We start from the raw sequence: 57,671 nt of genomic DNA, 5'->3' as shown, positions 1-57,671 counted from the left end.
TTCCGGAAAATTCCCACCTGTTCGCAGCCATAGGCTCCGCTCTGAATTCCAAAGAGGACGCAAAGGATGTCAGCCTGCTTTCCATGCGTGACCGTCTCAGAGCTGCCATTGCGATGGACTTTGAGGTAGACCGTATGGAGCCCCTCTTTGCTTCCAAAGAAGATTATCAGGCCTTTAACCGCCGCCAGAGCAAGTACAACGTAAAAACAGGGGAGCTTTCCACTTACCGCGGAAACTGCTATCTGGGAATCGATGCCGGTTCTACCACCACGAAAGCCGCGCTGGTAGGGGAAGACGGCTCTCTGCTCTACTCTTTTTACAGCAATAACAACGGCAATCCCCTGGCTACGTCTATCCGGGCTATCCAGGAAATCTATGAACAGCTTCCCGCCGGAGCCAGAATTGCCTGGTCCTGTTCTACCGGATACGGAGAAGCACTGATAAAAGCGGCTTTAATGCTGGACGAAGGTGAGGTAGAAACCGTTTCCCATTACTATGCCGCTGCCTTTTTCGATCCGGAGGTAGACTGTATTCTGGACATCGGCGGCCAGGATATGAAGTGTATCAAAATCAAAGACCAGACCGTAGACAGCGTACAGTTAAATGAGGCCTGCTCATCCGGCTGCGGCTCCTTTATCGAAACCTTTGCGAAATCCTTAAATTACAGTGTACAGGACTTTGCAAAAGCCGCTCTTTTTGCCGAACACCCCATTGATTTAGGCACCCGCTGTACGGTTTTCATGAATTCAAAAGTAAAACAGGCTCAAAAAGAAGGCGCTTCTGTTGCGGACATTTCCGCCGGACTGGCTTATTCTGTTATCAAAAATGCCCTTTACAAGGTTATTAAAGTTTCTGACGCCTCGGAACTGGGCAGACACATTGTAGTACAGGGTGGAACGTTCTATAATGACGCAGTGCTGCGCAGTTTTGAAAAAATTGCACAGTGCGAAGCCATCCGTCCGGATATTGCCGGCATTATGGGCGCATTCGGCGCTGCCCTGATTGCAAGGGAACGCTATGACAAAGAGAAAGCTTCCACCATGCTACCTATAGAGAAAATCAATACCCTGGAATACAAAACCACCATGGCCAACTGTAAAGGCTGTACCAACAACTGCCGTCTGACCATTAACAAATTTTCCGGCGGACGCCAGTATATTTCCGGCAACCGCTGTGAACGCGGTATCGGCAAAGAGAAGAACAAAGACCATATACCCAACTTATACGAATATAAATATAAAAAGCTGTTCTCCTATGTGCCGCTTACTCCTGACAAGGCCCCCAGAGGACAGGTGGGGATTCCCCGTGTACTGAATCTGTTTGAGAATTATCCTTTCTGGTATACGTTTTTCACCAATTTGGGATATCAGGTGGTTCTGTCTCCCACTTCTACCAGGAAAATTTACGAACTGGGCATTGAATCCATCCCCAGCGAATCCGAGTGTTACCCGGCAAAGCTGGCACACGGACACGTTTCCTGGCTGTTAAAACAAGGGGTGAAATATATCTTCTACCCTTGTATCCCTTACGAAAGACAGGAGTTTGACGATTCGGTCAACCACTACAACTGCCCTATCGTAACCTCTTATGCGGAGAATATTAAAAACAATGTGGATGAATTAAAAGACCCGTCCATCCGGTTCCACAATCCTTTCCTCTCTCTTACCGGGGAAGACACTGTAACCGACCGGCTGGTACAGGAATTTCCGGATATTCCCGCTGCAGAAGTCCGCAAAGCTGCACATTTAGCCTGGGAAGAACTGTCTGCCTGCAGAGAGGACATCAAAAGAAAAGGCGAAGAAACCCTGGCTTACCTGGACAAAACCGGCAGACGGGGGATTGTGCTTGCCGGACGCCCTTACCACATTGACCCGGAAATCCACCACGGTATCCCGGATTTGATTAATTCCTATGGACTGGCCGTGCTGACAGAGGATTCCATTTCTCATCTGGCTCCCCTTGAGCGCCCTCTCCGTGTCAATGACCAGTGGATGTACCACACAAGGCTTTACGCTGCCGCAAACTTTGTAAAAGAACGGGAGAATCTGGATTTGATTCAGTTAAACTCTTTTGGCTGCGGTTTGGACGCCGTTACCACAGACCAGGTAAATGAAATTCTTTCCCAAAGCGGAAAAATCTATACCTGCCTGAAAATTGACGAGGTGAACAACTTAGGAGCTGCCCGTATCCGCGTCCGCTCCCTGATTGCTGCCATCAAGGCCAAGGAACAACAGCACAAACAGAGAAATATCCTGCCCTCCTCTATAGAGCGTGTGCCGTTTACAGAGGAAATGCGGAAGAATTACACCATTTTATGTCCCCAGATGTCGCCCATTCATTTTAACATTCTGCAGGCAGCTTTCTGTGCCAGCGGATACAACCTGGAGGTTCTGCCAAACGACAACAAAGAAGCCGTGGATGTGGGACTGAAATACGTAAACAACGACGCCTGCTACCCTTCCCTTATGGTAGTCGGACAGATTATGCAGGCGCTGCTTTCGGGAAAATATGACTTACATAAGGTGGCGATTATTATGTCCCAGACAGGGGGCGGCTGCCGTGCTTCCAACTATATCGGCTTTATCCGCCGGGCTCTTGCCAAAGCAGATATGTCCTATATTCCGGTTATATCCATCAACTTAAGCGGTTTGGAATCCAACCCGGGCTTTAAGATTACGCCAAAGCTGGCCACACGTCTGGCTTACGGCGCTGTATTCGGCGATATTCTTATGAAATGTGTGTACCGTATGCGCCCCTACGAGGTGGTAAAAGGCTCTGCCAATGCCCTGCACCGCAAATGGGAAAAACGTTGTATCTCTTTCTTAAGCAGCAGACATACGGCTTTCGCACAGTTTAACCGTATCTGCCGGGAAATGATTCGAGAATTTGACGCTCTGCCTATTACAGACGAGAAAAAGCCAAGAGTCGGCATTGTAGGCGAAATTCTGGTAAAATTCCTGCCTGCGGCCAACAACCATCTGGCAGAACTGCTGGAAAAGGAAGGAGCCGAAGCGGTTTGTCCGGATTTGATTGACTTTATGTGTTACTGCTTCTATAACCTGAATTTCAAATCCGATTATCTGGGCTTTAAGAAATCGCTGGCCCAAAAAGGAAAGCTGGGAATTTCTGCTATTGAATTTATCCGCAGTGCAGCAAACAAAGAGTTTGAAAAGAGTAAACACTTTACGCCATCTGCCAGAATTGAAGATTTGGCAAAAATGGCAGAACCCATTGTTTCTCTCGGAAATCAGACGGGCGAGGGCTGGTTCCTCACCGGAGAAATGATGGAGCTCATTCACGGAAACGTGCCAAATATTGTCTGTATTCAGCCTTTCGGCTGTCTGCCTAACCACATTGTAGGTAAAGGCGTTATCAAGGCCATTCGCAGCGATTATCCGGAAGCCAACATTGTAGCCGTAGACTACGACCCCGGAGCCAGCGAAGTGAATCAGCTAAACCGTATCAAACTGATGCTTTCCACTGCATTTAAGAAGCTGCAGCCTTAAAAACGGTTATTTTTTTCTATGGAAAAAGAGAGTTGCATGGACAAGAAAAGCAACTCTCTTTTTCATTTCACTTTTTTATTTCACTAAATGGAGTTTCCGGCTTATTTTTGCCAGAACCACACCTCCCGGCACTCCTGCCAGTGTCTCTGCGTCAGGTTTTGCCGCTGCAAGATATACCACAAAATATATGCCTGCTCCCAGTACAATGGCCGGTATCAGAGCCAGGAAATTGGATTTCAGCACAGCATGCAGTCCCTGGTATGACAGGAATGCTGCAAGCCCCATAGGTACAGAGGCCAGAAAAGAAGGAAGATAGGCTTCCTTCCAGGGATTTTCATATCCCAGTTCTTTTTTCATAGAGCGGTCATTTAACACACACATCACCAGCGCGTAGACAATCATAGCAATAACCACCGTATAAATCCCCAAGTTTGTGGCAAACATCAACACAGTCATAACAACCACATCAACCCCAAGGGCAATGGCCGCGTGAATCATGGGTAAATTGGCTTTGCCAATCCCCTGCAGCACACCGTTGGAGATATTAGACATTCCGTTCATGATTACCGTAATGACACCCAGCATCATCAGGCGCCCCGCTGTACCGTCTGTGGTAGCAAACAACAGCTTCGTCACAGGTCCGGCCAGCGCAAACAGCCCTACGCTGCAGGGGATAGAAATAAACATACTCAGCCAGGTTGCTTTATTGATTTTTTCCTTTACAGTCAAAATATCTCCTCTGGCATACGCTGCGGATACCTCCGGCATCATAGAAGTAGGGGCTGTACTGGACAGGGTCAGCGGAATATTAATAATTGTCAGAAAGAAACCGCACTCTGCATAAAGTCCTTCCACCACGCTGCTTTTCATTCCCTTCACTCCGGAAATCGTGGTATAAATCATACTGTTAATGTATCCGTTTACATTGTACAAAAAGGCACTAAGCAAAATGGGCGCCATAATCAGAATCAGCGTCTTCATGACCGCCCTGTAGCTTTCGTCTACCGAAACCCTGTCTTTGGCTATTTTTTTCTGAATTCCTCTGCGGTTTACCTGATAAACAAAAAGCATAAACAACAGGGCGGTAAGCACTCCGGCCCCTGTTCCCATGGTTGCACCTGCCGCACTCCAGCTTCGCAGGGTATTTTCGGGTGCATCGGCAAAATGATGTACCATAAAGTTAGCCATAACAAGGGCCACAACAGCCACTGCAGTCTGCTCTACAATCTGAGAAATAGAAGTCGGCAGCATGTTGCGGTAAGCCTGGAAATAACCCCGGAACACTCCCAAAATTCCTGAGAGAAAAATCGTAGGCGCTAAAAACTGCAATGCCAGTCTGGCATTTGCCATACGCTCCGGCACCAGAATCGGTGCGCCTGCAACACAGACAATGGCTACTGCGCCTCCTACCACCACTGCATATAAAAGCGCACCTTTAAAGATTTTCTGGGCGTCCCGGTATCGTTTAAAGGCCAGCCGTTCCGCCATAATCTTAGACACAGCCTGGGGAATGCTGAAAGAGGCAATCATCAGCAAAATAAAGTACACATTTTGAGCAAATTGAAAGCAGCCAAAACTTTCCTTTCCCATAGTACTGGAAAGAGGACTTTTATAAATCAGTCCGATAATCTTGGAAATCAGCGCAGCCACCATCAGAAACGAAGCATTTTTTACTAAAGTATTGTCATTTTTCTTTCCCATGTATTTTCATCCTCTATCTGTTTTCTATCTGCCAGTCAATGGTCGAAAGCCCTTGGCTTTCCAGAAATGCATTGGCTTTGCTGAAATGCCTGCACCCGAAAAAGCCCCGGTAGGCAGACAGCGGGCTGGGATGAGGAGCCTCTAGAATCAAATGTTTGGGATTGGTCAGCATGCTGCGCTTCATCTGTGCCGGGCGTCCCCAAAGCAGAAAAACCATGGGTCTGTCCTGCTCATTCAGTATTTGGATAGCCGCATCCGTAAATTGTTCCCATCCAATCCCTCTGTGAGAATTGGCCTGGTGGGCCCGCACAGTCAGCACTGTATTCAGAAGCAGTACGCCCTGCTTTGCCCATTTTTCCAGATAGCCATTATTCGGAATAAAGCAGCCGCAGTCCTCATGCAGTTCCTGGTAAATGTTTACCAGCGAAGGAGGAATTTCCACATCTGGCTTCACGGAAAAACAAAGTCCATGAGCCTGTCCGTCATTGTGATACGGGTCCTGCCCTAAAATCACAACCTTCACTTCATCAAGCGGCGTAAAATGAAACGCGTTAAAAATATCATCCGGTGCAGGAAATATCTTTCTCTGCTGATATTCCTGTCCCACCTTGTCAAACAATTCTTTATAGTAGGCTTTCTTAAATTCCGGCTTTAAAGCCTCCAGCCATTGTCCCTGTAAAGGCGGCATTCGTATTCCCTCCTTTGTTTTTTTACATTTTCTTAGTTTAGCAGAATACGTTTTAAAATGCAAATCCAACCCAGGGATTTTTTACCTTTTTTTATCTGTTTTTACATTTTTTGACACTCCGTTTTTTGACCGTCTGCGCAGGAGAGCTCAAACCAGAATTCTACACCATTGCTGTAATTTTTCACTCCGCATTTCTGGTGCATACTGTCCATAATAGCCTTGACAATGGACAGCCCGATACCGCTGCCGCCGTATTCTCTTGTTCTGGCTTTATCCACCTTGTAGAATTTTACCCAGACCTTATCCAAATCCTCCTCCGGTATGACGTCCCCTGTATTAAAAACAGAGAGTCTTACGGTATCCTGACGTATTTCCGTCTTAATTTCAATCTTCTTTTCATAGTCCACATGATTCAAAGCATTGGACACATAGTTGGTAACAACTTCCTCCATTTTAAATTCATCGCCCCATACATATACAGGTTCTGTCTGGTTAAAATGAATTTCTGCCCCCTTTTGTTCTGCCAGAAGCCGCGCAGACTGCACGACCCCGCTCACCAAATCTGTCAGGTCAAAACGCTCCATAGCAACTGTATCATTACCAAATTCCAGTTGGTTCAGTGTCAGCAATTTCTTTACCATCTGATTCATCTTTCCGGCTTCATCCACAATGACCTCGCAGTAAAATTCCCGGCTCTGGGCGTCGTCATTGATACATTCCTGCAGACCTTCTGCGTACCCCTGAATCAGGGCGATGGGGGTTTTCAGCTCATGAGACACATTCGCCAGAAATTCCTTCCGCATTTCGTCAATTTCTTCCTTTTTGGCAATATCCTGCTGCAGCTCATTATTGGCTGTTTTCAGTTCGGAAATGGTTTTTTCCAAGTCTTCAGAAAGCTTATTCAGATTATTTCCTAAAATACCAATTTCATCCTGGCTGGTGCTGTGATATTTCACATCAAAATGCAGGTCTGCCATTTCCCTGGAAATATCACTGAGGGTCTGCAGCGGTCTGATAATCCGTCTCGACATAATCCAGATAATCACTGAACTGATCAAAATCGTAGCAAGGCCAATATACAGATAAAACATGTTGGAAATTTGTGCGCTGTCCCGAATACTCTGAATCGGTGTACGAATCATAAAACTGCTCTTATCGTCCAGATTCCCGTACATGCAGACCACGTCCATGGTACTGGCGTCTCCGCTTATTTTCGTTACTACATAATTGTCCTTTTGCTCCATAATCACCCGTTTTCCCCTGGAAAACTGAGACTCAAACTGCATGTAAGCCAGCATTTCCGCCTCATCCTTTGTGGTACTGTAGCAATTTCCAAAAGGGTCTACCACAATCAAACGGAAATTTTTTTCTGCCAGATATTTCTTAAATGCGTCATCATCATTCAAAGCACTGTACTGGTAATTGTCCACATTGTTTAAGGCCTGATAAACATTCTTTAGACTGTCTGTTTTCCTGGCAAGGTAGTATTTCTCTAAAAACAGAGAATTCACCCCCAGCATTACCGCCAGAGACAGGCACATAATCACAATGTAAGTAACTGCCAGTCTGATTTTAATGGATTTTTTCATCATGACACCTCAAATTTATATCCCATACCCCAAATGGTTTTGATGTACTCTCCCTTATCGCCCATTTTACTCCTCAGTTTCTTTACATGGGTATCAATGGTTCTGGCATCGCCAAAATAATCATAATTCCATACAGAATTTAAAATCTTTTCTCTGGAAAGGGCAATTCCCTGATTTTCCAAAAAATAGCTGAGCAGTTCAAATTCCTTGTAGCTTAATTCTATAGGGGTACCGTCAATGGCCGCAATATGGGCAGTTTTATTGATTTCAATACCGCCTGCGCTCAAAAGTTCATCTGCACCGATAGAACTGGTACGCCGCAAAATAGCTTCCACCCTGGCTACCAGAATCTTCGGGCTGAAAGGTTTTGAAATATACTCGTCTACTCCCAGTTCAAATCCTAAAAGTTCGTCCCGCTCATCGCCTCTGGCTGTCAACATAATAATCGGCACTTTGGACTCTCTCCGAATTTCCCGGCATACCTCCCAGCCGTCCATCTTGGGCATCATCACGTCCAGAATCAACAAGGAAATGTCTTTCTTTTTATAGAATATATCAAGAGCCTCTTCCCCGTCTCCGGCTTCCAATACCTCAAAATCCTGTTTTACAAGGAAATCCCTTACCAGTTTTCTCATTCTGCTCTCGTCATCCACAACCAGTATTCTGCATTTATCCATGGTCTTTTCCTCCTTCGCACTGTAATGTATAGTATAGCAGACAAATTTGTCAAAAATGTGAAATTTCTTCGCATGGTTTCCGTTCCAAAAACAAAAAAGGAATCCGTACTAATCTCTTTTAGAACGAACTCCTTTCCCTATGGACCTGAGGGGAATCGAACCCCTGTCCGAAAGTCTATCCCTTGCGGCATCTCCCATCACAGTTATTCTTTTAACATTCCCTTATGCAGCCGCCGAATAACAGGCTGTTACACTTGGTAGCTTCATAAAATCTTCCATTTTCTCAAAGCTTTGAAAACGAAGTGCCCCGCAAAGTCGATGCCAGATTCTCAAGCAGCGGGTGACCTGAGGCTGACAAGCTGCAATTAGGCAGCTAACGCTACGTTATCGTTTGCGTTTATATTTAGTTTCCAGGTTGATATGCAGTCCCGGAGTCTGCAGATGGCTTCCTCAACTTCAAAACCCCCGTCGAAACCAGTACAAGCCCTCATATAAAATAAGCACTGCATGGTACACAAACGAGTAGATTTCCCATTCCCAATGTAAGTACATTAGGAAACTTATTACATACTATCTGGTTTCTGTATTTTTGTCAAGAGTTAATTTCAGAAAAATAATTGATAAAAGAGCCATTCCCAAAATCATCCGGCAATGGCTCTTTGTATTTGAATTTTATTTATGTAAATGACATGCTACAAAATGTCCCGGACGAACTTCCTGTAATTTCGGAGATTCCATCTTACATCTTTCTGTTGCATGCTTACAACGGTTTGCAAAAGGACAGCCCGGCTTTGGATTGATAGGGCTTGGTACGTCTCCGGACAGTACGCTGGATTCCTTCTGCGCTTCTTTATCCGGGTCCGGAATCGGCACAGATGCCAACAACGCCTGGCTGTATGGATGCAGTGTATGAGCATAAATCTCATCACTATCTGCCAGTTCTACCAGATTTCCCAGATACATAACCGCAATACGGTCTGAAATATATTTGACAATATTTAAGTCATGGGCAATAAACATATAAGTAAATCCGTGTTCTGCCTGCAGGTCTTTCAGCAGATTTATAATCTGACTCTGAATGGATACGTCAAGAGCAGAAATCGGCTCATCACACACAATGAACTCCGGTTCTACAGCCAGAGCACGGGCAATTCCGATACGCTGACGCTGACCGCCGGAAAACTCATGCGGGAAACGGTTTGCATGTTCCCGGTTCAGACCTACTGTCTCCAGAAGCTCATAAACACGCTGCATACGTTTCTCTTTGTCATACATATTGTGAATTTCCATACCTTCTGCAATAATACTTCCCACTGTCATACGGGGATTCAAAGACGCATAAGGATCCTGGAAAATAATCTGTGCTTTCTGAGAATACACATAGCGGTCTTTGGTGTGTCTTAAATTTACCTGCTTTCCATTGTAAAGCATTTTTCCACTGGTAGCCGGATAAATTCCCATAACTACTCTTCCCAATGTAGATTTTCCACATCCGGACTCACCTACCACACCAAGCGTTTCTCCTTTATAAATGTCCAGGGAAATATCATTGACTGCTACCAGATTCTTTCCCTTTCCTACATGAAAGTGCTTTGACACATGGTCTAAAGTAACCAGCTTATCCATTTACCTTTTCCTCCTTGTCTCCCGGAAAATCAGGGTGAAGTCTCCAGCAGGACGCCGTATGGCCTTCGCTCACCTGGAATACCGGCGGCTGATTGGAACGGCAGATTTTCATGCAGCATTCACATCTGCTGGCAAATCCGCAGCCCTGCGGCGGAGCATATAAGTCAGGAGGGGTACCCGGAATGGATACCAGCTGCTCCTCTTTCTTTGTATCAATCGTTGGAAGACTCTTTAAAAGAGCCTTTGTATAAGGATGTCCCGGATTGTAGAAGATATCTCTTACGGTACCTTTTTCCACTACTTTACCGGCATACATAACAGCCACATGATCCGCCAGATTTGCCACAACCCCAAGGTCATGGGTAATCAGAATAATCGCTGTTTTGGTATCGTCCTTAATTTTTCCCATCAGCTGCATAATCTGCGCCTGAATGGTTACGTCAAGAGCTGTTGTTGGTTCATCCGCAATCAACAGCTGCGGGTTACAGGCCAAAGCCATAGCAATCATGGCACGCTGACGCATACCGCCGGAAAATTCATGAGGATACTGCTTTGCTCTCTCCTCGGCATTTGGAATCTGAACCATCTGTAAAAGACGGACAGCCTCTTTTTCCGCATCTGCTTTACTGATTTTTTTCTTGTTTACCAGAGTTTCCGTAAGCTGCTTGCCTACACGCATAGTAGGATTCATACAAGTCATAGGGTCCTGGAAAATCATACTGACCATCTGACCACGGATATCCTGCATTTCCTTTTCACTTGCCGCTACAATATCTTTACCGCAAAGTTTAATGCTTCCCTCTTTAATTCTTGCAGGAGGCATAGGGTTCAGTTTCATAATTGTCTGAGCCGTTACACTCTTTCCGCAGCCGGATTCTCCTACAATAGCAAGCACTTCTCCTTTGTTTACCTCCAGGCTGACACCTCTGACAGCGTGTACTTCACCTGCATAAGTATCAAAAGAAACATGAAGATTGTCTATTTTTAATATTTCTTCCATTTCCTTACCTCCTTAATTTCGGGTCAAATGCGTCACGAAGCTGGTCACCCAGCAGGTTAAAGGACAACATGGTAACACAGATAAATAACGCTACAATAACAAGCTGTGTGGGGAACATCTGGAAAACCTTAATGGCGTCATTGGCCATAATACCCCAGGAAGACTTCGGAGGCGCAATACCCAGACCCAACATGGACAGAAATGCTTCTGTAAAGATAACATTGGGAATATCCAACGTAATATTGACAATAATAACACTAAGCACATTGGGTACCAGATGTTTGCCAATGATTCTTGCCGGAGAAGCGCCCATGGATTTTGCCGCAATAACAAATTCCTGCTCCTTCAAACCAACAACCTGTCCTCGCACCAGTCGAGCCATACCGGTCCATCCGGTAAGGGAATAGGCCACAATAATAGTTCCCAGACCACGTTCCATAACCGTCATCAGAAGGATAACGATAATCAGGTAAGGAATACCGCTGATGATTTCCACAATACGCATCATCACATTATCTACTGCACCGCCGAAGTAACCGGAGATACCGCCATAGATAACACCTACCAGACAGTCAATCAGCGCAACCGCAATCGCTACGGTAAGAGAAACTCTTGCTCCGTACCAGACTCTGGAGAATACGTCGCGTCCCAGGGCGTCGGTACCAAAAATATGCATCTGACCGGTCACAGAGTCCGGACTCATAATGGGTTTATTCTGAAATGCTACATTCTGCTCAGAATAGCTGAACGGTGTCAGCATAGGACAGAAAATAGCACCCAGAATAATCAGACCCAGAATAATCATACAAATCACTGCAACCCTACTCTTGCGAATACGGTTCCAGGCATCTTTCATAAAGCTGACAGAAGGTCTTGCCAATGATTCCATACTTTTTGCATCGGCTCCTAACACCTCAAAGGCATCCGAAGAAATTTTGCCGCTGACATCATAAGGAGTGTACTGTTCTGTCTGTACGGTTGTCTTATTATTCTTTTTTCTCATGTGTTCCTTACTCCTTTCCGCCTGTCAGTTTAATACGTGGATCGATAAATCCGTAAATCAAATCTACAACCAGATTGGCGAGAATCAGAAACATACCGTAGAAGACTGTAGTACCTGCAATCATAGTATAATTCAGAGTCTGCACACTGGTTACAAAGTATTTTCCAAGTCCCGGAATAGAGAAAATATTCTCTACAACGAAAGCACCCGTCAAAACAGCTGCTACCAGGGGACCCATAACGGTAACAACCGGCATAACTGCGTTACGTACCGCATGTTTCCAAACAATCTGACGCTGGCTGAGGCCTTTTGCTTTTGCTGTTTTGATATAATCCTGGCTGAGTACATCCAGCATACTGGTTCGCATCAAACGGCTTACCGTTGCCATAGAGCCAAAAGCCAGAGCAAAAGCCGGAAGAATCTTACTGTTAAAGTCAGACCAGCCAATAACGGCAAACACCTGAACTCCCGTTGCCTGATACAGCTTCAATCCCAGGAAATACTGTAAAACTGCACCCATAATGAAGGAAGGTACAGAAACACCAACCAGTGCAAAAAACATGGCTGCGCTGTCCCATACAGTTCCTCTCTTAACAGCAGCCACAACACCAAGAAGAATACCCATAATAAAGGCAAACAGCAGGGCGCGGATACCAAGACTAAAGGATACCGGGAAAGCTTCTGCGATAACATCTGTCACCGCTCTTCCGTCCGGAATAGAAATTCCGAAATCACCTCTTAAGGCATTTCCTATGTAAATAAATAACTGCTGAAGCACGGGTTTATCCAGTCCATATTTCTTTTCCAGGGCCTGCATAACGGAATCCGGCAACGCTTTTCCGGCTGTAAACGGTTCGCCCGGAAGTAACTGCATTAAGAGGAAGGTGATAGTTACCAGAACTAAAATAGTAATAAAAGAATAAATAATTCTTTTTAAAATGTAGCGTATCCGATTAGACAAAATAGACAGCTCCTTTCTTTTGTTTTCTTTACTTTATTATTTTTATGTTCTGTTTATGTAAAGCGCAAAAGTTTTTGCGCTTTACATAAACAGACAGGAGCCGTGTGAGAAACCACTCTGATTCCAGAACAACAGCTCCTATCTAAAATAACCTTATAAAATTTTTTCTTTCCGCTTTCCGAAATTATTTAGCGTCTGTAAAGTCAAATTCCTGGAAACCGGTACGAGTCATATTCTGCACCTTGTCAGACACGGCATAAGAAACAGCACTGAAGTAAATTGGGTAAACTGCTGCGTCTGTCTGTGTTACCAGAGTTTCTGCCTTAACCAGTAAATCCTGACGAGCTGCCGGGTCTGCTTCCACCATAGCGTCAGCAATCAGTTTATCATATTCTGTGTTGCTGTATTTACCATAGTTGTTTCCATTTGTTGTAGTAAACAGGTCAAGGAATGTCATGGCATCGTTGTAGTCCGGAGCCCAGCCTGCGTATACCATATCGAAATCACCGGAATTCATAGAAGCCAGACGTGACTTAAATGGCTGTGGTGTAATTTCTACATTCAGACCAAGTACGGATTTCCACTGTTCCTGCATAAACTGTGCATCTCTCTGAGCTCCGTCAGTATCATCACAGAGGAAAGATAATTTCAAATCTTCTGCTTTCAGTCCTGTTTCCTGAAGACCTTTTTCCAGAGCTTTCTTTGCTTCTTCTGCATTGTATCCGGTGATATCTCCAGCCGCTTCGCGATACAGCACATCATTTGCTCCTGCAATACCGGTTGGTACAAGACCTGTAGCCGGTACGGAACCATCTTTTAAGATATTGTCACACAGACTCTGTGTATCCAGAGCAAGACCAAGTGCACGGCGGATATTTGCATTGTCCAAGCCTTTGTCTGTTTTCTTTGTGTTAAACTGAATATACCAGTTGCTGTTGTTTACATAGTTTTCTACATGAATGCCGAGAGACTCTGCCTGTACGGTCTGGTCACCTGTCAGGTTGATACAGTCAATCTGTCCAGCCTGGAATGCGTTCATACGTGCATTGGAATCATTCATCATATTATAACGAACGGTTTTTACTGCAACTCTGTCCGGGTCATAGAAATCTTCATTTGCTGTCAGTGTAATGTGGTCATTGTGTACCCACTCGCTGATGGTGTACGCACCGTTTGTTACCAGCTGATCCATTTCATCTCCGTAGTGCTCTGCACCGATTTCCTCGTAAGCCTTCTGGTTTACAGGATAGTAGGTTGAGAATGAGAACAGGTGCTCTGCATATGGAATCGGGTTTACGAAAGTAACTTCCAGAGTATAGTCGTCAATGGCTTTTACACCCAGTTCAGAAGGGTCTTTTGTTCCTTCATATACTTCTTTACCATTTAACAGATTATCATAGATAATAAATGCGTAGGAAGAAGCTGTCTCTTTGTTACAAACTGCCTGATAAGCGAACACGAAGTCATTTGCTGTTACAGGTTCTCCATTTGTCCATTTTGCATCCTGACGAAGTTTCATAGTGTAAGTACGTTTGTCATCGCTTACAGTAGTTTCTTCGGCAAGGTCTGGCACCGGTTTATCATTTTCATCCAGTTTATACAGACCGGACATAACCATACGGAGAATATCTCCTGATGCCACGTCTGTAGTGAGCATACTGTTTAATTCAGGCGGTTCTGCACGTAAGTCGATTGTGTAGGAATCCTCCTCCGGTGTTCCTGCAAAACCTGTACTGCTTGTTTCTGTTTTTGCGCCACCGTCAGAAGTGCCTTCTGCTTTTTTGTCTCCTGAAGAACTTCCGCATGCGCCTAAAGATAAAATCATTGCGCTTGCAAGGGCCATTGCCAATACTTTCTTCATTTTCATATTGATTTCCTTCCTCTCTGCTAGAATTTCACACTGAAAACTTTAATACTTTGTTTTCTTAATGTTGTGAATCAATCTTCTTTATTATAATAAATTATGAAGTTTTGTCAACTGTTTCTGGCAAAATTCTCGCATTTGTGTTTTTTGCACAAAGACAAATATCTTTCTGGCCGAAACTTTTCAAGCAATTTCTTTTAAATTCTCCACAATTTTACGGATAACTCCATCTTTAAAGGGAGACTCTATGCCGCTTTGCTGTAACAAATCAGTATGAAACTCGGAAGCGGAAATCCTGCATAATTTCAGATAACTCTCCCACGCTCCCCGGCGGTCCTTATCCATCCAGATTTTGTACTCAAAAGCACAAAGCTGGGCAATCACATAATCAATATAGTAGAGAGGGAAACTGTAAATATGGTGTTGTTTCTGCCAGAAACAGCCTCTTTCAAAGAAGTCCAGCCCTGCATAATCCATATGAGGCTTATATTCCTTCTCCAGCTTTTTCCACACCTCTTTCCTCTGCTGAGGCGTCATTTCCGGATGGTCATACACTTCATGCTGAAATTCGTCCACCATACAGCCGTACGGTACAAAAATCACAGCATCCTCCAAATGCATACCGGTGTAATCGGCTGTCTTCTCTTTTCCGAAAAACAGATGATACCAAGATTCTGTAAAGAATTCCATGGACATGGAATGAATCTCCGCAGTTTCCATACCAATATCTGCATGTTCCCGGATAGGGTCTTCTGCTGCCAGGTATCCCTGGAACGCATGGCCGCACTCATGAGTCATAACGTCCACATCTCCGCTGGTGCCGTTAAAGTTGGCAAAAATAAACGGTGCCTTATAGTCCGGAAGGTACGTCATATATCCGCCCACTGCTTTTGTCTTTCTGCCAAAGACATCTAAAAGTTCGTTTTCCATCATAAAATCAAAAAACTCTTTTGTCTCCGGAGACAATTCTTCATACATCTCCTGTCCTGCTGCCAGAATTTCCTCCGGCGTTCCTTCCGGCTGGGGATTTCCCTCTGGTCCGTATACCTGTTCGTCTGTATAAGTCATATGCTCAAGTCCCAGACGCTCTCTCCTTTTTTCAAAAAGCTCTTCTGCAAAAGGAACCCATACTTCCTTCACCTGACGTCTCAGATTTTCAATTTCTTTTCTTCCATAACAGTTCCTCTGCATGCGCAGATATCCCAGAGGTGTATACGTCTCAAATCCCAGTGTTTTTGCCTGCTCTGTTCTGTTTTTTACCAGTTTGTCATACAACTCATCCAATTTATCGGCAATACTGTCAAAGAAAGCATTTTGTTTCTGGGCTGCTCTTCTTCTCACTTCAGGATCTTTACTTTTCAGATAAGGAGTCAAAAGAGAAAGATTCAGGATTTCCCCTTCCCAGCCAATTTTAGCGCTGGCCAGAAGTTTTTCATATTCTGTCACCAGTGCATTCTCCTCCTGCATCAGTGGAATGACTTCCTCGGACACAGACTTCATGGCAATTTCCATATTTTTAAATGCCACAGACCCTATTTTTTCTTCCAGAACGTCCCTGTACGGGGAAGCAAAGAGCCGCTTCTGATATTCCACACATAAGTTGGAATACTCGGGCACCTGTTCATCATAGTAATTCTGTTCCTTCTCATAAAACTCGTCTGTGGTGTCAATGGTATGGCGAATGGAACAAAGCGTCACCTGGGTCTGCACCCTGTCATTGAGTTTATAAAACTCTTTGTGAACAGCAAACTGCTCTTCCCCGCTTCCCGCTTCTTCCAGCTTCTTCATCAATTTTTTCAGCTGCTCTTTTACCTGTACAAAATCAATTCTTTCATACGGCATATCTTTAAATTTCATCATGTTCTGTTCTCCTCTCCTGCCCTGCAGTTAATACAGGTTTTTCACCTTAAATTCTCTCTCTGTCTCTCTTCTCTGGTCCTTTTTTGCAATGTCCTGCCGCTTATCGTAAAGCTTCTTGCCTTTCGCCACGCCCATTTCTACTTTCACAAGACTGCCTTTAAAATATACCTTCAAAGGTACCAAAGTATACCCTTTTTCTCTGATTTTGCCTTCTATTTTCCGAATTTCATAGGTATGAAGCAAAAGCTTACGCACCCTTAAAGGGTCTTTGTTAAAAATATTGCCTCTTTCATAAGGGCTGATATGCATACCATAAATAAACACCTCGCCCTTCTCAATCTGAATAAAAGACTCTTTAACACTGCATTTTCCCATGCGCAGGGATTTGACCTCTGTACCCGCCAGTTCAATCCCTGCCTCATAAGTGTCCTCTATAAAATAATCATGGTATGCCTTTTTATTATTTGCAATCAGACGAATCCCTGATTCTTTTGCCATGACTTAATCCTCCCTTTCCAAACTGAAATCCACGGTTTTTGTGGCAATGTCCGCCTGTTCTACCCGAACCTTTACTTTCTGCCCCATGGAATATACCTTTTTCGTCATATCTCCCACAAAGCGGTACTTTTCTTTCTCATATGTGTAATAATCATCCCGCATGGAATTCACATGCACCAGACCTTCCACCGTATTAGGCAGTTCCACATACAGTCCCCATTCCGTCACGCCTGAAATAGTTCCCTCCATGACTTCGCCAATATGCTGCTTCATAAACTCTGCCTTCTTCATTTTAACGGTTTCCCGCTCTACCTCTTCGGCTCTTCTCTCCATAGCACTGGACTGTCCTGCCACTTCCTCCAGAATTTCCGCATAGTGGCGAATTTTTGCCTCTGTCATCTTGCCTCGCAGATGTTCCTTGATAATTCTGTGAATCTGCAAATCCGGATACCTGCGGATAGGAGACGTAAAGTGACAGTAATACTTGGCAGCCAGGCCAAAATGTCCGCTGCACTGGGTGGTATACCTGGCCTGTTTCATAGAACGCAGAAGCAGCCGGGCAAAAAACGGCTCACATTCCATGCCTTCCAGCTCTTTTAAAATTTTCTGCACTTCTTTTGGGCTGATTTCTTCTTTTGCTTTCTTCACTTTTACTCCTGCCTGATGAACCATTTCCAGTACAGCTTCCATCTTTTCCCCATCGGGAGTATCGTGTGTCCGGTATACAAAAGGCAGGCCCAAAAGCGCATATTCTTCTGCTACCGTTTCATTTGCAGCCAGCATAAAGTCTTCAATGAGCCGGGTAGCCACATTCTGTTCATAAGGATAAATTTCCACTGGCTTTCCACTGTCATCCAGACGAATTTTGCTTTCCGGGAAATCAAAGTCAATGGCTCCTCTCTTCTTTCTTCTCTTCCGAAGGAGTCCGGAAAGCTCGCCCATTTCCAAAAGCATGGGAACCAGTTCTCTGTATTTCTCTGTCACCGCTTCGTCTTCACCCAGGAGAATCTTTTTTACGTCTGTGTATGTCATTCTCTCATTCACCCGGATGACGGTCTCCACAATGCGGTGAGACACAATTTTTCCTTTTTCATTAATATCCATCAGGCAGCTTAACGCCAGTCTGTCCTCTCCTGCGTTCAGAGAACAGATACCATTGGAAAGTTTTTTGGGCAGCATGGGAATTACCCGGTCCACCAAATAGACACTGGTGCCTCTTTTCAGTGCTTCTCTGTCTAAAGCGCTGCTGTACTGCACATAATTGCTTACATCTGCAATGTGTACCCCCAGATGATACAGGCCGTTTTCCTTTGTAAGAGAAACCGCATCATCCAAATCTTTGGCGTCTTCCCCGTCAATGGTAACCATAACCACATCCCTCAAATCTTCTCTGCCATAAAAATCTCCCTCATTTAACGTCTCTTTTACGCGCTGGGCCTGATTGGCCACCTTTTCCGGAAATTCCATGGGCAAATCATAGCTTTTCGCCACACACAGGACATCTACGCCTTTTTCTCCCGGCTTTCCCAGGATTTCTGTCACGATTCCTTCCGGAGATTTTCCTCCCCGACCATAATCCTTAATCTTCACCAGAACTTTATCTCCGTCCTCGGCTTCCATAGCCTTTCCCTGGGGAATAAAAATATCTCTGGCAAACCGCTGGTTGTCCGGCACTGCAAAGCCAAAACCTGCCGACTGCTCATAAGTTCCCACGATTTCTTCGATTCCATGCTCCAGAATCCTTGTCACTGCACCTTCACAACGCCGTCCGTTCTTTTCTTCCTTCTGTACCGTTACCTGCACCGTATCTCCATGCAAGGCCCGTCCTACCTGCTCTTCCGGTATAAAAATATCCTGTCTCTCTTCCTCACCGGGAATTTCTACAAAACCAAAGCCTCTGGGATGACTGATAAAGGTTCCTGTATAAACATGGCCCTTTTTATATCCCAAACCGGTCTTTTCTTTTTTCTCCTGTTTTTCTGTCTGTTTTCTGCGGTCTTTTTCCGGCTTTCTCACAGCCTCATACTTGCCGCGCTTGCTGATGGTGACTTTCCCTTCTTTCAGGAGTATATCCAGTACCTTGTGCAGTTCCTCCCTTTTTCCCGAAGGAATCTGCAGAAGCACTGCCAAATCTCTGGCTCTCATAGGCTCATATTCCTTGCAGCACATCAACTCATATAAAATTTTTTTCCTCTTTTTCAGCTGTTGATTTTTCTTCAAATTTTCTCCTTTTCCTGTTAAAAAGATGACACCCTTGCAATGCAAGAGTGCCATGTTTAAAAGTTCAGATTCAATACTAACGCCAGCACAAAAAATAAAATCCCCATAATTTTGGTTGCTTTTACCATTGCGCCTTCCATGGAGCGTCCTTTATTTTTCCCCCAGTAAGTATCTGCCATTCCGGCAATACTTCCCAGTCCCTGGGACTTTCCTTCCTGCATCAGAATAATAACAGATAAGCCTATACAATCTATAACGAAAAGTACGGTCAAAACAATTCTCAAAATTTCCACGTTCACACCTCCTAATTGCTAAACATCTAAAGTTTAACACAGGCGCAGCATGATTTCAACTGTTATTTTCGCAGATTCCCATTTATCCCCTTATAATCATAGCAGGCAGTTTCTCCCAGCATATCCTCAATGGCAAGAAGGCGGTTATACTTTGCCGTCCGCTCTCCCCTGCAGGGCGCACCTGCCTTTATCTGTCCGCTGCCCGCTGCCACAGCCAAGTCAGCCAGAAACGTATCTTCACTCTCTCCCGAACGATGGGAAAGAATGGTTCGGTATCCCGCTTTATGAGCCAGTTCCACAGCCTCCATGGCCTCTGTCAAAGTCCCAATCTGGTTAACTTTTATCAGCACCGCATTGCCGGCGCCCATAGTGATTCCCCTGGCAATCCGTTCTGTATTGGTAACAAACAAATCATCCCCCACCAGCTGTACTTTCTGCCCCAGTCTTTGCGTCAGCCTCTGCCAGCCTTCCCAGTCTTCCTGGTCTAACCCATCCTCAATGGATAAAACGGGAAATGTCTCTGTCAGTTCTTCGTAGTAAGCGGTCATCTCTTCTGCTGTGCGATAGACTTCTGTGCCAGTCATAAAAGATTCTCCCGGAAAATAGTAAGCCTTTTTGTCTTCTTCGTACAGCTCACTGGCTGCCACATCTATGGCAAAACAGATATCCTTCCCAAGGGTATAGCCTGCGCGCTTTACAGCCTCTGCCATCATAGCCAAAGCTTCTTTTGCCCCCTGTACATCCGGCGCAAATCCACCTTCATCTCCTACAGCTGCAGACAATTTTCGCTCTTTTAAAAACTCTTTCAGCGTATGGTAAACCTCTGCGCACATGCGAAGTCCTTCTTTAAAGCAGCAGGCGCCTACAGGCATAATCATAAATTCCTGAAAATCTACAGTGTTGTCTGCATGTTTCCCGCCATTTAAAATATTCATCATAGGTACTGGCAGCTGTGTGCTTTTGCAGCCTCCCAGATACTGGTACAAAGGCATGCGCATAGCCTTTGCAGCCGCATCTGCCACCGCCAGAGATACAGCCAGTATGGCATTGGCTCCCATATGCTCCTTTTTCTCTGTGCCGTCTGCCTCCAGAAGCAGACAATCAATCCGGCTCTGGCAAAGTGCATTTTCTCCCAGCACTGCGTCTGCCAGCACGGTATTGACATGCTCTACTGCCCTTTGTACTCCCAGGCCTCTGTAACGCGGTTCTGCGTCCCGCAGTTCCAAAGCTTCAAACTTTCCTGTGGATGCACCGGAGGGAACAATAGCCCTTCCGGTATATCCGTCCTTTCCCACAATACCTTCTCCTACCGTAATTTCTGCTTCTACTGTGGGATTCCCTCTGGAATCCAGCACTTCTCTGGCGTAAACCTTTCTGATAGGTAAATAGCGGTTCATGGCAAATACCTCCTGACTTTATGCCAAATTCTGGTTCTAGTGTCTTTTCTTCTTTCTGCCTCTTAAAGCTGCCCCCAAAATACCGGCACTGCCTGCTAAAAGAAACAGAAACAGCACACCTCTGCTCTCATCTTCCGTTTTTACCGCCTCTGCAGCTTTTGGTGTTTCTTTTTTCACAACAGGTTCATTTACCAACTTTAAGGTCTTCTCTTTTTTCCCGTCTATCAATCCCTGTTCATCTACCGGAATCCGATATACTGTTTCGTCCAACTGATACCCGTCTCTTGTCTTTACTTCTGTAAAGAAATACGCTTTCTGATGTTTCAATTCTGTAAGGGAAATTTTTCCTTCTCTGTCAGTTGTTATTTCTTTTCCCTTTTCTAAAAGTTCTTTTCTTGTCATTTCCTTTTGTGACGCCTCTGCTTCTGCAACGACAAATACTACCTGTTCCATGGGATTCTTCTTTCGGGCATCTGTTTTTTCCAGTGTAATTCTGGTTTTGCTGTTGAATACCGTAAAACTGCAGTCTTCTGTACTGTTTCCTTCTGTCACTCGTATCTCTGCCTCATGTTTTCCTTTGTCTACTGCATAATATTCCCCGGATTGCTTCTCTTCAACCTGATATTTTCCTGGAAACAGATTTTCCGCACAGGCCATGCCCTTCTCATCTGTGACAATCTCCTGCACCGTATCGCCTTTCTTCCACACAATTTCCCCTTCCGGGCTGCAGATGTCTTCTGCTGCCGTTACCACAAACACAAAACCAGAGCCCAATATCTTTCCGCTTTCTTCATCCTTTTTTGTAACCCACAATTTTCCTTTTAAAAATTCATCTGTCATCTCGACTTTCTGGACTTCTGGCGTATCTTTTACCTCCAGCCGTATCTCCGCCGCCGTTTTATATCCTTTGGGCGCTTTTTCTTCCCTTATAATATAATTCCCCGGCTTCAGATATTTTATAACATGAGGTTTCTCTCCGGTCTCCCAGGTTTCCTGTACAGCACCATTTTCTTCTTCCAATGTCAGTTTGGCACCTTTTAATTCCTTTTTGCTTTCCTGGCTTTTTTTGGAAACTTCCAAAACAATGGGATAATTCTCAATTTCCAGTCTGCAAGTCTCTTTTCCATCTATCAGCCCCTTTTCATCTACCGCCAGTTTATAGCGCTTCCCATTATGCGCATACCCTTCCGGCGCCTTTGTCTCAACCAGATAATAAATGGTTTTGTGTTTCAGATTCACGGCCGTACATGTTCCCTTTTCATCGGTCACCAGCACCTGTCCGCCTTCTGTTGGTAATTCTGCCGTTCCCGCAATCTGTTCCTGTGTCAGCTGTTTTTCTTCAAACAGTATAAACTCCGCTCCCTGAAGCGTTTTTCCCGCTTCTCCTGCTTCGGTCTTCACAACTTCAATTCTGGTTTTCCTGTTTTTTGCTTCACACTCCACCTGGAAAATTTCTTCTCCCTCTCCCGCCTCCAAAAGTACCTCGTAAACCTTTTGACTGGCTGCATAATATTCTCCCGGCTGTTCTTCTTTTAAAATATATTTTCCCGGATACAAAGGCCCGGTCACTGCTGTCCCGTCTTCTCCTGTGGTAATCCGCTCAGCTTCTACTCCCTTTTTCATCCGAAGCGTTCCGTCTGCAGTATAGATATCTTCCCCGGCAGTAACGGAAAATACAAACCCTGTTCCCACATTTTCTTTGGTATCCTCATCTTTTTTCACAAGACGAATTTTTCCCTGCTGTGGTTTATCTGCAAAAAGGACTTCCAGATTTTCTCCCTGATTCATCCCATTATATACGGAAAATTCCAAGGGCACCGGGTTTAGAGCGTAGCCTTTGGGCGGCTGTATTTCCACCACACGGTACTGTCCTGCCTTTAACTTCTGGGGCAAGTGGAAACTTCCGGTTTCATCGGTCTCAAAAATCGTCTGTCTGGTTTCCTGGGGATACATGGAAACTAAAAATTCCTGGTCCTCCCATCCTTTTTCTGTCTGTTTCTGAATTTTAAATTTCGTTCCTTCTTTAGCTATTACTTTTCCCGTATCCGCTGCCGTCTTCACGATTTTTACCGGGCACAGAATCTCATCATTTTCCAGAATATAATATAAAGTCTGATTTTTTTCCTTTATTGTGATTTCAAAAGGCGCTGCCGGTGTATAACCCTGCGGTGTGTTGGATTCCTTTACCCGATAAGTCCCATAGAGAAGCCGCCCTTGTGGATACTTTTCGTCTTTTGTAGACGCATAGCCGTTTTTATCCGTAGTAATCGTCACTTGGTTTTTCTCGTTTCCCACTTCAGTAAAAGTAAATGAAATGCCTGCCCCGGGCTTCTTGAAACCATCCTCCTCCTGGTCCTCTTTTAATAGTTTTGTAAGGGACACATCTCCTCTTATGGGTTTTTCTTTACTGTTTATGAGAATTTTCAGCTGTGTACTGTCTTCTTCCGCCTCTGGTATGGTAACAACATATTCTTTCTCATCTGTAAGATAGCCCTCCGGCGCAGATAATTCTTTTACCCGGTAAGTGCCGCAAAAGAGGTTTTCCGCTTTTCCGTACCCCTTTTTATCGGTCTTGATTTCAGTCACCTTCTCACCCTTCTTCAAGGAACCTATGTCCTCTTCTGCATAAATACCGTAAACAGCCCCTTCAAACACAGCTCCTGTGACCTGCGGCTTGTGTTCCCCGGTTTCTGCATCCTGTTTCTGCAGTTCAATCTGTCCTCTTACGGGCTTCTCTCTGCTGGTAATCACTTCTTCTGTTTTTCCTCCATCCAGTGGAAAAGTAACTTCATATCTGGTTTCATCTAAAAAATATTTTGGGGAGGATTTCGTCTCTCGGACATAATAACTTCCAGGAAGAAGATTTTCCAACACACCCATTCCCTTTTCATCCGTTACGATTTTCCCGGCCGGACTGTCCTTTTTCAGACTGCCAATGTTCTCGGCCGCATAAACCGTATATTCTGCGCCTTTTAAAGACCCGTTTCCCTGTGGTACGGGCTTTCCTGTCTCATGGTCAATTTTCTGCAGTTTTAGCCGCACTTTTATGGGTTTTTCTTTTGAATGAATTTTTACATCCGTACTGCCATCCTGCCCTGGTACCGCCACAGTATACGTCTGGGCATCCAGTTCGTATCCTGCAGGGGCCTTTGTCTCTTTTACCGTATAAGTTCCTGCTGCAAGATTTTCCAATCTTCCGTAGCCCTTTTCGTCTGTCTCAATCTTTCCGATTTCCTGTCCGTCTTTACTCACCGTATAGACAGCGCCCTGCAGGCTTCCATTTCCCTGGGCCTCGGCTTCCCCTGTCTGTGCATCGGTTTTCTGTATCTCCAGGTTTCCCAGAACTGTCCACTTCACCTGAAATTCTGTGGGCTGTGCATTTTTTATATGGAAGCATCCATAACCGGAGGTCTGGGAATCGCCTTTTGCAGGCAATACCATGGCTTCCCATCTGCCATCCTTTTCCCCATACAATTTTCCGGACTGCCAGATTTCGCCTGTTTTAGATGCTGTATCCAAAGGTGCGGAAAAATAAAAGCTTTCCCCTGCGCTTACGCTGACCTGTCCGGTCTGAATTTCTCCGGTAGATTCCTTATGCAGCTTTACACCCTCCGGACAGGTAAAAGAAATCCTGTTTTCTCCATTTTCAGAAAGATACTGTATACTTTCTGTTCTCTGATAATCTGTCCCCTTTTCATAATAAGCAGACAAGGAAGTTTTGGAAAACCGGGAAGAAACGGAAGGAATCTCTCTTCCCTCCAGCCAGTCAATAAATTCCCACACACCGGATTTTTTCACATCTGCTTCATCCATGTTGTGAAATGCATTTTCTCTGTCAAAAAAATAAGAAACCGCCAGATGGGTACGCACATATTTGGCATCCTCCAGCGAAGAATCTCCCAGACCTTCATAGGCAGATTGATCAATATAGGCTCCCTGTCCCGGTCCTCCGTAACCATAATAAAGAGCTGCTCTTAGGCCTTCATTGTCCGACTGCATCTCCGGCTCATACTCTCCGGGCGGCACAAAATTTTTGTCCGGCTCCAGACAGTACGCGGTATAATCTCCCTGTTCCGTGTGAGCCGTATAAAAATAGGTGCCATGAACACCCCAATAATGGGGATATTCCACCCATCTTCCTCTTTCCATAGTTACTTTTCCAAGTTCTGCTGCCTGCACAAAAGTGCAAAGACAGAGAAGCAGCGAAAGCACTACTCCCCAGATACGTATTTTTCTTTTTCCATGACTGCTCATAGTGTCCCCTTTCCCAGGAATCCAGAAAAAGAACACGGATGTGCCATGCAGCATAAAAACATAGCATATAACAGTCTTATCTGTTTTCCTGCTTTCGATTTTTCATGTTTTGGATTGTTCGGCCGACTGACCCTGATGTTTTAGATTTCTTTTGAAATGTGACTTTATCATAGCACCCGGGCTGTAAAAATACAACCCGGAATACTACACAAAATCCTGTGGATTTTAAAAGGATAACTTTGTATACTTTTTATTTTTTAATCAGCAGAGATTTTCCTGTCATTTCTGCCGGCTGTTCCATACCCATTAATTCAATCAGGGTTGGCGCAATGTCTGCCAGACAGCCCCCTTCTCTCAAGCCATAAGACGGGTCTGCATTTACCAGAATAAACGGAACCGGATTTGTGGTGTGTGCTGTAAACGGTGCGCCTGTTTCATAATCCACCAGCTGTTCTGCATTTCCGTGGTCTGCACAGATAAACATCTGTCCGTTTACCTCTTTCACTGCTTCTACCGCTTTTCCCACACACTCGTCCACTGCTTCAATGGCTTTGATAGCAGCTGCTTCCACACCGGTATGTCCAACCATATCCGGGTTTGCGAAGTTGATGATAATGACATCATATTTGTCAGATTTAATCGCCTCTACCAGTTTATCGCATACTTCATAAGCGCTCATTTCCGGTTTTAAATCATAAGTTGCAACTTTTGGAGATTTTACCAGAATACGGTCTTCTCCCTCGTTTGGCTCTTCCACACCACCGTTAAAGAAGAAGGTTACATGGGCATATTTCTCTGTCTCTGCAATACGAGCCTGTTTCAGACCGTTTGCTGCCAGAAATTCTCCGAAAGTATTGTTAATGGATACTTTATGGAAAGCAACCTCTTTGTTTGGAATCGTCGGGTCGTATTCTGTAAAGCATACATAAGTCAGATCCAATCTCTTGTCTCTCGCAAAACCTGTGAAGTCATCATCACAGAAGGCTCTTGTAATTTCTCTTGCACGGTCCGGACGGAAGTTAAAGAAGATAACGGAATCCTTGTCTTTTACTGTTCCGATTGGTGCTCCGTCTTTCACAATGACAGTAGGCAGAACAAATTCATCTGTCTTATCATTGTCATAAGAAGCCTGGATAGCTTCCACAGCAGATTCAGCCTGTACGCCTTCGCCCTTTGTCATGGCATTGAAAGCCAGTTCCACACGATCCCAGCGGTTATCGCGGTCCATTGCATAGTAACGTCCCATAACGGAGGCAACCTGTCCTACACCCAGTTCTTCCATTTTCGCACAAAGCTGTTCCACATAACCTTTGCCGCCTGTAGGAGGTGTGTCTCTTCCATCCAGGAAGCAGTGTACAAAAACTTTGGACAGCCCTTCTCTTTTAGCCAGTTCCAGAAGACCGAATACATGAGTCAGGTGGCTGTGCACACCGCCGTCTGACATCAGACCGAATAAATGCAGGGCGCTGTTCTGTTCTTTTGCATTTGTCACAGCTTTTAACAGAGCTTCATTTTTGAAAAAGTCTCCATCCTCAATTTCTTTTGTAATTCTTGTCAGTTCTTGATATACAATACGGCCTGCCCCCATATTCAGGTGTCCGACCTCTGAATTTCCCATCTGCCCTTCCGGAAGACCTACGGCCATACCGCTGGCATTTCCCTTTACAAATGGGCACTGTGCTTTCAGTTGGTCCATAATCGGTGTTTTTCCTTCGCAGACCGCATTTGCCTCACACTTGTCATTCAATCCATAGCCATCGAGAATCATTAATACGGTTGGTTTTTTACTCATAGTAATTTCTCCCTTATATAAAATTTGATTTACTAACTTTTTACCCGTTTATATTTTAACAGAAATCCCAGATTTTTCAATCCCAAGATTTCCGTTTCTGCCTCTTCCAAATATTTCCCACAAAATTTTTCAAACAACAAAACTGCCAAAAGAACAAGCGGTCTTTGGGGATGACAACTGTTCTTTTGGCAGTTTTCCATTACAGTACTTTTGATAAAAATTCTTTCAGACGGGGATTCTTCGGATTGCCGAAAAATTCCTGAGGTTCTGCGTCCTCCTGAATGTTCCCTCCGTCCACAAACAGCACACGGCTGGCTACTTCCCTTGCAAATCCCATTTCATGAGTTACCACTACCATGGTCATACCCGTATGGGCCAGTTCCTTCATAATTTCCAGAACCTCCCCTACCATTTCCGGGTCCAGGGCAGAAGTAGGCTCGTCAAAAAGCATAACGTCCGGATTCATAGCCAGGGCTCTTGCAATGGCAATACGCTGCTTCTGACCTCCGGAAAGGCGTCCCGGATAGGCTCCTGCTTTATCCGGCAGTCCCACTCTCTCCAGCAGTTCATCGGCCTTTTTAGAAGCCTCTTCCTGGGTCATCAGCTTTAAAGTCACCGGCGCCAGCATAATATTTTCCTTCACGGTCTTATGTGGAAACAGATTAAACTGCTGAAATACCATGCCGATTTTCTGACGATGACGGTTAATATCCACCTTGGGATCTGTAATATCCACGTTTTCAAACAGGATTTTTCCCCCTGTAGGTTCCTCCATAAGGTTTAAAGAGCGCAGAAACGTAGATTTACCGGAACCGGAAGGTCCGATAATAGCCACAACTTCTCCTTTGTGGATTTCGGTGGAAATTCCATCCAAAACCACATTTCCATCAAAAGATTTCTGCAGGTTCTGCACCTGAATCAAAACTTCTCCTTTAGTGTTCACTCTTGCGCAGCCTCCTTTCCAGTTTGCCCATAAAGTGGGTCAGCAGCATAACCAGCACCAGGTAGAATACAGCCGCTGAAATCAAAGGCACAAACGCACTGTAAGTACGGCTCTGTACCAGAGTTGCCGCTTTTGTAATATCTGTAGTGCCGATATAACCAATAATAGCTGTTTCTTTTAACAGTACAATCAACTCATTAATCAGCGCAGGAAGCACGTTTTTAAATGCCTGAGGCATAATAATCAGCCACAGAGTCTGCACTGCAGAAAGTCCCAGACTTCTGCCCGCTTCTGTCTGTCCCTTGTCAATAGACATAATACCGGAACGGACAATTTCTGCCACATAAGCGCCGGAATTAATACCAAAGGCAATTCCGCCGATGATAATATTATTCAGATTCACACTGGCAAAAACCACGGAATAGAAAATCAAAATCTGAATCATGGACGGTGTACCGCGGATAACCGTCAGATAAATCTTTGCCAGCAGATTCAGGAGTTTCAGCTTTCCTGTCTGCTCATGAGTGGTACGGATAATGGCAATGAGAAATCCCAGCACCACACCGATACAAAGGGCCAGCAGGGTAACCAGAACGGTTGTTTTCAAACCTTCCAGCCACCAAGAGGTTGCGCCGTTATCCACAAAGTAGCGCTGAAACCATGCCTGTAAATTTTCCAACATATCTTCTGTCTCCTTATTATTTCTTCACAATGACTACCTGAGTAGCTTCCGCATAAGTGTCCGTAAAGTCCACACTTTTTTCACGCTCTGCATTGACGGTCATACCAGCAGCACCGAAATCTGCTTTTCCGGTATCTACGGTAGCCAGAATCATTTCAAATGCCATATCCTCAATCTTCAGGTCATATCCCATTTTATCGCAGATCGCTCTTGCAATATCCGCATCAATCCCCACGATTTCATCGCCTTCTTTGTATTCCCATGGCTCAAATTCTGCATTGGTAGCCATAGTAAGCGTTCCTTTAGAATGGTCTGCGTCCGCAGGAGATTCATAGGGGTGTTCTCCCACTTCATCTCCAAGATAATTGCTCTGAATCTGCTCTAAGATTCCATCTTCCTTTAACTCTTTCAACGCCTGATTCATTTCTTCCTTCAGTTCTGTGTTGCCTTTTTTCAGACAGATAGCATATTCTTCTTTATCAAAAATGCCGTCTACAATTTTCAAATCATCGTTTGCTTCCACAAATTTTTCTGCTGGGAGAGAGTCAATAACCACACAGTCAATTTTTCCGTTTTTCAACGCTTGAATCGCATCGGCTCCCTTGTTAAAACGGCTTACCTGCTTATCTTCTTTGACCGCTTCTGTCGCCTGGCTGTCTCCTGTAGTACCAATCTGCACACCAATCTTTAAATCTGCCAGGTCTTCTTTTGAAGAAATCTCCACCGGTTCTGCGCTCTTTCCACTTCCACATCCTGCTGCCGCCAGCATAGCGGCGGTCATTGCCATAACTAAAATTTTCTTTTTCATAATTGCCTCTCCTTTATTCATATAATATTCATTTATTCTGTATATAATGCATATTTATTCAACTGCTATGCATTATATCAGCTTTTCTCTCTCTTTGCAAGCGAAAAATATGCCAAAACCGCTGTGCATTTCTAATCTGTAAATATCAAATATATACATATCAGCTGCACAGCGGCCTTTTTCACCTATTTTTATGCATAGAATGATGCATAATATTAATACACAACAACAGGCGTATTCACTTCAATATTTTCATAAATCGTTCTCACATTCTCAAGAGGTGTATTAATACAGCCATGAGAACCATTGTAGAGGTAAATATCACCTCCGAATTCACTTCGCTTGGTCAAATCGTGAATCCCGATTCCTCCGTTAAAGGGCATCCAGTAATTCACGGGTTCTTCATAATCAATGCTTCCATCCGGCTTCTTTCCAACCAGCGTAAAGGGACTGGCTTTATCTTTCAGCCTCCAGACACCTCCTGCCGGGGTTCCGTTTCCTTTGTTTGGATTTCCGGTTACTACAGGAGTATCTACCAGGCATACATGGTCTTTGTAAAACCACATACGCTGCTTACTGATAGAAATTTCCACATAGGTTCCGTCAATGTCGTTTCCGCCATGAGTCTGTCCCTTGTACAGCCAGGTAGCTTCCAGTTCCTGGCTCTTGCCTTCATTCAAAGCAGCCATAAGCGCTTCTGTCGTCTTGTCCTGCCACACTCTCCAGCCATAGTCCCCGCCGGTCAGATGTACCGTGGCGCCTCCGGAAGTCTGAAAGTCCCTTGCCTTGCCGTAAGTATTATATTTTTCAGACCAGCCGATAACTACTGGTTTTACGACACTTTCATCAAAACTGTAACTGCCGTCCTCTCCTTTTTTCAGCCAGGATTTCAGCATGTCTCTGGTAATGGTTTCCGTACCGCTGCCAAAATTCACACTCAGTTGTACACTGGTCAGCGTATTCAGTCTGTCCGCCTCCTGTTTCAGCGCTTCATCTGTCTGCAGCACTGTCGGCTTCAAATAACAGTCTGCCTCTTCCAAAGAAAGAGTTTCCTTTCGTGTATCCACTGCCTCTTTAATAGCAGCAACCGTCTTTTCCTTATCCAGTGCCGTTCCCAACACTTCCGGAACAATCACATACGAGGTTCCGTTATCTTCTATGGAAGCATTCTGGGGCTGGGTCACATTGGCATCCTGCAGACACTGCAGCTGGTCGATTGCACTGGTCAGGCTGGCCTCATCATAAGAACTGTCCATACTGACTTTATAAGTTTTGTCTCCAAAAATCTGCACAGGCCAAATCCAGGAATTTTGCTTCTCCTTGGTCTTTTCCAGACCTTTATCGTCTTTATATGTGAGCTTTATCGTATCCCCGCTGATAATTTCCTTTTTATCGTCTTTTTCCTGAATGGTAAGCGTATAAGTTTCGGAAGTTTCCTTAACGTCCTTTTTCACTTCTGCCACAGTCTGTCCGCCGCATTTCACGCCATTAATTTCCGTTCCGGGGTAAAATCGATTCTGATAGTACACAGCCCCAGCCACATAACCTGCTGCCAGAATGCATACCGCTGCCGCCGCTGTTCCCACAGCAATTTTCTTGCCGGAACCCCTCTTCCTTTTTGTTTTCTTTACACCTTCTTTCTCTTTTTTCAGTCTTTCATCCGCTTTTTTCAAGCTTTTCAATTTTTCTTTCTTATTGTCTTTTTTCCCTGACATGAATATAAACATCCTTTTTCTCTGCTTTTCCAAATTTCTCCGGTTCACATACACTATTTTACTCCAAAAAATCCCAAAAAGAAACCCTTTTCTGGTTTTCTCTTGAAATATCCCTAAAGTTTTTATATGATGAAAAAAGCATAAAACAAAATTTATCAGGAAAGGTGAACATCTATTTTATGAAACAAGTACTTGAACATCCTCTTCTTTCCACTTCCCACTGTCGGCTCTGCCCCAGAAACTGCGAAATTGACAGAAACCATCGTGTTGGCTACTGCGGCTGTTTCTCCACCGTGAAAGCGGCCAGAGCTGCCCTGCACTTCTGGGAAGAGCCCTGTATCAGCGGTACCAAAGGCAGCGGAGCCGTTTTCTTTTCCGGGTGTACCTTAAAATGCTGCTTTTGTCAAAATCACGCCATCAGCAGCGGACAAATCGGAAAAGACTTGACGCCCCAACGTCTGGGAGAAATTTTTCTTTCGCTTCAGGAACAGGGCGCGCACAATATTAATCTGATAACTGCTACCCATTTTCTGCCTCAGATTCTTCCTGCTCTGGAACTGGTAAAAAATCGTCTGACCATCCCTGTTGTCTATAACACCAGCGGATATGAGAAACCGGAAATGATTGATTTACTGAAAAACTATGTGGACATCTGGCTGCCGGATTTAAAATATTTTGATTCAGCACTTTCCCTGCGCTACTCAAAAGCAAAAGACTATTTTGCCTTTGCCGGTCCTGCCCTTATCAAAATGGTACAGCAATGTCCCTCTCCTGTTTTTGACAGTCAGGGCATTCTGCAAAAAGGAGTTATTATACGCCATATGGTACTTCCGGGCTGTAAAGAAGATTCCATAAGACTCCTTACCTGGCTGCAGGAAACACTTCCCAAACACAGCTTCCTGCTCAGCCTGTTAAGCCAGTACACGCCTTTTTATAGAAGCAGCGATTATCCTGAAATCAACCGGCGCATTACCAGTTATGAATACAACAAAGTCCTGGACACTGCCATCGCCCTGGGACTGACCGAAGGGTTTATGCAGAAGAAAAGCAGCGCAAAGGAGGAATATACACCGCCTTTTGATTTGGAAGGAGTGTAAGAGTTCTTGAAAAAACTTTTCTGCTATACAAAAAAGACCCTGCACAGAATTTTCCATACAAGGTCTCTCTTTCCGTTGTTACATAATATCCATCGCTTTTGATTATTTATAGTTTACGATTTTACCGAAATCTGGTTTCAATGCAGCGCCGCCAACTAAACCGCCATCGATATCTGCCTGTGCAAATAAATCCGGAGCTGTTGCAGCATTTACAGAACCGCCGTACTGAATACGGATAGCTTCTGCAGTTGCTTCGTCATACACTTCTGCAATACATGCACGGATAGCCTTGCAAACTTCCTGTGCCTGCTCTGTAGTTGCTGTTTTGCCTGTTCCGATAGCCCAGATTGGCTCATAAGCGATAACCGCTTCTTTCGCCTGCTCTGCAGTAATTCCCTGGAATCCAACTTTTACCTGCTGACGGATAAAGTCCATAGTTACGCCCTGCTCTCTCTGTTCCAGAGTTTCGCCGCAGCACATAATCGGTACTAAACCGTGCTCAAATGCTTTGTGCATTTTTTTGTTAATGTCTTCGTTTGTTTCACCGAAATATTCTCTTCTCTCGGAATGTCCTAAAATGACATATTTTACACCTGCATCTACTAACATGTTTGGTGAAATTTCGCCTGTGTAAGCGCCTTTTTCTTCAAAGTACATATTTTCTGCACCCACCTGAATGTTACTGCCTTTTACAGCTTCTACAACCGGTACAATATCAATAGCAGGAACACAAAATACCACGTCTACTTCTTCATTTGCCACCAGTGGTTTCAATGTGTTTACCAGTTCAACAGCCTCACTTGGAGTCATGTTCATTTTCCAGTTTCCAGCAATAATTTTTCTTCTTGCCATGGGAATAACCTTCTTTCTTATATTTGGTGTCTTTTAAAGCCCGACCCTGACTTATTTATCGTTTGCTGCTGCAACGCCTGGGAGTTCTTTTCCTTCCAGGAATTCCAAAGAAGCACCGCCGCCTGTGGAAATATGTGTCATTTTGTCGCCATATCCCAGAATATTTACAGCTGCTGCAGAGTCACCGCCACCGATGATAGTTGTTGCATCTGTTTCAGCCAGTGCTTTTGCCACTGCTGCTGTTCCGTGTGCAAAGTTCGGCATTTCAAAGCAGCCCATTGGTCCATTCCATACAACTGTTTTTGCGTCTTTTACCGCGTCACAGAAAAGTTTTTCTGTTTCAGGTCCGATATCCATACCTTCCCATCCTTCTGGGATTTCGCCGCTCTTAACAATCTGGATGTTGCAGTCATTGGAGAAAGCATCTCCGATTCTGTGGTCTACAGGAAGAAGTAATTTCACGCCTTTTTCTTTTGCTTTTTTCTGCATATCAAGGGCATACTGTAAATAATCATCTTCACACAGAGAAATACCAATGTTTCCGCCTGCTGCTTTGGAGAAAGTATAAGCCATTCCTCCGCCAATGATTAAAGTATCCACTTTATCAAGCAGGTTGTTGATAACAGAAATCTTGCTGGAAACCTTTGCGCCTCCAAGAATTGCAACAAATGGTCTTTCCGGATTGTTCACTGCATTTCCCAGGAAATCGATTTCTTTCTGCATTAAGTAGCCTACTACTGCTGTGTCAACGAACTGTGTAACACCTACGTTAGAGCAGTGTGCACGATGTGCTGTACCGAATGCGTCGTTTACAAATACATCGCAAAGAGAGGCCAGTTCTTTTGAGAAAGCTTCTCCGTTCTTTGTCTCTTCTGCTCTGTAACGCGTGTTTTCCAGTAAAACAACTTCGCCGTCTTTCATAGCGTCTACCGCTGCTTTTGCGTTTGGTCCTACCACTTCCGGATCAGCTGCAAATGTTACTTCCTGTCCTAATAATTCAGACAGACGTTTTGCAACCGGGGCAAGAGATAATTCCGGTTTTGCTTCTCCCTTCGGTTTCCCAAGATGGGAGCAGAGAATTACTTTGCCGCCGTCAGCAATCAATTTTTTAATCGTAGGAAGAGCTGCTACCAGGCGGTTTTCATCTGTAATTTTACCTTCCTGTAAGGGTACGTTAAAGTCACAGCGAACCAGGACTTTTTTTCCTTTTACGTTAATATCGTCAACTGATTTTTTATTGAGCATTAAAAAATGCCTCCTTTTCCTTATTCTTCGGGTCTGAAAAAACGAAAGGGGTCCGGCCCACAATAGACCGGACCCCTTCCTGAGCCTTTATAAATACTTGAAATTATTTGTTTAATAATTTTCCGAAGTATTTGATTGTTCTAACCATCTGGCTTGTGTAAGAGTTTTCGTTGTCATACCATGATACAACCTGAACTTCTGTTGTGCCGTTGTCTAATGGAAGAACCATTGTCTGTGTAGCGTCGAACAGAGAACCGAATCTCATACCAACGATATCACTGGATACGATTTCATCTGTGTTGTATCCGAAAGATTCTGTAGCTGCTGCTTTCATAGCATCGTTAATCTGTTCTTTTGTAACGTTTCCTTTTACAACTGCTGTTAAGATTGTTGTAGAACCTGTAGGTGTCGGTACACGCTGAGCAGCGCCGATTAATTTTCCGTTTAATTCAGGAATAACTAATCCGATAGCTTTTGCAGCACCTGTGCTGTTAGGAACAATGTTTACTGCTGCTGCACGGGAACGTCTTAAATCACCTTTTCTCTGTGGTCCGTCCAGTGTCATCTGATCGCCTGTGTAAGCGTGAATTGTGCACATAATACCGGACTGGATTTCAGCTAAGTCATTTAATGCTTTTGCCATAGGAGCTAAGCAGTTTGTTGTACAGGAAGCTGCAGAAATGATGTTGTCATTTTCTGTTAATGTTTCATGGTTTACATTGTAAACGATGGTAGGAAGGTCGTTTCCAGCCGGAGCGGAAATAACAACTTTCTTAGCGCCTGCATCAATGTGAGCCTGTGCTTTGTCTTTAGATGTGTAGAATCCTGTACACTCCAGAACTACGTCTACACCGATTTCTCCCCAAGGAAGTTCAGCTGCATTAGCTTTTGCGTAAATTTTGATTTCTTTTCCGTCAACTGTGATGGAATCTTCACCTGCTGTTACTTTATCAGCTAATTCATATCTACCCTGAGTAGAATCATATTTCAGTAAGTGAGCTAACATAGCTGGAGATGTTAAGTCGTTGATTGCAACGATTTCAAATCCTTCTGCTCCGAACATCTGTCTGAATGCAAGACGTCCAATACGTCCAAAACCATTAATTGCTACTTTTACTGCCATGATTTTCATTCCTCCTAAAAGTGATTGATTTATATGGGAGTTCTTTAACAGAGTTTAGCTTTAAAGCCTAACTTCGTTAAAGAAACATCAACCTTGTCCATATTGTACCTGTTTTTATCCAAAAATTCAAGTCTATTTTCAAAATTCCTTTTTATGAAATAGCAATTTCCTGTAATACCACTTGAAACCCCTGCAAATCAGCGTTTATAATGTAGAAAAAAGCATATTTTACAGTAAAGGAGTTTTGCCATGTATTATGATTTTCATCTGCATACCTCTTTTTCCAGTGACAGCCAGGCTCCTATGGAGTCCATGATTCAAAGAGGCATTGCCCTGGGGCTTCCCGGTATCTGCTTTACAGAACATATGGATTTGGATTTTCCCCCGGGAGAGCTGAACTTTCTGGTTGATTTGCCTGCCTACGAAAAAATCTGCCGGGAACTGAAAGAAAAATACGCAGATACCATCTCTGTGTTTTTCGGTCTCGAAATGGGACTTCAGCCTCATTTAAAAAAGGAAATTCCGACCCTTGCCACTTCTTCTGACTTTGACTTTCTCATCGGCTCCGTCCATGTAGCCGACCGTCTGGACCCCTATAAGAAAGATTTTTATGAGGGCAGAACCCAGTACCAGGCCTACCATCGGTATTTTGAAGTGGTTCTGGAAAACCTGAAAACGTTCTCCTGCTTTGATACCTGTGGGCATATTGACTATGTGGTACGCTACGGCCCTGAGAAAAACAAAGATTATTCTTACCGGGCTTACAGGGATATTCTGGACGAAATTCTCAAAACTCTGATTGAAAAGGGCATTGGACTGGAATGTAACAGTGCGGGCTTTAAATATGGACTGGGTCACCCAAACCCCACAGAGGATATTCTGACTCGCTACCGGGAACTGGGAGGGGAAATTCTGACGCTGGGCTCTGACGGCCATGCACCGGAACATATGGCTTACGATTTTCCAAAAATGGGCGAACTGCTAAAAGCCTGTGGATTCCGGTATTATACCATTTTCAAAAAGAGAAAACCGGAATTTATAAAGCTTTAAAACCAAATTTCCAGTCTCAAAAAGGCTGCCGTATCAGACGATTTTCCTCTGATACAGCAACCCTTTTTCTTATCTGCCTATTCTTTATGCTTTTCCCAGAATAATGCCGCCTCCTGCCACATATTCGCCCTGATAAAAGACGACAGCCTGTCCCGGCGTGATGGCTCTTTGAGGTTCTTGAAAAGTCACTATTACCTTTCCGTCACCTGCATCCTTTAGTGTACAAGGTGCACCCGAATGATTATAACGAATTTTTGCTGTAAGATTTCTGCCCTCCTCCAGCTTTTCCATGGCCATAAAATTCACCCTGTCGCAAAGCAGACTATATACGAATAAATCTTCATTTTCTCCAATGACTACCTCGTTGCTCTCAGGACGGATTTCCGTCACAAAAACGGGATGACCCATGGCAAGATTCAAACCTTTTCTCTGGCCAATGGTGTAATGGATAATTCCCTGGTGCTGCCCGATAACACTGCCGTCTTCCAGGACATAATTACCCTTTTCTGTTTTTCTGCCTGTATGCTCCTCAATAAAACCTGCATAGTCATTATCCGGCACAAAACAGATTTCCTGACTGTCCTTTTTATGTGCCACGGGAAGTCCGGCTTCCTCTGCCATACGGCGGATTTCGTCTTTTGTGTAGTCTCCCACCGGCATCAATGTTCTGGAAAGCTGTTCCTGTGTCAGATTATAAAGCGCATAGGTCTGGTCTTTTTTTGCAGTAACCGAATTGCGGATAGCATACCTGCCGTTTGGCAGCTGTTCCACTCTGGCATAATGTCCGGTAGCAATGTAATCGGCGCCAATATCCAGACTTCTCTTTAAAAGGGACTCCCATTTCACATAACGGTTACAGGCGATACAGGGATTGGGTGTTCTGCCCTCCAGATACTCTCTGGTAAAGTAATCAATGACATTTTCTTTAAACTCTTTTCTGAAATTCATGACGTAGTAGGGAATATCCAGCACTTGAGCTACTCTTCTGGCATCGTCTACGGCGCTCAGACCGCAACAGCCCCCGTTTTCTTCCTGAAACTCCCGGTCTTCCTCCTGCCATATCTGCATGGTAACGCCAATAACATCATACCCCTGCTGTTTCAAAAGCCAGGCTGCCACAGAGGAATCCACACCGCCGGACATCCCTACCACTACCTTTTTCTTTGCCATTAATATTCTTCCTCTTCTTCCTCTTCGCCCTCATGAATGTCAGATTTCGGTTTGGTCAGTCCCTCGATTTTGATTCCATTCTTTTCCGCATAATCCCATAATGCTGCATGAATAGCCTCTTCTGCCAGCAAAGAACAGTGCACCTTCACTGGCGGAAGTCCGTCCAGCGCTTCCATAACCGCTTTATTGGTTATCTGCAGTGCTTCCTGAATGTTTTTTCCTTTTACCAGTTCTGTTGCCATGCTGCTAGTGGCCACTGCTGCACCGCATCCAAAGGTTTTGAACTTACAGTCTCTGATAATCTGGTTTTCGTCAATATCCAGATAGATACGCATAATATCTCCACATTTTGCATTGCCTACAGTACCCACACCACTGGCATTTTCGATTTCTCCTACATTTCTTGGATTCTGAAAATGGTCCATAACTTTTTCACTGTACATAATAAATTCCTCCGTTTATTCAAAAAATTCTCTTATTTTTCTTACTGTTTCTGTTTTTCCTGTTTTCTTACAAAATCTTCATATAACGGGGACAGTTCCCGCAGTCTTCCCACGATTTCTTTTATCTGCTCCAGAGTGTAATCCAAGTCTTCCTTCGTAATGTCTTCCCCAAGAGTCAGACGCAGAGAACCGTGTGCAATCTCATGAGGCAGGCCGATAGCCAGAAGTACATGAGAAGGGTCTAAGGAACCGGAAGTACATGCAGAACCACTGGAACCTGCAATTCCTTTCATATCCAGCATAATCAGCAGGGATTCCCCTTCGATAAACCGGAAACTGAAATTCATATTATTCGGAAGACGTTTTACCGGGTCTCCGTTTAATTTTACATAAGGAACCTCTTTTAAGACTCTCTCAATAAGATAATCTCTCAGTTCTCTTTCCTTTTTTGTGCGCTCTTCCATGCTCTCTGCCGCTCTTTTGGCAGCCACACCATAACCTACAATTCCCGGTACATTTTCCGTTCCGGCTCTTCTCTTTCTTTCCTGGGCACCGCCGTGTACAAAAGAACGGATTTTCACGCCCTTGCGGATATAGAGAAAGCCGATTCCCTTGGGTCCGTTAATCTTATGGGCACTGGAACTTAACATATCAATGTTCATCTCGTTTACATCAATGGGAACCTGACCAAATGCCTGTACTGCGTCGGTATGGAAAAGTACCCCATGTTCTTTTGCAATCATACCGATTTCCTTCACCGGCTCAATGGTTCCGATTTCATTGTTGGCAAACATAACAGAAATCAGAATTGTTTCTGGACAGATGGCTTTCTGCAGTTCCTCCAAATCTACCAGACCGTTTTCATCTACATCCAGGTAGGTGATTCTGGCGCCCTGTTTTTCCAGATATTCGCAGGTATGCAAAATCGCATGGTGCTCAATTTTCGTAGTAATGATGTGATTGCCCTTGCCTGAATATGCTTCAAAAGCCGCCTTTAACGCCCAGTTGTCAGACTCACTGCCGCCTGCGGTAAAATAAATTTCTTCCGTTTTTGCGCCAATCACCTGTGCAATCTGCTCACGGGCCTTTGTAATAGCCTCTTTACTTCTCTGTCCAATTTCGTAAATACTGGAAGGATTTCCGTAATCCTCTGTAAAATAAGGAAGCATGGCATCTACTACTTCTTTAGAAGTCTTTGTAGTTGCTGCATTATCCAGATAAATTCTCGTCTTCATAATCTTCATCTCCTATTAATCACATTTTTGCACTTTAATTTGTCCTTTTTCCCGCACCTTGCGGCTTTCTTCTACCAGTTGGCTTATCATAATGGAATCCACTGTTTCCTGAATACTTCGATTAATTCTCTGCCAGACATACCGGGTCACGCATAAGTCTTCTCCCTGACAGTGAAGGTTATTTCCCTCGCCGCAGGAAACTGCCTCCAGGCTGCCCTCCAAAGCTCTTAGCACATCTCCTACCGAAATTTCATCTGCCGGCTTTGCCAGTCTGTAACCACCCTGGGCTCCCCGGACGCTGACCACCAGTCCCTCTTTCTTCAGCTTGCGCACAAGCTGTTCCAGATAATTGTCGGAAATGTTCTGTCTGGCAGAAATACTTTGTATGGACACTGCCTCTTCATCACTATACAGCGCCAGGTCAATCATCGCCCGCAGACCATACCTGCCCTTTGTGGAAAGTTTCAATTTATCGCCTCTTTTCAATTCCTACTATTTTAGTCGGATTTCTAATCTGGAAGTAGAATATCACCTTTCCTCTGTTCTGTCAAGCACCTTTTGGGAATATATTTAGGAAAAAGGAAAAATCGGTGAAACTATGAACGACAGGCATCTGCTTTTAAAAGGAACCCTGCTCTTAACCCTCTCCGGATTCCTGACAAAAATTCTGGGATTTATTTATAGAATATTCCTCTCCCAGGTGATTGGTGCGCAGGGCATGGGAATCTACCAGCTTATTTTCCCCATCCATACCCTGTGTTTTGCCCTCTCTGTAGGAGGGATTCAGACCGCAATCTCCAGATTTACAGCCGCAAGAGCTGCCTTAAAAGACGAGCAGGGAGCCAGAGATATTTTTCTCCTTTCCACCTTCCTGTCCGTTTTGATTGCATTGCTGTCCTCTTTTTTCCTGTACCGTCATGCCTCCTGGTTTGCAGTGCACATTCTCTTGGAAGAAAGCTGTACTCCCCTTTTAAAAATCATGGCTCTTTCCATTCCCATGGGAACTTTTCATGCCTGTGTCAACGGCTACTGCTTTGCCCGGAAAAAACTGGCCGTTCCGGCTGCTGCGCAGCTTCTGGAACAGTGCGCTCGTATTGGCACTTCCTATCTTCTTTTTCTTATTCAGACAGAACAAGGAATTTCCCCTACACCCGCCCTGGCTGTCAGCGGACTTCTGGGCGGAGAACTGGCCTCCATGGTGTTCTCCGGATTTTTTATTCTTTTGGATTATAAGAAACAGCAATATTCTTTGCGCTTTATGAAATCGCCTTTTGCAGATATAAAAGCCATTGTCTGTCTCTCCTTTCCTCTGACCTGCAACCGGCTTTTAGTCAATCTGCTGCACAGTATCGAGTCTGTGCTCATCCCCGGACATCTTAGGCTGTATGGACTGGACAATGCCTCTGCCCTTTCTGTCTATGGGACTCTCACCGGAATGGCTCTGCCGCTGATACTCTTTCCCTCTGCTATTACCAACGCCGTTTCTACGGTTTTGCTTCCCTCTGTAGCCGAGCAGCAGGCTGTTGGCAACCGCAACCACATCCGGCGCAGTATCTTTCTTTCTATGAAATACTGTCTGCTTTTAGGGGCAGCGTCTACTGCCTTTTTCTATTTTGCAGGCAATTTCCTGGGGCTGCTTCTTTTCAAAAGCGAGTTTGCCGGAACCTTTATCAAAATCCTGTCCTTTATCTGTCCCTGCCTGTACCTCTCCGGTACCCTGGGCGGCATTTTAAATGGTCTGGGGCTGGTAAACCAGAGTTTCCTGCTGAATACCCTGGGGCTTGGAGTCCGTCTGGCATTTGTCTGCCTGGTCATTCCAAAATACGGCATTATCGGATACCTTTGGGGACTGATTGTCAGCGAACTTTTGTCCACACTTTTGTCTGTTTATTTTCTTCGCGATTATTTTCATACATAATCGCTTTAAAGTTTTGAAGTATTTTGTGCAAAACTATCGACAATACTGTTTTCTTGTATTATAATTTGGTTTTGAAGAATATTGATTACGAAATACAAAGGAGACTGCCATGAGTTTTTCATTCATCAAACAACTCCCCACCCCGGATGAAGTCAAAGAACAAATTCCGGTACCCGAAAAATTAAAAAAAGCGAAAGCCATCCGTGATACCATGATTCAGGATATTTTCACCGGAAAATCAGACAAATTTCTTGTCATTGTAGGTCCCTGCTCTGCAGACAACGAGGAATCTGTCTGCGAATACACCAACCGCCTGGCCCGTCTGCAGGAAAAAGTAAAAGAACGTGTGGTACTGGTACCCCGTATTTATACCAACAAACCGCGCACCACAGGCGAGGGCTATAAAGGCATGCTGCATCAGCCTGACCCGGAAGCTAAGCCTGACGTTCTGGCCGGTATTCTGGCTATTCGCAGAATGCACCTGCGTTCTCTTGCCGAAACAGGTCTGACTTCCGCTGACGAAATGCTTTATCCCGATAACTGGCATTATCTTTCTGACCTACTTTCCTACGTTGCCATCGGCGCCCGTTCTGTAGAAAATCAGGAGCACCGCCTTATGGTCAGCGGCCTGGACATTCCGGCAGGTATGAAAAACCCTACCAGCGGTGATTTCTCCGTTATGATAAATTCTGTGATTGCAGCACAAGCCGGACACGATTTTATCTCCAGAGGCTGGGAAGTGGCTACTGAGGGAAATCCTCTGACCCACACCATTTTAAGAGGCGCCGTCAGCAAACATGGCAATACGATTCCCAACTATCATTACGAAGATTTGCAGCGTCTTCTGGATATGTACCGGGAAAAAGACTTGGCAAATCCTGCTGCCATCATTGATGCCAACCACTCCAACTCCGGCAAAAAATTCAAGGAGCAGATTCGCATTGTAAAAGAAGTACTCCACAGTCGTCTGGTCTCCCCGGATATCCGTAATCTGGTAAAAGGCGTTATGATTGAAAGTTACCTGGTAGAAGGAAGCCAGAAAATCGGTCCTGACCACGTTTACGGCAAATCTATCACAGACCCCTGCCTTGGCTGGGAAGATACCGAAAAACTCATCTATACCATTGCAGAACTCTGCTGATATCCGTACAAAACAAAACCCTTTGAGCGTATACCTTTCTCTTGGCATACCCCAAAGGGCTTTTTCTTGCTTTTTATCTTCTGGGGTGCGCTTTCATATACACATCCCGAATCTTATTCATGTTCATATTCATGTAAATCTGGGTGGTGGAAATGTCTGAATGTCCCATCATTTCCTGAACACTTTTTAAATCCGCACCATTCTGTACCAGATGGGCGGCAAAAGAATGGCGCAGGGTATGAGGTGTAATGTCCTGCTGAATACCTGCTGCCTCCGCATAGCTTTTCAGTACCTTCCAGAACCCCTGACGGCTCATAGATTTCCCGGAACAGTTTAAAAACAACATTTCACTTTCCTGAGAACCTAAAAGTTCTGCCCTGGCCCCTTCCATATAATGTTCCACAGACCTTTTCGCAGCACTTCCAAATGGAATCACTCGCTCCTTCTCCCCGCTGCTGCAGGTAATATATCCCAGTTTCAAATTAATATCTTTTAAGGTAAGGCTGATTAATTCACTTACTCTGATACCAGTGGCATACAAAAGTTCCAGCATAGCTCTGTCCCGGATTCCCTTTGCCGTGTTTTCCCGCGGCTGCTTCAAAAGCAAATCCACTTCATCTATCGTGAGAATACCAGGCATTTTTTTCTCTATCTTCGGTGCTTTCAAATGCTCAGCCGGATTTTCTTTCCAGCTTCTTGTCTGACATAAAAAATGAAAAAACGCTCTGATAGAAGCAATACTTCTGGAAATAGATGACGCTGCAAAATTCTTTCTCTCCATGTACATAACATAAGAGTTCAAAAGTGTGGCATTGACTTGCTCTACACTCTCTATTTTCTCCTCTGTCAAAAAACGCTCCAGCTTTTTCAAATCACGTTCATATGAAACTTCTGTATTTTTGGAAGTGCCTCTGGTATTATGTAAATAGCCAATAAACTCTTCTATTTCGCACTTCATATTTCATTCCCCTTCTGTAGGCATAGTTTGATTATATATCATATATCACACAAAAATCAAACCTTAATTTAACAAAAATCCCTGTTTTTAAAAGGTTTTCCCCTTTTACACAACATATCGAACGATTATTTTTACTCAAATACCACATGTGGTAAGTTGCTAAATATTAATTTTTTATGAACTCAAACCCATTTTTTCCAAATATAGTTTAAAAGATTTTGATTAACATAACTTTCCTGCCAGATTCCCAAAAGCAGGCACACGGCTGCCAAGGAAAGAAAAAAGAAATAGGCCCGATAGTCTGCCGACTCTCTTTTCCGGTTTCCCCAAAATTTCTGACTCATCTGTATTACAGAAAAGAAAAAAATCAACCAACCCGGAACATAAAAAAACATCTGGGGCACAAAGGATATAATTCCCAGGAAAATTCCCCGAATACCGTATTCCAGCAAAAATGTTGTCATAAGACTTCCCGCCAGAAATCCAAACCAGATAAGACTCATGGCAACCAGCGGAACTCCCACCGCAGTCAGACCACAAATGGTTCCAAATCCAAAAAAGACTCCTCTTCTTACCAGCAATTCTCCGAAAAGACCTGCCTTTTCTGTCTCCTTCTGCACTGCATCCGCCAGATATATGGACAAAAGACTGCTCTGATAGCCCGTCTTCTCAAAAAGCAGATTCGTGCACACAATTCCCGCTGCAAACCCTGCCATATATAATATGGAAAACATTTTACTATATTTTTTCATTCTCTTCACCCATTACAGTCTATGTTTTCCCAAAAGAAAAAAGACCCCGGATTACTCTCCCTTGGGGTCTTTTCTTTTTCATCGTTTCAGTCGATTTTATTACTTGGCATAATCTACAACTCTTGATTCGCGGATTACGTTTACTTTAATCTGTCCCGGATATTCCAGTTCTGCTTCAATCTGTTTGGAAATGTCTCTGGCCAAAAGTACCATATCCGCATCTGTAACATGCTCCGGTACTACCATAACACGAATTTCCCTTCCTGCCTGAATAGCAAAAGATTTATCTACTCCCTTAAAGGAGTTTGTAATGTCTTCTAACTGTTTTAATCTGTTGGTATAAGTTTCTAAAGTTTCTCTTCTCGCACCTGGTCTTGCCGCAGAAATTGCGTCTGCAGCCTGTACAATACAGGCAACCAGGGATGTAGGTTCCACATCGCCGTGATGGGACTCTACAGCATTAATCACAATCTGTGATTCTTTATATTTTCTACATAAGTCAGCACCAATCTGAATATGGGAGCCTTCTACCTCATGGTCGATAGACTTACCAATGTCATGGAGCAGACCTGCTCTTTTCGCCATTCGTATATCTGTTCCTACTTCGCCTGCCAGCAAACCTGCCAGCTGTGCCACTTCGATAGAATGTTTCAATGCATTCTGTCCGTAGCTGGAGCGGAACTTCATGCGGCCCAGAAGACGAATGAGTTCCGGATGAATACCATGGACACCAACTTCCAGTGCCGCTGCTTCTCCTTCTTCTCTCATCATAGATTCAACTTCTCTTTGAGCCTTTTCAACCATTTCTTCAATTCTTGCCGGATGAATACGTCCGTCTACAATCAATTTTTCCAGAGCAATTCGGGCGACTTCTCTTCGGATAGGGTCAAATCCGGATAACACCACAGCCTCAGGAGTGTCATCAATAATCAAATCCACACCTGTCAGCGTCTCCAGTGTTCGGATGTTTCGTCCTTCACGTCCGATGATACGACCTTTCATCTCATCACTCGGAAGCTGTACAACAGAAATTGTCGCTTCTGCCACATGGTCTGCTGCACATTTCTGAATCGCAGTTACTACATACTCTTTCGCCTTTTTATCGGCTTCTTCTTTTGCCTTGCTTTCCAATTCTTTGTAAAGCTTGGCGGTGTCAATTTTTACTTCGTCTTCAACAGTTTTCAACAGATAATCTTTTGCCTGTTCGGAGGTCAGACCTGAAATTCTTTCCAGTTCCTGTACTCTCTGTCCTTGTAATTCATCGACTTTCTTTTCTTTTTTCTTTAATTCTGCTTCCTTTGCTGTGTACTCGGCTTCTCTTCTCTCCAAAGCATCTGCTTTCTTATCAAGAGCCTCTTCTTTCGACAAAACACGTTTTTCGTACTTCTGAAGTTCGTTTCTTCTCTCTTTTGTCTCTTTTTCCAACTCGTTCTTGGTTCGGAGATTTTCTTCTTTTGCTTCTAAGAGAGCTTCACGTTTTTTTGTTTCAGCAGTCTTCAATGCTTCATCTATAATGCTTCTTGCTTTCACTTCCGCTGTACCGATAGTTTCCGCATCTTTTTCCGCTTTTTTCTTCACTGAAATATTTGCAGTCACCGGAATGGAAATCAGCAGTGAAACAGCTACAGCAACAATTGCAATTATTACATAGCTTATCACAGGAGCACCTCCTTATTTAGTTTTCATTGTACGGATACAACAGTATAATTTTATACTGAATTTTGAAAAAAGTCAACAGAAAACCATGAAGTAAAAACCGTATTTCTGTGTAATTTCACAATTCGCGAAAAACTGCCAAAATATCAGAAGAAGAAAAACCTTTCCGCATAAAAAAGCCATATAACCGCTGCTTCTCTTTTTCCTCCAAAGGGCCTTCCCCTCTTCGTTTTTTCTCCAGCATCTGCCGGATGACACTCCTGGAATCTGTCTTTTCCTCTGCTTCTTCAAAGGCCTGCTGTATAATTTCTGAGGATACGCCTTTTTGTACAAGTTCCATGCGGATTCTCGCCATACCTTTTCGGCTCTTTTGATTTTCTATATACATGGCTGCATAGCGGGCATCGTCAATATAGTGGAAGGATTCCACATAATCCAGAGCCGCTTCCACGGCTTGGACGGGATAACCGCTCTGCTCCAGTTTTCTTCTTAAATCTGCTTTTGTCCGGTCCATTTTCTGAAGAAGGTGCATGGCTCGAAGCTTTGCCCTCTTTGTGAGCACCTCCTCCACCAATTCCCGGTATACTTCCGGAGAAAGTTCCCGCTCCTCTTCGATTCCATAGCGGGACAACTCACCCCTGTATAAAACAAAGGTCTCCTGCCCGTCAAGTTCCACCTGAAACTTCTGTTTTGTTACAGCTTTTATCTCTGTAACCGTCATGGAAGTTCCCCTCCTTAATCTTCTTTATTACGCTCTGCAGGCTGAAGACCCTCTACGGATTTCTCCGTATTTGTACTGTCTGCATTCTGCGCCTCCGCGCCTTCTTCTTTCGGAATCAGACTATAGAATTCTCTCACTTTCTTTTCGATTTCTTCGGAAATTTCCGGATTTTCTTTTAAATATTTCTTGGCATTTTCACGTCCCTGTCCAATTTTTCCGTCATTATAAGCATACCATGCACCACTTTTATTCACTACGCCGATATTAGCCGCCAAATCCAAAATATCCCCTTCTCTGGAAATTCCTTCTCCAAACATAATGTCAAATTCGGCTTCCTTAAACGGAGGCGCAATCTTGTTTTTTACGACTTTGATTCTGGTTCGGTTTCCTACCATTTCTCCGCCCTGTTTCAGTGTCTCAATTCTGCGCACATCCATACGGATAGAAGAATAGAATTTCAGTGCACGTCCACCCGTAGTAACTTCCGGATTTCCAAACATAACACCCACTTTTTCACGAAGCTGGTTAATGAAAATAACAATACAGTTGGATTTGCTGATATGAGCTGTCAGCTTTCTCAAAGCCTGTGACATAAGACGTGCCTGAAGCCCCACATGGGAATCTCCCATATCGCCTTCAATCTCTGCCTTTGGCACAAGTGCGGCTACAGAGTCCACAATGATAATGTCCACAGCGCCGGAACGCACCATGGTTTCTGTAATTTCCAGAGCCTGCTCGCCATTGTCCGGCTGGGAAATGTATAAATTGTCGATATCTACTCCGATATTTTTTGCATAAGCAGGATCCAGAGCATGCTCCGCATCAATAAATCCTGCAATTCCTCCTCTTTTCTGTACCTCTGCTACCATATGAAGAGCTACGGTTGTCTTACCACTGGACTCCGGTCCGTAAACCTCTACAATTCTTCCCTTTGGAATCCCGCCCAGACCAAGGGCAATATCCAGACTCAGCGCACCTGTAGGAACGGTTTCCACATTCATATTGGCTGTGGAATCTCCCAGTTTCATCACAGAACCTTTTCCAAACTGCTTTTCAATCTGTGCCAGTGCTCCATCCAGAGCCTTTAATTTATCTTCTTTGACCATCTGTGCCATATTTAATCTCCTTTTCCTGCTGCTCTCAAACCACGAACTTATGTTCGTTTATATATTTCATGATAGTACACTTTTCCCTGCTTGTCAACTGTTTTTCACAGAAATCACCTGCCTGTCTTTTATTTTTATAAGGTGGATTTTGCGGCGAATGCCGTCTGAAACTGAAAGGTTGGAGCTGTCACAGGAAGCCATATTCTCGATATGTACTAAATGTGACAGACTCAGAAAATGTTTTAAAGGTGTTTTTAGTATGAACCCATTTAGAAGTTCTGTCAAGAGGAAATCAAGCCTTTTTTCATGTTTTATTCTTTCCCTGCCTTGCTAAAACCAATTCACTTTTTCATTCCGGAATCTGGGTATTGCGCTGTTTTCATAAGGATTATAATGATTGCGGTTACACCCAAATTCCTGCAGCAGTTTGATTTTGTTGTCCGCTGTCCATTCTATGAGAGACATTCCGTCAAACTCGTCTATGCTGCCATTCTTCATCTCATTTTTAAAATACCATTCTGCAATCGTTTGATTGTCTTTATGGAAGTATTGTTTTATTTCCCATATAAGCACTCGTCCCCTGGCATTCCACTCCTGAAACCAGTGCTTTACCGTAGTGCAATTTGTGTATTTTGGTCCCCAGCTTTCAATATATACTACATCTTCCGTAAAGATTTTATGAATTCCCATATCTTTTTGCTGAACCCACATGTCAAACCACAGACGAATGATTTCTTCCCGCTCTTTCATATAGAGCCACCTCCTTTTCCTGTCCAAATTTTCGTTTCTGTCTTTACAGCCTTACCTCTATCTGATAATCGTCCTCAATCAAAATATAGTTACAGCCATACTTTTTGCATTGTTCTAAATAGTGTTTATTGTCTGCCATGACCATTTCTTTGGTACACGCACAGTCGTCCATGCGCTGTTCAATCACATTCGCATACTTTTTTATATCCGAAAAATTTTTTTCGATATAATCTCTGCTCATCACCAGACAATAACACTGAATTTCCCTGGCATATTTTTCTGAAAAATCTTCTTTCCAGTTAAGAGGAATGTAACAGCCCTCCACAATCAGATTCTGCTTATTTTCAATGGCTGTTTTCACCATTTCCCGCACAATGGGCCACAGATATGTCTCCAGTTCTTCGTCGTCTTCGGGCGTCAACTCTGTATTTTTGCTTCGGATTAAGCCCATCTTTAAAAGGTCTATGGACAGATACGGGTATTTGTATTTTTCAAGAAGTTTTTGTGCCAACAGGGTCTTTCCTGTGTGAGAGGCGCCTGTAATTAAAAGAATCATTGCTTTTCTCTCCTTGCTTCTCCATGGACATCGCTTATCAAAACCAGATAAATGATTCCTCTCTTAATGCCGCGCAATATAATCTGCAAGCTTTGTGTGATATTGGTTCAGAGAATCCGACATCAGTTCTGTCTTGCGGCCAAACAGCATATCCGGCAGATAATGGGGGATTTTCCCCGCCGCATTCATCCCCCGCACGCAGCCAATGCAATATACCACCACATCCTGGCAGGATAGCTGGGAAGCCCGCAGCTGTATCCGTTTCTCCACCTGCTCATTAGGAACCAGTCCGTAAAAGTTGTCACCGCAGCACACGGATTTAGTCCCTGTAAGCCCCTCTTCCACGATTTCCACATGCATTTTCCGCAAAAGATTTCTGACTGCGCGATGTACCTGCGGCTTATGCCGATAACCGCAGGAATCATGAACAGACACTGTAAGGCCTGTATAATCCGGCAGCTGCAAGTCTGCAATGCCATTCAACACTTCCCAGTATGAAATTGTGCAGATATCTTCATACAAAGAACGAAAGCGGCGGTCGCATCCTGCACAATTATTAATGATAACAGAACCTTCTTCCAGTTTCGGATTGTTTCTGCAGCAAATATTGTGCATTTTTACTTCTCCGAAATATTTCTGCAGAAGTTTCAGCATTTTTTCAGGAACCTCCGGTTTGTACAGCCCTAAAGCGCAGCCCGGATTGAAATAGCATTTCTTTCTGTCTATGTCCTGCAGCGAAATGCTCTCCCGAATCACCGGTACAGGCTGAGCCGCTTCTGTGGGACAGACGGCTGAGCAAGTACCGCAGTCTATGCATTTTTCCGGAAGTATCTCGTATTTTTCCTCATCCTTCCGAATGGCCCCCACAGGACAGACTTCTTCACAGGCTCCACACCTAACACAAGACTCCGAAATCACATAATAGAATTTGTCTTCTCTGCCGCAAACACAACTTTCTGCTTTTTTCTCCATCGCACATTCCTTCTCCCCATTTCTGATATTCCTATTGTATCATTCCCCTTTTCTCATGACAACAGAAAAAGAGTCCCTGCAAAACAGAGCATCTCTTTTTCTCTGTCCTGCAGCAGACTCTTTTCCCTTTTCGGTCTATTTCCCGAATTTGTTTTTCTTCTCTTTTACATTCCCGGCTGACTCAGTACGGAACGCACATGGGCTACTTCCTCCGGCTTTGCACACGCAGCCGGAACGTAATAACTTTTGGCTCTGGCAATCTGATAGATTTCCTCCTGAGACATTTCACACTGATTCCGCATTTGTTTTAACGCCTGTTTCAACTGCTGGTTCTCTGTCTGGCTAATCATTTCTCCATAGCGCACCAGTTCTCCGTTAATTCCTGCCAGGGTATCTGCTACCATTGTCTTATCTGTCATTTTCTTTCCCTCCTGCTACTGTAAAAACTGCATTAACTGCTGCTTGCTTTCCATTGCACACTGTGCGGATTTCTGGAAAAACTGTTTTACCTGCGGGTCCTGTGCCTCATGGGCATAGTCCTGCATTTTGCAGTGGGTAGTTTCAAAGCCGCCGATTAAATGACGCAGATTCTGTAAATCAAGTACCGAGATTTCTGTCATGGCATTTTCCTCCTGAATGTTTTTTGTTCACATTCTTAGTATGGCAGAATTCTCATTTTCTATAACAGGATTCTTTTGCTATTCTCAGCCGCCGATTAACCAGCTGTACATTTCTTCATATTGTTTTGCAGAACTTGCCCAGGAGAAATCCTTGGCCATGGCTCTGTCTACCAGTTTGTTCCATTCTCTCTTCTTATCATAGTAAACAGATTCCGCATAACGAATCGTGCCCAGCATTTCATGGGCATTGTAATTTGTAAAGCTGAAGCCTGTACCTGTACTTTCGTACTCATTGTACGGCTGCACTGTGTCTTTTAAGCCTCCTGTTTCTCTTACAATGGGAAGCGTACCGTAACGAAGGCTCATAAGCTGGCTCAAGCCGCAGGGTTCAAATAAGGACGGCATCAAAAACGCATCACAGGACGCATAAATTCTGTGTGACAGTCCGTTGTCATAGAAAATATTGGCAGATACTTTTCCCTGATATTTCCATGCAAAATGACGGAACATGTTTTCATACCGTTCTTCACCGGTTCCCAGAACCACCAGCTGGATACTGTCCTGGCACAACTCGTCCATTACATAATTTACCAAATCAAAGCCCTTCTGGTCTGTGAGACGGGAAACCACACCAATCATCATTACCTTGGGGTCTTCCTGCAGTCCCAGTTCTTTTTGCAGGGCCAGTTTATTTTTCACTTTTTCTTTCCGGAAATTCTTGGCATTGTAATTTTTCGCCAGAAATGTATCTGTTTCCGGATTGTATTCTTCATAATCAATACCGTTTACAATTCCCCGCAAATCATGGGCGCGGGCTCTTAAAAGGCCGTCCAGATGTTCTCCGTAAAACTCCGTCTTAATCTCTTCTGCATAAGTATTGCTGACGGTGGTAATGGCATCGGCATAAACCAGTCCGCCTTTTAACAAATTAGCGTCTTTATAAGCTTCCAGTTTATCCGGTGTAAAGTAGTAAGCCGGCAGACCGGTCAGTTCCCGAATGGTCTTAATATCCCAGGTTCCCTGGAATTTCAGGTTATGTATGGTCATAACAGTCTTAATGCCCTGATAGAAAGGACCGCCCTGGAAACTGTCTTTTAAATATACCGGAATGAGGCCTGTCTGCCAGTCGTGGCAGTGAATAAGGTCCGGACGGAAATCAATGACCGGAAGTATAGACAGGGCTGCCTTTGAGAAAAAGGCAAATTTTTCAATATCAAAACGAATGTCTCCGTATGGCTGATAGCCTGAGAAATAATATTCATTGTCAATAAAATAATACTGGATACCTTCGTGAACCAGCTGCATAATCCCTACATATTCCCGTCTGTAGCCAATATCCATGTAAAAATGGGTCACATACTGCAACTGGTTTTTGTATTCTTCTTTCATGCATAAATATTTGGGAATAATCACACGCACATCATACTCATTTTTATCAAAGCATTTCGGCAAAGCTCCCACTACGTCCGCTAATCCCCCTGTTTTTATAAACGGAACTGCCTCTGATGCCACAAATAATATTTTTTTCACTGAAACACCCTCCTTGCAAATCAAAGCTTTATTCATATTATACCCCATTTTTTATGCAAAGAAAAGTTATTTTTCCCCTCTGTTTCAACTTATTTCCTGTATTCCAGACGTATTTTGTCGGCAATCAGGGCGATAAATTCGGAGTTTGTGGGCTTGCCTTTTCCCGTACTTACAGTATAGCCGAACAGTTCATCGATAGTGTCCATCTTCCCTCTGCTCCAGGCCACCTCAATGGCATGGCGTATGGCTCTCTCCACTCTGCTGGGTGTGGTCTGGTGTTTTTTTGCAATGGTAGGATAGAGAATTTTCGTAATTGAATTCAGCATTTCCATATCGTTTACAGACAGAATAATGGCATCTCTCAAATACTGGTAACCTTTAATATGGGCCGGTACACCAATTTCATGAATAATATTGGTAACGTCCGCCTCCAGGTTTCTCTCATAATAACTGCTGTCACTCTCATATGCATTCACTTTTCTTAAATCCCGTCTTCTGTTGTCCCTGGCCTGTCTTACATGCTTAATTCTGGATAAAAGCATGTCATTATCAAAAGGCTTCAGGATATAGTAATTTGCTCCCAGCTGAAACGCGTCCTCCGTAATCTGTTCTTGTCCTACAGCAGATACAATAATAAAAGCCGGGTGTTTTTTCAAATTGGTATCTTTGCTGACTTTTTCCATAACGGTCAGCCCGTCTACTTTCGGCATGATAATATCTAAAAGTACAACATCCGGTTCTTTTTCTTTGATAATATCGTAAATTTCGGCGCCGTTATTAGCATGCCCTACTAATTCCAGCTCTTTGTCTTCGTTAATAAGATTCCCCAATAAGTCCAACATTTTTTCATTGTCATCTGCTATAGCGACATTTAACTTCTCCATTACTCATCCTCCATCTGTTTTGTTACAACTCTATTCTCCAGCATATGACGGGCGCCCTTTTGAATCGCCATATCTGAAGACTATTAGTATTATATTATCACTTCTTTTCAGAATCAAGCTAAATCATCTTACAACTTATGTTGTATTCTGATAGTTTTCCTATTTATTCGACATTTTTTCGTTTTTTTCCATTACTTTCGCCAGCTTACCACAGCATATTCTCGATAAAAATTCCGTATCCTTTGGTAGAATCCTGTACAAAAACATGGGTTACTGCGCCTACCAGTTTTCCGTTCTGCAGAATGGGGCTGCCGCTCATTCCCTGAACAATTCCGCCGGTTGCAGCTAAAAGCTCCGGGTCTGTGACGCGCAGAACAAAGGCCTTGTTGGTATCTGCCCGCTCTCTGTAAATGTCGGTTATCTGGATTTCATAAGATTTCACCTCTCCTTCCACACAGGTAAGAAGCTCTGCACGTCCCTCCTGTACTTCCTGTTTATAGCCGATTTCCGTCTCTTTTAAGCACAGCTTTTCCGGCTGCTCCACTCTGCCGAATATTCCGATTTCCGTATTCTTTTCTATAGTGCCGATTTTCCTGTCCTTCTGGTATTCAATGTAGCCGGAGAGTTCCCCCGGTGTGCCTTTTACACCTTTGACAATCGACATAATCTGTGCCTGGTAGAGTTCTCCGTCTTCTATGTCCAGAAGTTCTCCTGTGTCCGTATCACTGATACCATGCCCCAGGGCGCCGAATTTTCCTTCTGTGTCTACATACGTCATGGTTCCGATTCCCTGTGTATTATCCCGCACCCAGATACCCAGCTTATAACTGTCATCCTCTGCCAGTACAGGCGTCAGCGATAAGGGGATTTTTTCTCCTCCCCTGTTTACCAGCAGCTCCATGGCTTCTCCTTTACTGTCATGAATCTGCTGAATCAGTTCTTTTTTTCCGGATATAGGCGTGCCGTTGACCTCCAGAATATAATCCCCTGCTTTGGCAATATTTGCGGCAGGTCTGCAGGAAATACCGTCTTTTTGCAGAATTTCCCCGGTGTCTACCACCAGAACGCCCTCTGTCTCCATGTAAAGCCCCACAGGTACACCGCACACGGCAACGCTTTTTTCTTCCATGGTCTGCACCTGAACCTCTTTGATTGGAAGGATTCCAAGAAGGGAACAGGAAATCCGGTAGCTTCCCCGGTCCGATACGTCAATCGTATCCGGATAAGTAAGCAAAGGAGAATCCAGCGCACGGGAAAGTTCTTCCTCCTGTCCCGCATGAATATACACGGTATTCGGAATACTGTTTTGCAGATGGCGAAATCCCAGCACACCTGCGGCGAAAATATCCGCTACTAATAATACGATAAGAAACCGACGATAATTACGTTTCTTTGACAAAAAATCACAACCTTTCTGTATAGAAACAAAAAAAGATACACCGCAGTGTACCTTTTTAGTATGTGACCTTTCGTCTATTTCAATCTTGTATTTTTTTGTTGCTGTGCCAAATCTTTCATCTCTGCTGCATTTTGCAAAACCGCCTCTGTGATTTTTGCTCCGCCCAGCATACGCGCCAGTTCTTCCACGGACTCTTCATAAGAAAGGCCGCGGATTCTGGTAGTAGTTCCCTTTTCTTCCACATTTTTTTCAATGAGATAATGGGCATTGGCCTGGGACGCAATCTGCGGCAGATGGGTAATACAGATAATCTGATGGTTTCTGCTGATAACCGCCATCTTTTCCGCCACTTTCTGGGCTGTCCTGCCGCTGATTCCGGTATCTATTTCATCGAAAATCAAGGTTTCCGTGTCATCTTTATCCGCCAGCAGCGTCTTAATGGCCAGCATAATTCTGGAAAGCTCACCGCCGGATACCACTTTGGAAAGTTCCCGCACAGGTTCTCCCGGATTTGTGGAAATCATAAAGCAAATGCTGTCTTTTCCCTGAGGAGAAAACTTCTCTTTTTGAGAAAAGCGGATTTCAAACTCCACATTCAGGAAATTCAAATCCTCCAGTCCCTTTGTAATCTGATTTTCCAGCTTTTTCGCCCAGCTTTTCCGCACCTGGGTCAGTTCCCGGCTGGCTTTTTCCAGTTCTTCCCTCTTTTGCTCCAGTTCGCCTTCCAACTGCCCTTTTCTTTCCTCAAAGTTTCTGAGACGTTCCAGTTCCCTTTCCTTTTCTTCCTGATAAGCACGGATTTCGGGAATGGTATGGCCATATTTCGCCTTTAAATGATTGATACCATCCAGACGGTTTTCCGTTTCCTGGAATTCTTCCTCAGAAAACCGGAATTCCGAAAGATAGGCAGACACTTCCCGGTTAAAGTCATTGAGCAGGCTGTCAATATCTTCCAAAGAGCGGTATAAGTTTTCCAGACTTTCATCAAAATCCGAAATCTGTGACAGTTTTTGAAGAGCCCGCCCGGTCTGGGTGCCGCTGCCCTCCTCCTCATATCCGGTGAGCTGATATACGCCTCCCAGATTTTCCGTAATTTTCCTGCTGTTTACCAGTTTCCGATAGAGATGTTCCAGTTCCTCGTCTTCTCCGTCTTTCAATTCCGCATTCTGGATTTCCTGAATTTCATACTCCAGAAAGCTGATTTCTCTGCGTCTCTGCTCTTGATCTAACTGATAACCCTCTAGTTCTTTTCGGATCTGACGGTAGGCGCCGTAAAGCATTTTCACTGCCTCTTTTTTCTCCCCGGACTCTGCCTCTGAATATTCATCCAGAATCTCCATCTGTTTATCCGGGTATAAAAGGGACTGGTGTTCATGCTGTCCGTGAACATCCAAAAGCAGAGATGCCGCCTTTTTTATGGCTGCAGCCGTACAGGTTTCCCCGTTGACCTTAATCATGCTTCTGCTCTCTGTAATTCTTCTGGTTATAATGACCTGTCCGTCTTCCGGGAACACCTCCAGTTCCCGCAGTTTCTCTTCTGTGTCAGGGCTCACCTGAAATACCAGCTCTACCAGGGCGTAAGAAGCGCCTTCTCTTATGATTTCTCTGGACATTTTCTGTCCCAGAGCCAGATTGACCGCTCCCATGAGAATGGATTTTCCGGCGCCTGTCTCTCCGGTGAGAATGTTCAGCCCTTCCTCAAAATCCACCTCTGCCTCTTCAATTAAAGCCAGGTTTTTAACATGTAAATGCACTAACATCTTTTCCTACTCCGTTTTCTTATTCGTACACATGAATCAGCTTTCTGATTTTGCTCATAAGTGCCATGGTTTCTTCTGCGCTTTTGCAGAAGCAGGCAATGGTATCGTCTCCTGCCAGACTCCCCACAATTTCCTGAAATTCCATATGGTCCAGAGCAGCCGCAGCGGCATTGGCCATACCGGAGGTAGTCTTAATCACCAGAATATTCTGGGCAATGTCCATGGACAAAAAGGCGTCTCTTAAGACCCTTATGTATTTTTCGCTGTCTGAGTTTTCCTTGGAGGTCATTACCTTATATCTGGAGCCGCCGCCCGGCTTTGCAATTTTCATCAGCTTCAGTTCCCGAATGTCTCTGGAAACTGTGGCCTGCGTCACACGAAAGCCTGCAGCCTGCAGCCGTGCAGCCAGTTCTTCCTGTGTTTCTATATCGTACTGATTAATCAGTTCCAGAATCTTTGAATGTCTGGCAATCTTCATGTCCTTCCTCCTAATTTCTCATTTTAGTACGCAGCACCTCTAAAAAGCTGATGTTGCTGATTTTTATAATTCTGGTGTCACTGGCAGAGCGGCGAATCACAATCCGGTCTCCTGTAGTCATGGAAATGTTGGTATCTCCGTCAAAAGAAGCCACGGCCTTTCCCTGCCCCTCCTTGGCGCCCTGGGTGATTTCCACGGCAATTTCATCCTCTGCCGGAAAAATAATGCTTCGGGTGTTCAGGGTATGGGGCGCCACAGGTGTCATAATCATAATATTCGTCTCCGGAGAAACAATGGGCCCTCCCGCAGACAAGCTATACCCTGTAGAACCCGTGGCTGTGGAGACAATAATTCCGTCTGCCGTGTAGGAATTGAGAAATTCTCCGTTGACGTAATTATTAAAGCGGATAACCCGCAGGGGCCCTTCTCTTCCAATCACAATATCATTTAACGCCACATCTTCTGCCACAGCCTTTCCCCGGTGATATACCTGTCCCCACAGCATCATGCGTCGTTCTATGGTGTATTCGTCTGCCATGAGATGATTCAGAGCCGGTTCTATGGATTCCCGGTCAATCTCTGCCAGATATCCCAAGGTTCCCAGATTCACACCCAAAAGGGGAATCTGGCGGCTGACCACGTCTCTGGCCGCCTGGAGAAGGGTTCCGTCTCCTCCTAATACAATGACACATTCCACATCTTCGGGAATGGTGCTGATATCCGTATAATGGGTAAAAGGCTCCCGTACAGAAAAGCTGGAAGGCTGAATCACACAGTGTTTTCCGTTATTTTCCAGATATTCCGCCACTCTTTTGGACACCTTTAATCCTTCGTCTTTTTCACTATTGGCAATAATATAAAACTTATCCATACTTATTTATCCAACTCTTTATGGGCTGCTGCCACAACGCCCTTTACATCTGCCTCTTGGTTTTCCGGTAATCCGTCTTTCTGTTTCTGTATATGCAGCAGATATTCAATGTTTCCCTCCGGTCCTTTAATGGGAGAAAACTCCAGATGACGAACTGCGTATCCAATGCTCTTTGCATAAGCAATGACTTTGTCAATGACTTCTTCGTGCACGGCCGGATCACGGACAACTCCTTTTTTTCCTACCTTTTCCCTTCCTGCCTCAAACTGGGGCTTAATGAGGCAGACAACCTCTCCGTCATCTTTCA

General features: G+C 44.3%; 49 protein-coding genes and 1 other RNA gene (2 of these 50 only partly in view). 5 read left to right on the top strand and 45 right to left on the bottom strand.

Annotation, left to right across the window (positions count from 1 at the left end; translation table 11 throughout):
• A protein-coding gene (locus G5A70_RS01890; protein WP_173747429.1) for a 2-hydroxyacyl-CoA dehydratase crosses the window boundary here: on the top strand, positions 1–3,506 show its 3' portion. The gene continues 745 nt to the left of window position 1, outside the view; only the last 3,506 of its 4,251 coding nucleotides appear in the window; the start codon falls outside the window, past its left edge; the stop codon is at positions 3,504–3,506.
• Positions 3,507–3,581: 75 nt separating this feature from the next.
• On the opposite strand, the gene G5A70_RS01885 is transcribed toward G5A70_RS01890, so the two are convergent.
• From G5A70_RS01885 to G5A70_RS01785, 21 genes are all read right to left on the bottom strand, one after another.
• Positions 3,582–5,207 carry a putative polysaccharide biosynthesis protein gene (locus G5A70_RS01885; protein ID WP_173747427.1) on the bottom strand — a complete coding sequence of 542 codons (1,626 nt, stop codon included), beginning with the start codon at positions 5,205–5,207 and terminating at the stop codon, positions 3,582–3,584.
• A 13-nt stretch (positions 5,208–5,220) separates the two neighbouring features.
• A complete protein-coding gene (ung, locus tag G5A70_RS01880; protein WP_173747425.1) occupies positions 5,221–5,895 on the bottom strand; it encodes a uracil-DNA glycosylase in 675 nt (224 codons plus the stop codon).
• A gap of 101 nt (positions 5,896–5,996) precedes the next feature.
• A complete protein-coding gene (locus tag G5A70_RS01875; RefSeq protein WP_173747531.1) occupies positions 5,997–7,484 on the bottom strand; it encodes a sensor histidine kinase in 1,488 nt (495 codons plus the stop codon).
• Positions 7,484–8,161 carry a response regulator transcription factor gene (locus G5A70_RS01870; protein WP_173747423.1) on the bottom strand — a complete coding sequence of 226 codons (678 nt, stop codon included), beginning with the start codon at positions 8,159–8,161 and terminating at the stop codon, positions 7,484–7,486. Before G5A70_RS01870 ends, G5A70_RS01875 begins: the two co-directional genes overlap by 1 nt.
• Before the next feature lie 137 nt (positions 8,162–8,298).
• Positions 8,299–8,648: a transfer-messenger RNA gene (gene ssrA / locus G5A70_RS01865) on the bottom strand.
• A 185-nt stretch (positions 8,649–8,833) separates the two neighbouring features.
• On the bottom strand, positions 8,834–9,787 hold the full coding sequence (locus G5A70_RS01860) for an ABC transporter ATP-binding protein (protein WP_173747421.1): 954 nt from the start codon (positions 9,785–9,787) through the stop codon (positions 8,834–8,836).
• Positions 9,780–10,787, bottom strand: coding sequence for an ABC transporter ATP-binding protein (locus tag G5A70_RS01855; protein WP_173747419.1), 1,008 nt, complete (start codon positions 10,785–10,787; stop codon positions 9,780–9,782). The genes G5A70_RS01860 and G5A70_RS01855 overlap by 8 nt, the downstream gene beginning before the upstream one ends.
• A gap of 4 nt (positions 10,788–10,791) precedes the next feature.
• Positions 10,792–11,790, bottom strand: coding sequence for an ABC transporter permease (locus G5A70_RS01850; protein WP_173747418.1), 999 nt, complete (start codon positions 11,788–11,790; stop codon positions 10,792–10,794).
• A gap of 7 nt (positions 11,791–11,797) precedes the next feature.
• Positions 11,798–12,751, bottom strand: a complete 954-nt coding sequence (locus G5A70_RS01845; RefSeq protein WP_226853440.1) for an ABC transporter permease — start codon at positions 12,749–12,751, stop codon at positions 11,798–11,800.
• A gap of 184 nt (positions 12,752–12,935) precedes the next feature.
• Positions 12,936–14,618 (bottom strand): peptide ABC transporter substrate-binding protein, encoded by a 1,683-nt coding sequence (locus G5A70_RS01840; RefSeq protein WP_173747417.1) that lies wholly within the window; start codon positions 14,616–14,618, stop codon positions 12,936–12,938.
• 180 nt (positions 14,619–14,798) lie between these two features.
• A complete protein-coding gene (locus G5A70_RS01835; RefSeq protein WP_173747526.1) occupies positions 14,799–16,472 on the bottom strand; it encodes a M3 family oligoendopeptidase in 1,674 nt (557 codons plus the stop codon).
• 30 nt (positions 16,473–16,502) lie between these two features.
• Positions 16,503–16,973, bottom strand: a complete 471-nt coding sequence (smpB, locus tag G5A70_RS01830) for an SsrA-binding protein SmpB (RefSeq protein WP_173747416.1) — start codon at positions 16,971–16,973, stop codon at positions 16,503–16,505.
• Positions 16,974–16,976: 3 nt separating this feature from the next.
• Entirely contained in the window at positions 16,977–19,193 is a 2,217-nt protein-coding gene (gene rnr / locus G5A70_RS01825) for a ribonuclease R (RefSeq protein WP_226853438.1), read from the bottom strand.
• Positions 19,194–19,249: 56 nt separating this feature from the next.
• Positions 19,250–19,486: a preprotein translocase subunit SecG gene (gene secG, locus G5A70_RS01820; protein ID WP_173747414.1), complete on the bottom strand. Its 237-nt coding sequence runs from the start codon at positions 19,484–19,486 to the stop codon at positions 19,250–19,252.
• A gap of 62 nt (positions 19,487–19,548) precedes the next feature.
• A complete protein-coding gene (eno, locus tag G5A70_RS01815) occupies positions 19,549–20,883 on the bottom strand; it encodes a phosphopyruvate hydratase (protein ID WP_173747413.1) in 1,335 nt (444 codons plus the stop codon).
• A gap of 36 nt (positions 20,884–20,919) precedes the next feature.
• On the bottom strand, positions 20,920–25,137 hold the full coding sequence (locus G5A70_RS01810) for a SpaA isopeptide-forming pilin-related protein (protein WP_173747412.1): 4,218 nt from the start codon (positions 25,135–25,137) through the stop codon (positions 20,920–20,922).
• A 250-nt stretch (positions 25,138–25,387) separates the two neighbouring features.
• On the bottom strand, positions 25,388–26,929 hold the full coding sequence (gene gpmI / locus G5A70_RS01805; RefSeq protein WP_173747411.1) for a 2,3-bisphosphoglycerate-independent phosphoglycerate mutase: 1,542 nt from the start codon (positions 26,927–26,929) through the stop codon (positions 25,388–25,390).
• A 199-nt stretch (positions 26,930–27,128) separates the two neighbouring features.
• Positions 27,129–27,872 (bottom strand): amino acid ABC transporter ATP-binding protein, encoded by a 744-nt coding sequence (locus G5A70_RS01800; RefSeq protein WP_291681982.1) that lies wholly within the window; start codon positions 27,870–27,872, stop codon positions 27,129–27,131.
• A complete protein-coding gene (locus tag G5A70_RS01795) occupies positions 27,862–28,554 on the bottom strand; it encodes an amino acid ABC transporter permease (protein ID WP_173747410.1) in 693 nt (230 codons plus the stop codon). Before G5A70_RS01795 ends, G5A70_RS01800 begins: the two co-directional genes overlap by 11 nt.
• A 16-nt stretch (positions 28,555–28,570) precedes the next feature.
• Positions 28,571–29,362, bottom strand: coding sequence for a transporter substrate-binding domain-containing protein (locus G5A70_RS01790; RefSeq protein ID WP_173747409.1), 792 nt, complete (start codon positions 29,360–29,362; stop codon positions 28,571–28,573).
• 215 nt (positions 29,363–29,577) lie between these two features.
• Positions 29,578–31,077 carry a L,D-transpeptidase family protein gene (locus G5A70_RS01785; RefSeq protein ID WP_173747408.1) on the bottom strand — a complete coding sequence of 500 codons (1,500 nt, stop codon included), beginning with the start codon at positions 31,075–31,077 and terminating at the stop codon, positions 29,578–29,580.
• Positions 31,078–31,256: 179 nt separating this feature from the next.
• Here G5A70_RS01785 and G5A70_RS01780 point away from each other — a divergent pair, with 179 nt between their 5' ends.
• Complete coding sequence (locus G5A70_RS01780) at positions 31,257–32,174, top strand: radical SAM protein (protein ID WP_173747407.1); 918 nt, start codon at positions 31,257–31,259, stop codon at positions 32,172–32,174.
• Between the two features lie 102 nt (positions 32,175–32,276).
• Here G5A70_RS01780 and tpiA read toward each other — a convergent pair whose 3' ends face one another.
• From tpiA to gap, 3 genes are all read right to left on the bottom strand, one after another.
• A complete protein-coding gene (gene tpiA, locus G5A70_RS01775; protein WP_173747406.1) occupies positions 32,277–33,026 on the bottom strand; it encodes a triose-phosphate isomerase in 750 nt (249 codons plus the stop codon).
• 51 nt (positions 33,027–33,077) lie between these two features.
• The gene (locus G5A70_RS01770) at positions 33,078–34,271 is read right to left on the bottom strand and encodes a phosphoglycerate kinase (protein WP_173747405.1); all 1,194 of its coding nucleotides are present in this window, start codon (positions 34,269–34,271) and stop codon (positions 33,078–33,080) included.
• Positions 34,272–34,374: 103 nt separating this feature from the next.
• On the bottom strand, positions 34,375–35,394 hold the full coding sequence (gene gap, locus G5A70_RS01765; protein WP_173747404.1) for a type I glyceraldehyde-3-phosphate dehydrogenase: 1,020 nt from the start codon (positions 35,392–35,394) through the stop codon (positions 34,375–34,377).
• A 249-nt stretch (positions 35,395–35,643) separates the two neighbouring features.
• Here gap and G5A70_RS01760 point away from each other — a divergent pair, with 249 nt between their 5' ends.
• Positions 35,644–36,444, top strand: a complete 801-nt coding sequence (locus G5A70_RS01760) for a histidinol-phosphatase HisJ family protein (RefSeq protein WP_173747403.1) — start codon at positions 35,644–35,646, stop codon at positions 36,442–36,444.
• 84 nt (positions 36,445–36,528) lie between these two features.
• On the opposite strand, the gene mnmA is transcribed toward G5A70_RS01760, so the two are convergent.
• Genes mnmA through G5A70_RS01740 form a run of 4 tightly spaced genes read right to left on the bottom strand, consistent with a single transcriptional unit; the run spans position 36,529 to position 39,760 of the window.
• On the bottom strand, positions 36,529–37,614 hold the full coding sequence (mnmA, locus tag G5A70_RS01755; RefSeq protein WP_173747402.1) for a tRNA 2-thiouridine(34) synthase MnmA: 1,086 nt from the start codon (positions 37,612–37,614) through the stop codon (positions 36,529–36,531).
• Positions 37,614–38,057: a Fe-S cluster assembly scaffold protein NifU gene (gene nifU, locus G5A70_RS01750; RefSeq protein WP_173747401.1), complete on the bottom strand. Its 444-nt coding sequence runs from the start codon at positions 38,055–38,057 to the stop codon at positions 37,614–37,616. Before nifU ends, mnmA begins: the two co-directional genes overlap by 1 nt.
• A 41-nt stretch (positions 38,058–38,098) precedes the next feature.
• On the bottom strand, positions 38,099–39,292 hold the full coding sequence (gene nifS, locus G5A70_RS01745; protein ID WP_173747400.1) for a cysteine desulfurase NifS: 1,194 nt from the start codon (positions 39,290–39,292) through the stop codon (positions 38,099–38,101).
• A 15-nt stretch (positions 39,293–39,307) separates the two neighbouring features.
• A complete protein-coding gene (locus tag G5A70_RS01740; RefSeq protein WP_173747399.1) occupies positions 39,308–39,760 on the bottom strand; it encodes an RrF2 family transcriptional regulator in 453 nt (150 codons plus the stop codon).
• Positions 39,761–39,890: 130 nt separating this feature from the next.
• Here G5A70_RS01740 and G5A70_RS01735 point away from each other — a divergent pair, with 130 nt between their 5' ends.
• A complete protein-coding gene (locus tag G5A70_RS01735; RefSeq protein ID WP_173747398.1) occupies positions 39,891–41,210 on the top strand; it encodes a polysaccharide biosynthesis protein in 1,320 nt (439 codons plus the stop codon).
• 109 nt (positions 41,211–41,319) lie between these two features.
• Complete coding sequence (locus tag G5A70_RS01730) at positions 41,320–42,351, top strand: 3-deoxy-7-phosphoheptulonate synthase (RefSeq protein WP_173747397.1); 1,032 nt, start codon at positions 41,320–41,322, stop codon at positions 42,349–42,351.
• Between the two features lie 73 nt (positions 42,352–42,424).
• Here G5A70_RS01730 and xerD read toward each other — a convergent pair whose 3' ends face one another.
• The 17 genes from xerD to G5A70_RS01645 all read right to left on the bottom strand — a co-directional run.
• On the bottom strand, positions 42,425–43,309 hold the full coding sequence (xerD, locus tag G5A70_RS01725; RefSeq protein WP_173747396.1) for a site-specific tyrosine recombinase XerD: 885 nt from the start codon (positions 43,307–43,309) through the stop codon (positions 42,425–42,427).
• Between the two features lie 182 nt (positions 43,310–43,491).
• Positions 43,492–44,061 (bottom strand): stage II sporulation protein M, encoded by a 570-nt coding sequence (locus G5A70_RS01720; protein WP_173747395.1) that lies wholly within the window; start codon positions 44,059–44,061, stop codon positions 43,492–43,494.
• A 99-nt stretch (positions 44,062–44,160) separates the two neighbouring features.
• Entirely contained in the window at positions 44,161–45,720 is a 1,560-nt protein-coding gene (gene rny, locus G5A70_RS01715; RefSeq protein ID WP_173747394.1) for a ribonuclease Y, read from the bottom strand.
• Positions 45,721–45,835: 115 nt separating this feature from the next.
• Positions 45,836–46,438, bottom strand: a complete 603-nt coding sequence (locus G5A70_RS01710) for a regulatory protein RecX (RefSeq protein WP_173747393.1) — start codon at positions 46,436–46,438, stop codon at positions 45,836–45,838.
• 14 nt (positions 46,439–46,452) lie between these two features.
• A complete protein-coding gene (gene recA, locus G5A70_RS01705; protein ID WP_173747520.1) occupies positions 46,453–47,544 on the bottom strand; it encodes a recombinase RecA in 1,092 nt (363 codons plus the stop codon).
• A 330-nt stretch (positions 47,545–47,874) separates the two neighbouring features.
• Positions 47,875–48,294 carry a nuclear transport factor 2 family protein gene (locus G5A70_RS01700; protein ID WP_173747392.1) on the bottom strand — a complete coding sequence of 140 codons (420 nt, stop codon included), beginning with the start codon at positions 48,292–48,294 and terminating at the stop codon, positions 47,875–47,877.
• Between the two features lie 43 nt (positions 48,295–48,337).
• Positions 48,338–48,850: an adenylate kinase gene (locus G5A70_RS01695; protein WP_173747391.1), complete on the bottom strand. Its 513-nt coding sequence runs from the start codon at positions 48,848–48,850 to the stop codon at positions 48,338–48,340.
• Positions 48,851–48,913: 63 nt separating this feature from the next.
• Positions 48,914–49,822 (bottom strand): 4Fe-4S binding protein, encoded by a 909-nt coding sequence (locus G5A70_RS16195; protein ID WP_173747390.1) that lies wholly within the window; start codon positions 49,820–49,822, stop codon positions 48,914–48,916.
• A gap of 164 nt (positions 49,823–49,986) precedes the next feature.
• On the bottom strand, positions 49,987–50,241 hold the full coding sequence (locus tag G5A70_RS01685) for a spore coat protein (RefSeq protein ID WP_173747389.1): 255 nt from the start codon (positions 50,239–50,241) through the stop codon (positions 49,987–49,989).
• A 15-nt stretch (positions 50,242–50,256) separates the two neighbouring features.
• Positions 50,257–50,442, bottom strand: coding sequence for a hypothetical protein (locus G5A70_RS01680; protein WP_173747388.1), 186 nt, complete (start codon positions 50,440–50,442; stop codon positions 50,257–50,259).
• Positions 50,443–50,526: 84 nt separating this feature from the next.
• Entirely contained in the window at positions 50,527–51,972 is a 1,446-nt protein-coding gene (gene glgA / locus G5A70_RS01675; protein ID WP_173747387.1) for a glycogen synthase GlgA, read from the bottom strand.
• Between the two features lie 89 nt (positions 51,973–52,061).
• Positions 52,062–52,856: a sporulation transcription factor Spo0A gene (gene spo0A, locus G5A70_RS01670; protein WP_173747386.1), complete on the bottom strand. Its 795-nt coding sequence runs from the start codon at positions 52,854–52,856 to the stop codon at positions 52,062–52,064.
• Positions 52,857–53,061: 205 nt separating this feature from the next.
• Entirely contained in the window at positions 53,062–54,255 is a 1,194-nt protein-coding gene (spoIVB, locus tag G5A70_RS01665) for a SpoIVB peptidase (protein WP_173747385.1), read from the bottom strand.
• A gap of 74 nt (positions 54,256–54,329) precedes the next feature.
• Positions 54,330–56,015, bottom strand: a complete 1,686-nt coding sequence (recN, locus tag G5A70_RS01660; RefSeq protein ID WP_173747384.1) for a DNA repair protein RecN — start codon at positions 56,013–56,015, stop codon at positions 54,330–54,332.
• Between the two features lie 19 nt (positions 56,016–56,034).
• Positions 56,035–56,493 (bottom strand): arginine repressor, encoded by a 459-nt coding sequence (gene argR, locus G5A70_RS01655; RefSeq protein ID WP_173747383.1) that lies wholly within the window; start codon positions 56,491–56,493, stop codon positions 56,035–56,037.
• A gap of 10 nt (positions 56,494–56,503) precedes the next feature.
• Positions 56,504–57,364 carry an NAD(+)/NADH kinase gene (locus G5A70_RS01650; protein WP_173747382.1) on the bottom strand — a complete coding sequence of 287 codons (861 nt, stop codon included), beginning with the start codon at positions 57,362–57,364 and terminating at the stop codon, positions 56,504–56,506.
• Between the two features lie 2 nt (positions 57,365–57,366).
• Positions 57,367–57,671, bottom strand: partial view of a TlyA family RNA methyltransferase gene (locus G5A70_RS01645; RefSeq protein ID WP_173747381.1) — the 3' end only. The gene runs 502 nt beyond the window's last position; the window shows 305 of its 807 coding nt (coding positions 503–807); the start codon falls outside the window, past its right edge; it ends in the stop codon at positions 57,367–57,369.

The organism is Blautia hansenii (genome assembly GCF_013304445.1).
Lineage (GTDB): Bacteria > Bacillota > Clostridia > Lachnospirales > Lachnospiraceae > Blautia.
This window is presented reverse-complemented; position numbering and strand designations above follow the sequence as displayed.

What these genes read in the sequence shown, in the direction of transcription:
- G5A70_RS01885 (WP_173747427.1), bottom strand. Translation starts at nt 5,207, where the DNA reads ATGGGAAAGAAAAATGACAATACTTTAGTAAAAAATGCTTCGTTTCTG.
- ung (WP_173747425.1), bottom strand. Translation starts at nt 5,895, where the DNA reads ATGCCGCCTTTACAGGGACAATGGCTGGAGGCTTTAAAGCCGGAATTT.
- G5A70_RS01875 (WP_173747531.1), bottom strand. Translation starts at nt 7,484, where the DNA reads ATGAAAAAATCCATTAAAATCAGACTGGCAGTTACTTACATTGTGATT.
- G5A70_RS01870 (WP_173747423.1), bottom strand. Translation starts at nt 8,161, where the DNA reads ATGGATAAATGCAGAATACTGGTTGTGGATGACGAGAGCAGAATGAGA.
- G5A70_RS01860 (WP_173747421.1), bottom strand. Translation starts at nt 9,787, where the DNA reads ATGGATAAGCTGGTTACTTTAGACCATGTGTCAAAGCACTTTCATGTA.
- G5A70_RS01855 (WP_173747419.1), bottom strand. Translation starts at nt 10,787, where the DNA reads ATGGAAGAAATATTAAAAATAGACAATCTTCATGTTTCTTTTGATACT.
- G5A70_RS01850 (WP_173747418.1), bottom strand. Translation starts at nt 11,790, where the DNA reads ATGAGAAAAAAGAATAATAAGACAACCGTACAGACAGAACAGTACACT.
- G5A70_RS01840 (WP_173747417.1), bottom strand. Translation starts at nt 14,618, where the DNA reads ATGAAAATGAAGAAAGTATTGGCAATGGCCCTTGCAAGCGCAATGATT.
- G5A70_RS01835 (WP_173747526.1), bottom strand. Translation starts at nt 16,472, where the DNA reads ATGAAATTTAAAGATATGCCGTATGAAAGAATTGATTTTGTACAGGTA.
- smpB (WP_173747416.1), bottom strand. Translation starts at nt 16,973, where the DNA reads ATGGCAAAAGAATCAGGGATTCGTCTGATTGCAAATAATAAAAAGGCA.
- eno (WP_173747413.1), bottom strand. Translation starts at nt 20,883, where the DNA reads ATGAACCGCTATTTACCTATCAGAAAGGTTTACGCCAGAGAAGTGCTG.
- G5A70_RS01810 (WP_173747412.1), bottom strand. Translation starts at nt 25,137, where the DNA reads ATGAGCAGTCATGGAAAAAGAAAAATACGTATCTGGGGAGTAGTGCTT.
- gpmI (WP_173747411.1), bottom strand. Translation starts at nt 26,929, where the DNA reads ATGAGTAAAAAACCAACCGTATTAATGATTCTCGATGGCTATGGATTG.
- G5A70_RS01795 (WP_173747410.1), bottom strand. Translation starts at nt 28,554, where the DNA reads ATGTTGGAAAATTTACAGGCATGGTTTCAGCGCTACTTTGTGGATAAC.
- G5A70_RS01790 (WP_173747409.1), bottom strand. Translation starts at nt 29,362, where the DNA reads ATGAAAAAGAAAATTTTAGTTATGGCAATGACCGCCGCTATGCTGGCG.
- G5A70_RS01785 (WP_173747408.1), bottom strand. Translation starts at nt 31,077, where the DNA reads ATGTCAGGGAAAAAAGACAATAAGAAAGAAAAATTGAAAAGCTTGAAA.
- G5A70_RS01780 (WP_173747407.1), top strand. Translation starts at nt 31,257, where the DNA reads ATGAAACAAGTACTTGAACATCCTCTTCTTTCCACTTCCCACTGTCGG.
- tpiA (WP_173747406.1), bottom strand. Translation starts at nt 33,026, where the DNA reads ATGGCAAGAAGAAAAATTATTGCTGGAAACTGGAAAATGAACATGACT.
- G5A70_RS01770 (WP_173747405.1), bottom strand. Translation starts at nt 34,271, where the DNA reads ATGCTCAATAAAAAATCAGTTGACGATATTAACGTAAAAGGAAAAAAA.
- gap (WP_173747404.1), bottom strand. Translation starts at nt 35,394, where the DNA reads ATGGCAGTAAAAGTAGCAATTAATGGTTTTGGACGTATTGGACGTCTT.
- G5A70_RS01760 (WP_173747403.1), top strand. Translation starts at nt 35,644, where the DNA reads ATGTATTATGATTTTCATCTGCATACCTCTTTTTCCAGTGACAGCCAG.
- mnmA (WP_173747402.1), bottom strand. Translation starts at nt 37,614, where the DNA reads ATGGCAAAGAAAAAGGTAGTGGTAGGGATGTCCGGCGGTGTGGATTCC.
- nifU (WP_173747401.1), bottom strand. Translation starts at nt 38,057, where the DNA reads ATGTACAGTGAAAAAGTTATGGACCATTTTCAGAATCCAAGAAATGTA.
- nifS (WP_173747400.1), bottom strand. Translation starts at nt 39,292, where the DNA reads ATGAAGACGAGAATTTATCTGGATAATGCAGCAACTACAAAGACTTCT.
- G5A70_RS01735 (WP_173747398.1), top strand. Translation starts at nt 39,891, where the DNA reads ATGAACGACAGGCATCTGCTTTTAAAAGGAACCCTGCTCTTAACCCTC.
- G5A70_RS01730 (WP_173747397.1), top strand. Translation starts at nt 41,320, where the DNA reads ATGAGTTTTTCATTCATCAAACAACTCCCCACCCCGGATGAAGTCAAA.
- xerD (WP_173747396.1), bottom strand. Translation starts at nt 43,309, where the DNA reads ATGAAGTGCGAAATAGAAGAGTTTATTGGCTATTTACATAATACCAGA.
- G5A70_RS01720 (WP_173747395.1), bottom strand. Translation starts at nt 44,061, where the DNA reads ATGAAAAAATATAGTAAAATGTTTTCCATATTATATATGGCAGGGTTT.
- G5A70_RS01710 (WP_173747393.1), bottom strand. Translation starts at nt 46,438, where the DNA reads ATGACGGTTACAGAGATAAAAGCTGTAACAAAACAGAAGTTTCAGGTG.
- recA (WP_173747520.1), bottom strand. Translation starts at nt 47,544, where the DNA reads ATGGTCAAAGAAGATAAATTAAAGGCTCTGGATGGAGCACTGGCACAG.
- G5A70_RS01700 (WP_173747392.1), bottom strand. Translation starts at nt 48,294, where the DNA reads ATGAAAGAGCGGGAAGAAATCATTCGTCTGTGGTTTGACATGTGGGTT.
- G5A70_RS01695 (WP_173747391.1), bottom strand. Translation starts at nt 48,850, where the DNA reads ATGATTCTTTTAATTACAGGCGCCTCTCACACAGGAAAGACCCTGTTG.
- G5A70_RS16195 (WP_173747390.1), bottom strand. Translation starts at nt 49,822, where the DNA reads ATGGAGAAAAAAGCAGAAAGTTGTGTTTGCGGCAGAGAAGACAAATTC.
- G5A70_RS01685 (WP_173747389.1), bottom strand. Translation starts at nt 50,241, where the DNA reads ATGACAGATAAGACAATGGTAGCAGATACCCTGGCAGGAATTAACGGA.
- G5A70_RS01680 (WP_173747388.1), bottom strand. Translation starts at nt 50,442, where the DNA reads ATGACAGAAATCTCGGTACTTGATTTACAGAATCTGCGTCATTTAATC.
- spo0A (WP_173747386.1), bottom strand. Translation starts at nt 52,856, where the DNA reads ATGGAGAAGTTAAATGTCGCTATAGCAGATGACAATGAAAAAATGTTG.
- recN (WP_173747384.1), bottom strand. Translation starts at nt 56,015, where the DNA reads ATGTTAGTGCATTTACATGTTAAAAACCTGGCTTTAATTGAAGAGGCA.
- argR (WP_173747383.1), bottom strand. Translation starts at nt 56,493, where the DNA reads ATGAAGATTGCCAGACATTCAAAGATTCTGGAACTGATTAATCAGTAC.
- G5A70_RS01650 (WP_173747382.1), bottom strand. Translation starts at nt 57,364, where the DNA reads ATGGATAAGTTTTATATTATTGCCAATAGTGAAAAAGACGAAGGATTA.